At 59.7% G+C, this 57,671-nt stretch carries 45 protein-coding genes (2 of these 45 running past the window's edge); 31 read left to right on the top strand and 14 right to left on the bottom strand.

What is annotated here, in order from left to right; all coding sequences use genetic code 11:
• Together JZX87_RS02910 and JZX87_RS02905 are read right to left on the bottom strand one after the other, a co-directional pair.
• Positions 1–6,150 carry the 5' portion of an Ig-like domain-containing protein gene (locus JZX87_RS02910; protein WP_206823701.1) on the bottom strand. The gene continues 2,040 nt to the left of window position 1, outside the view, so only the first 6,150 of its 8,190 coding nucleotides appear in the window; the start codon lies at positions 6,148–6,150; its stop codon lies beyond the left edge, outside the window.
• A gap of 322 nt (positions 6,151–6,472) precedes the next feature.
• The gene (locus JZX87_RS02905) at positions 6,473–7,900 is read right to left on the bottom strand and encodes a TolC family outer membrane protein (RefSeq protein ID WP_183820834.1); all 1,428 of its coding nucleotides are present in this window, start codon (positions 7,898–7,900) and stop codon (positions 6,473–6,475) included.
• Between the two features lie 447 nt (positions 7,901–8,347).
• Between JZX87_RS02905 and JZX87_RS02900 the strand changes: the two genes are divergently transcribed.
• Positions 8,348–9,106, top strand: coding sequence for a WecB/TagA/CpsF family glycosyltransferase (locus JZX87_RS02900; RefSeq protein ID WP_148145161.1), 759 nt, complete (start codon positions 8,348–8,350; stop codon positions 9,104–9,106).
• 147 nt (positions 9,107–9,253) lie between these two features.
• On the opposite strand, the gene JZX87_RS02895 is transcribed toward JZX87_RS02900, so the two are convergent.
• Positions 9,254–10,672, bottom strand: a complete 1,419-nt coding sequence (locus JZX87_RS02895) for a GumC family protein (protein ID WP_206823698.1) — start codon at positions 10,670–10,672, stop codon at positions 9,254–9,256.
• 287 nt (positions 10,673–10,959) lie between these two features.
• Between JZX87_RS02895 and JZX87_RS02890 the strand changes: the two genes are divergently transcribed.
• Complete coding sequence (locus JZX87_RS02890; RefSeq protein ID WP_206823696.1) at positions 10,960–12,060, top strand: glycosyltransferase; 1,101 nt, start codon at positions 10,960–10,962, stop codon at positions 12,058–12,060.
• On the opposite strand, the gene JZX87_RS02885 is transcribed toward JZX87_RS02890, so the two are convergent.
• Complete coding sequence (locus JZX87_RS02885) at positions 12,057–12,944, bottom strand: DUF6492 family protein (protein ID WP_206823694.1); 888 nt, start codon at positions 12,942–12,944, stop codon at positions 12,057–12,059. The two genes, JZX87_RS02890 and JZX87_RS02885, sit on opposite strands and share 4 nt — an antisense overlap.
• A 169-nt stretch (positions 12,945–13,113) precedes the next feature.
• On the opposite strand from JZX87_RS02885, the gene JZX87_RS02880 reads away from it, so the two are divergent.
• Positions 13,114–14,433, top strand: a complete 1,320-nt coding sequence (locus JZX87_RS02880; RefSeq protein ID WP_353654157.1) for a lipopolysaccharide biosynthesis protein — start codon at positions 13,114–13,116, stop codon at positions 14,431–14,433.
• A gap of 18 nt (positions 14,434–14,451) precedes the next feature.
• Here JZX87_RS02880 and JZX87_RS02875 read toward each other — a convergent pair whose 3' ends face one another.
• On the bottom strand, positions 14,452–15,453 hold the full coding sequence (locus tag JZX87_RS02875; protein WP_206823693.1) for a glycosyltransferase family 2 protein: 1,002 nt from the start codon (positions 15,451–15,453) through the stop codon (positions 14,452–14,454).
• A 145-nt stretch (positions 15,454–15,598) separates the two neighbouring features.
• Positions 15,599–16,852 carry an O-antigen ligase family protein gene (locus tag JZX87_RS02870; protein ID WP_206823692.1) on the bottom strand — a complete coding sequence of 418 codons (1,254 nt, stop codon included), beginning with the start codon at positions 16,850–16,852 and terminating at the stop codon, positions 15,599–15,601.
• A 233-nt stretch (positions 16,853–17,085) separates the two neighbouring features.
• Here JZX87_RS02870 and JZX87_RS02865 point away from each other — a divergent pair, with 233 nt between their 5' ends.
• The 8 genes from JZX87_RS02865 (at position 17,086) to pcaF (ending at position 26,843) form a co-directional block, all read left to right on the top strand.
• Positions 17,086–18,141 (top strand): endo-1,4-beta-xylanase, encoded by a 1,056-nt coding sequence (locus tag JZX87_RS02865; RefSeq protein WP_206823690.1) that lies wholly within the window; start codon positions 17,086–17,088, stop codon positions 18,139–18,141.
• 427 nt (positions 18,142–18,568) lie between these two features.
• Positions 18,569–20,008, top strand: a complete 1,440-nt coding sequence (locus JZX87_RS02860) for a UbiA family prenyltransferase (RefSeq protein WP_206823688.1) — start codon at positions 18,569–18,571, stop codon at positions 20,006–20,008.
• On the top strand, positions 20,008–21,345 hold the full coding sequence (locus tag JZX87_RS02855; RefSeq protein ID WP_206823687.1) for an FAD-binding oxidoreductase: 1,338 nt from the start codon (positions 20,008–20,010) through the stop codon (positions 21,343–21,345). Before JZX87_RS02860 ends, JZX87_RS02855 begins: the two co-directional genes overlap by 1 nt.
• On the top strand, positions 21,342–21,758 hold the full coding sequence (locus JZX87_RS02850) for an EamA family transporter (protein ID WP_206823686.1): 417 nt from the start codon (positions 21,342–21,344) through the stop codon (positions 21,756–21,758). Before JZX87_RS02855 ends, JZX87_RS02850 begins: the two co-directional genes overlap by 4 nt.
• Before the next feature lie 42 nt (positions 21,759–21,800).
• The gene (locus JZX87_RS02845) at positions 21,801–22,811 is read left to right on the top strand and encodes an NAD-dependent epimerase/dehydratase family protein (protein WP_206823685.1); all 1,011 of its coding nucleotides are present in this window, start codon (positions 21,801–21,803) and stop codon (positions 22,809–22,811) included.
• 54 nt (positions 22,812–22,865) lie between these two features.
• Positions 22,866–24,299: an aspartate aminotransferase family protein gene (locus JZX87_RS02840; RefSeq protein WP_206823909.1), complete on the top strand. Its 1,434-nt coding sequence runs from the start codon at positions 22,866–22,868 to the stop codon at positions 24,297–24,299.
• 1 nt (position 24,300) lies between these two features.
• The gene (locus JZX87_RS02835; RefSeq protein WP_206823684.1) at positions 24,301–25,527 is read left to right on the top strand and encodes a hypothetical protein; all 1,227 of its coding nucleotides are present in this window, start codon (positions 24,301–24,303) and stop codon (positions 25,525–25,527) included.
• Between the two features lie 110 nt (positions 25,528–25,637).
• Positions 25,638–26,843, top strand: a complete 1,206-nt coding sequence (gene pcaF, locus JZX87_RS02830) for a 3-oxoadipyl-CoA thiolase (RefSeq protein WP_206823683.1) — start codon at positions 25,638–25,640, stop codon at positions 26,841–26,843.
• Positions 26,844–26,864: 21 nt separating this feature from the next.
• Here the strand turns inward: pcaF and JZX87_RS02825 are convergent, their stop codons facing one another.
• The 5 genes from JZX87_RS02825 to pflB form a co-directional block, all read right to left on the bottom strand.
• The gene (locus JZX87_RS02825; RefSeq protein WP_244654327.1) at positions 26,865–27,770 is read right to left on the bottom strand and encodes a formate/nitrite transporter family protein; all 906 of its coding nucleotides are present in this window, start codon (positions 27,768–27,770) and stop codon (positions 26,865–26,867) included.
• On the bottom strand, positions 27,767–29,911 hold the full coding sequence (pta, locus tag JZX87_RS02820; protein ID WP_206823681.1) for a phosphate acetyltransferase: 2,145 nt from the start codon (positions 29,909–29,911) through the stop codon (positions 27,767–27,769). Before pta ends, JZX87_RS02825 begins: the two co-directional genes overlap by 4 nt.
• Before the next feature lie 69 nt (positions 29,912–29,980).
• Entirely contained in the window at positions 29,981–31,192 is a 1,212-nt protein-coding gene (locus JZX87_RS02815; RefSeq protein ID WP_148142992.1) for an acetate/propionate family kinase, read from the bottom strand.
• A gap of 56 nt (positions 31,193–31,248) precedes the next feature.
• On the bottom strand, positions 31,249–32,046 hold the full coding sequence (pflA, locus tag JZX87_RS02810) for a pyruvate formate-lyase-activating protein (RefSeq protein ID WP_206823679.1): 798 nt from the start codon (positions 32,044–32,046) through the stop codon (positions 31,249–31,251).
• 86 nt (positions 32,047–32,132) lie between these two features.
• Positions 32,133–34,391, bottom strand: coding sequence for a formate C-acetyltransferase (pflB, locus tag JZX87_RS02805; protein WP_148142994.1), 2,259 nt, complete (start codon positions 34,389–34,391; stop codon positions 32,133–32,135).
• Between the two features lie 255 nt (positions 34,392–34,646).
• On the opposite strand from pflB, the gene JZX87_RS02800 reads away from it, so the two are divergent.
• From JZX87_RS02800 to JZX87_RS02780, 5 genes are all read left to right on the top strand, one after another.
• On the top strand, positions 34,647–35,627 hold the full coding sequence (locus JZX87_RS02800) for a sugar kinase (RefSeq protein ID WP_148142995.1): 981 nt from the start codon (positions 34,647–34,649) through the stop codon (positions 35,625–35,627).
• A 29-nt stretch (positions 35,628–35,656) separates the two neighbouring features.
• Complete coding sequence (gene kdgT, locus JZX87_RS02795) at positions 35,657–36,673, top strand: 2-keto-3-deoxygluconate transporter (RefSeq protein ID WP_148142996.1); 1,017 nt, start codon at positions 35,657–35,659, stop codon at positions 36,671–36,673.
• 61 nt (positions 36,674–36,734) lie between these two features.
• Positions 36,735–37,196, top strand: a complete 462-nt coding sequence (locus tag JZX87_RS02790; RefSeq protein WP_183820849.1) for a NanQ anomerase/TabA/YiaL family protein — start codon at positions 36,735–36,737, stop codon at positions 37,194–37,196.
• A 46-nt stretch (positions 37,197–37,242) separates the two neighbouring features.
• Positions 37,243–38,085 carry a 5-dehydro-4-deoxy-D-glucuronate isomerase gene (gene kduI, locus JZX87_RS02785; protein ID WP_148142998.1) on the top strand — a complete coding sequence of 281 codons (843 nt, stop codon included), beginning with the start codon at positions 37,243–37,245 and terminating at the stop codon, positions 38,083–38,085.
• Positions 38,086–38,155: 70 nt separating this feature from the next.
• Positions 38,156–38,941, top strand: coding sequence for a gluconate 5-dehydrogenase (locus JZX87_RS02780; RefSeq protein ID WP_206823677.1), 786 nt, complete (start codon positions 38,156–38,158; stop codon positions 38,939–38,941).
• 88 nt (positions 38,942–39,029) lie between these two features.
• Here JZX87_RS02780 and JZX87_RS02775 read toward each other — a convergent pair whose 3' ends face one another.
• On the bottom strand, positions 39,030–39,488 hold the full coding sequence (locus JZX87_RS02775) for an Lrp/AsnC family transcriptional regulator (RefSeq protein ID WP_148143000.1): 459 nt from the start codon (positions 39,486–39,488) through the stop codon (positions 39,030–39,032).
• A 124-nt stretch (positions 39,489–39,612) separates the two neighbouring features.
• On the opposite strand from JZX87_RS02775, the gene alr reads away from it, so the two are divergent.
• The 12 genes from alr (at position 39,613) to JZX87_RS02720 (ending at position 51,650) form a co-directional block, all read left to right on the top strand.
• Entirely contained in the window at positions 39,613–40,740 is a 1,128-nt protein-coding gene (gene alr, locus JZX87_RS02770) for an alanine racemase (protein WP_206823676.1), read from the top strand.
• A gap of 30 nt (positions 40,741–40,770) precedes the next feature.
• Positions 40,771–42,021, top strand: a complete 1,251-nt coding sequence (locus JZX87_RS02765) for a D-amino acid dehydrogenase (RefSeq protein WP_206823674.1) — start codon at positions 40,771–40,773, stop codon at positions 42,019–42,021.
• 185 nt (positions 42,022–42,206) lie between these two features.
• Positions 42,207–42,401, top strand: coding sequence for a hypothetical protein (locus JZX87_RS02760; RefSeq protein WP_206823672.1), 195 nt, complete (start codon positions 42,207–42,209; stop codon positions 42,399–42,401).
• 10 nt (positions 42,402–42,411) lie between these two features.
• Positions 42,412–42,690 (top strand): hypothetical protein, encoded by a 279-nt coding sequence (locus JZX87_RS02755; protein WP_206823670.1) that lies wholly within the window; start codon positions 42,412–42,414, stop codon positions 42,688–42,690.
• Between the two features lie 490 nt (positions 42,691–43,180).
• Positions 43,181–43,315, top strand: coding sequence for a hypothetical protein (locus tag JZX87_RS31195; protein WP_286194053.1), 135 nt, complete (start codon positions 43,181–43,183; stop codon positions 43,313–43,315).
• A gap of 12 nt (positions 43,316–43,327) precedes the next feature.
• Entirely contained in the window at positions 43,328–43,417 is a 90-nt protein-coding gene (gene kdpF / locus JZX87_RS02750; protein ID WP_148143004.1) for a K(+)-transporting ATPase subunit F, read from the top strand.
• Positions 43,418–43,448: 31 nt separating this feature from the next.
• A complete protein-coding gene (kdpA, locus tag JZX87_RS02745; protein ID WP_206823668.1) occupies positions 43,449–45,152 on the top strand; it encodes a potassium-transporting ATPase subunit KdpA in 1,704 nt (567 codons plus the stop codon).
• An 11-nt stretch (positions 45,153–45,163) separates the two neighbouring features.
• The gene (locus JZX87_RS02740) at positions 45,164–45,340 is read left to right on the top strand and encodes a hypothetical protein (protein WP_206823666.1); all 177 of its coding nucleotides are present in this window, start codon (positions 45,164–45,166) and stop codon (positions 45,338–45,340) included.
• Positions 45,341–45,399: 59 nt separating this feature from the next.
• Positions 45,400–47,487 carry a potassium-transporting ATPase subunit KdpB gene (gene kdpB, locus JZX87_RS02735; protein ID WP_206823664.1) on the top strand — a complete coding sequence of 696 codons (2,088 nt, stop codon included), beginning with the start codon at positions 45,400–45,402 and terminating at the stop codon, positions 47,485–47,487.
• Between the two features lie 12 nt (positions 47,488–47,499).
• Positions 47,500–48,066 carry a potassium-transporting ATPase subunit KdpC gene (gene kdpC, locus JZX87_RS02730; RefSeq protein WP_206823662.1) on the top strand — a complete coding sequence of 189 codons (567 nt, stop codon included), beginning with the start codon at positions 47,500–47,502 and terminating at the stop codon, positions 48,064–48,066.
• Between the two features lie 178 nt (positions 48,067–48,244).
• The gene (locus tag JZX87_RS02725) at positions 48,245–50,965 is read left to right on the top strand and encodes a DUF4118 domain-containing protein (protein ID WP_206823659.1); all 2,721 of its coding nucleotides are present in this window, start codon (positions 48,245–48,247) and stop codon (positions 50,963–50,965) included.
• Complete coding sequence (locus JZX87_RS02720) at positions 50,958–51,650, top strand: response regulator transcription factor (protein WP_206823657.1); 693 nt, start codon at positions 50,958–50,960, stop codon at positions 51,648–51,650. Before JZX87_RS02725 ends, JZX87_RS02720 begins: the two co-directional genes overlap by 8 nt.
• A gap of 7 nt (positions 51,651–51,657) precedes the next feature.
• On the opposite strand, the gene JZX87_RS02715 is transcribed toward JZX87_RS02720, so the two are convergent.
• Together JZX87_RS02715 and JZX87_RS02710 are read right to left on the bottom strand one after the other, a co-directional pair.
• The gene (locus tag JZX87_RS02715) at positions 51,658–52,623 is read right to left on the bottom strand and encodes a magnesium and cobalt transport protein CorA (RefSeq protein ID WP_148143010.1); all 966 of its coding nucleotides are present in this window, start codon (positions 52,621–52,623) and stop codon (positions 51,658–51,660) included.
• 68 nt (positions 52,624–52,691) lie between these two features.
• Positions 52,692–54,605, bottom strand: a complete 1,914-nt coding sequence (locus JZX87_RS02710) for a potassium transporter Kup (protein ID WP_148143011.1) — start codon at positions 54,603–54,605, stop codon at positions 52,692–52,694.
• A 181-nt stretch (positions 54,606–54,786) separates the two neighbouring features.
• On the opposite strand from JZX87_RS02710, the gene JZX87_RS02705 reads away from it, so the two are divergent.
• The 3 genes from JZX87_RS02705 to adh all read left to right on the top strand — a co-directional run.
• Positions 54,787–55,692 carry a dihydrodipicolinate synthase family protein gene (locus JZX87_RS02705; protein WP_206823656.1) on the top strand — a complete coding sequence of 302 codons (906 nt, stop codon included), beginning with the start codon at positions 54,787–54,789 and terminating at the stop codon, positions 55,690–55,692.
• Positions 55,693–55,813: 121 nt separating this feature from the next.
• Positions 55,814–56,767: a helix-turn-helix domain-containing protein gene (locus JZX87_RS02700; protein ID WP_206823651.1), complete on the top strand. Its 954-nt coding sequence runs from the start codon at positions 55,814–55,816 to the stop codon at positions 56,765–56,767.
• Positions 56,768–56,941: 174 nt separating this feature from the next.
• Positions 56,942–57,671, top strand: partial view of an aldehyde dehydrogenase gene (adh, locus tag JZX87_RS02695; RefSeq protein ID WP_206823650.1) — the beginning only. It continues 779 nt past the right edge of the window; 730 of the gene's 1,509 nt are visible here — the first part of the coding sequence; its start codon is at positions 56,942–56,944; the stop codon falls past the right edge of the window.

The raw sequence follows: 57,671 nt of genomic DNA, 5'->3' as shown, positions 1-57,671 counted from the left end.
CAGGTCCGGCGAAGCGACGGTGCCCGGATCGGACTCGTTGCCGGCATCGTCGGTCAGGGTGACGTTCAGGTCACCACCATCGGCCTGAGCCGGGTTGAGCGTAATGCTGAAAGTGCCGTCCGGATCGACTGTTCCCGTGCCGACGACAGTACCGGCGGCATTGGTGACCGAGATATCCGCGCCGGGTTCGCCTTCACCCGTCAGCACGATGCCATCATCGTCGAGAACAAGGTTGGTTGGAGCATCCGGCGCTGTCGTGTCCGTCGTCGAAGCGGTTCCGGGGACAGAGACATTGCCGGCGGCATCCCTCAGAACGACATCCAGTTCGGCACCGTCCGCCTGGGGCGGGTTGAGCGTAATCGTGAACGTGCCGCCTGCGCCAACGGTGCCGGTGCCGACGACAACGCCTTCTGCCGTTGTCACGGTGACGGCCGCACCCACTTCACCATTACCCGTGAGTTGGGCACCGTTTGGAGTGACGACCAGATTGGTCGGTGCGTCGGGCGGTGTGAGGTCCGGCGTTGTGGCCGTGCCCGGATCGGAGTCATTGCCGGCAGTGTCGGTCAGGACGACGCCGAGTGATCCACCGTCGGTCTGCGGTGAGGTCAGGGTGACGGAGAAATTGCCGTTGGTACCGACAGTGCCGGTTCCGACAATGTTATCATCCGCATCTCTGATGGTTACCGCTGCACCCGGCTCGCCCTTGCCGCTGACGATCGTGCCGGTGGCGTTGACGTTGAGATTGGTCGGGGTCTCCGGCGCATCGAGATCAGGCGTGAGGACGGTCCCCGGTTGAGAGATGCCTCCGGTGCCGGTCAAGGTGACCTGCAGATTGCCGCCATCTGTCTGGGGTGGGTCGAGGTCGACACTGAATGTACCGCCGACGACCGTACCCGTGCCGACGATCTCGCCTGCAGCGTTGCGGACCGTGACAGTCGTACCAGTTAGGCCGGAACCCGTAAGGGTCTCTCCGAGAGCATCGACAGCCAGTCCGGTCGGCGCGGGTGGTGCATCGGGATCGGGGGCCTGTACGGCTGCGGGATCCGATATGTTGCCGGCGGTATCTTCAAGAACCACCTGCAGGGCTTCACCATTGATCTGAGCAGGTGCAAGCGGAACGCTGAATGTTCCGTCCGGATCGACTGTGCCGGTGCCGATGATTGTGCCGCCGGCATTCCGGACGGTCACTTCGGTGTTCGGCTCGCCAACACCCGTCAAGGTCAGTCCGTTGTCGCTGACAACCAGTTCGGTCGCGGGCGCAGGAGGCTGAATGTCGGTGATCGGCAGGGTCGTCGTGGGCGATGTGTTTCCGGCATCGTCGGTCAAGGTGACGTTCAATTCGCCCGCGTCGGTCTGGGGTGGGGCGAGGTCGATCAGGAACGTACCACCGCTCCCCACAACGCCGCTCCCGACGACAATGCCTTCTGCATCGGTCACCCTGACTATGGCGCCGGGCTCACCCTCGCCGAAAAGCTCGGTTCTGTCGGGGCTTGCCTCCAGTCCGGTCGGGGCGCCGGGGGGCGTCAGGTCCGGTGTGGCGACGGGGACGGGATCGGTCTCGTTGTTGAAACCATCCGTCAGCGTGACCTCAAGTCCGGAACCGTCATTCTGCGCCGGTGAAAGCGGAATGGAGAAGGTGCCGTTGGCACCGACCGTACCAGTCCACTCATTCGTTCCGTTGGTCACCGTCACTGTCGATCCGACCTCGCCGCGGCCGGTGATCTGTGTTCCGTCCGCGCTGACGCTGAGATTGGTCGGCAAGGCGGGTGGTGTCTCATCGACGGAGGCGATGACGCCCGGGGCCGATGAATTGCCTTCATCATCGGTCAGGACGACCTGCAGATTGCCGCCGTCGATCTGCGCCGGGCTGAGGGGCACGCTGAAGGAACCGTCCGTGCCGACCTCTGCCGAGCCGACCTGCTGGCCGGCGGCATTGGTGACGATCACGGTGGCGCCGGGTTCGCCGGTGCCGTTCAGGACCGTACCGCCTGCCTCGACGTTGAGGCCGCTCGGTGCCGCAGGCGGCGTCGCATCGGTGGTCGGGACGGTACCCGGATCGGAGATGTTACCGCTTCCGTCAGTCAGGACCACGGTCAGGTCTCCGCCATCGATCTGGGCGGGGCTGAGACCGATCGTGAACGTTCCATCAGGACCGATCGTGCCGGTGCCGACCGTATCGCCGGCTGCGTTGGTTACCGTTACCGTCGTGCCGATTTCACCTGAACCGGTCAGGACCGTACCTGCGCCATTCACGGCGAGATTTCCGGGCTGGTCTGGTTCGGTGATGTCCGGTGCGGTCACGGTGACGGGATCCGATGCATTTCCGTCGCCGTCGGTCAGGACCACAGTCAGGTCCCCGCCATCCGATTGTGCAGGATTGAGTGGGATGCTTATCGCGCCTGTTGGCCCGACTATGCCCGTACCGACCACATCTCCGGCTTCATTGGTAACTGTGACGGTGGCGCCGGCTTCGCCCTGGCCCGTCAGTGTCGTGCCGCCATTGCCGACAGTAATGCCGGTCGGCGCATCGGGGCCAACGAGATCGGGTGATGGTGCAAGGCTCGGGTCGGACGTGTTGCCCTGAGCATCCGTCAGTATGACCTCAAGATTGCCGCCATCCGTTTGCGGCGGGGTCAGCCCGATACTGAATGTGCCATTCGGCCCGACCGTGCCTGTTCCAACCGGATCTCCGGCCTGGTTGGTGATGGTAACGGTAGCGCCCGGTTCTCCGCGGCCGGTTATGACTGTACCGGCGGCATTGACGTCGAGGTCCGAGGCGGGATCCGGTCCGGTCGTATCCGGCGAGGTTGCCGTCACTATCGGCGACGTATTGCCGGCAGCATCCTGCTGCACAACCGTTACCAGACCGCCATTGTCCTGGGTGGGGGTTAGGTCGATGGTGAAGCTGCCATCGCTGCCCGCCGCGCCTGTGCCGATGATAATTCCATTGGCATCTCTCACGGTTACTGTCGCTCCCGCTTCACCTTGACCGGAAAGCTGGCTTCCATCGCCGCTGACTGTCACACCGGTCGGTGCCTCCGGAGCAACGAGGTCGGGAGTGGTCACCGTTGCTGGTGGTGACAGGTTTTCACCGCCATCTTCGAGAATGACGGTCAGATCGCCGCCATCGGTCTGTGCCGGGGCGAGCGTGATGGTGAATGTGCCGTTGCCGTTCACCGTTCCGGTGCCTACTTCCTGCCCGGCCGCGTTGGTTACGGTGACGGTCGTGCCAGGTTCACCGCGGCCGGTCAGCGTGGTTCCGGCGTCGTTGACAGCAAGGTTTGTCGCGGCCGCGGGATCGATCAGATCGGGGGAAAGCGTCAGCGCAGGCTGCGAGGTGCCGTTGGCATCCGTCTGCGTCACTCTCACTTCCCCGCCATCGATCTGTGCGGGGGTGAGGGTAATGGAGAAACTGCCATCCCCCTGAACGGTTCCGGTGCCGATCGTCGTGCCAACTGCGTTGGTAACCCTCACCGTTGCACCGGGTTGCCCCTCGCCGGTGAGTATCGTGCCGGTACCATTTATGTCCACGTCCGTCGGTGCTGGCGGTGCATCGGGATCCGGTGCCTGCACGGTGCCGGGCGCGGAAGCGTTTCCTGCCGCATCCGTCAAAACGACATCCAGCTCGCCGCCGTCCAGCTGGGCCGGATCGAGATCGACACTGAACGTGCCGTCCGGGTCGACGGTATCTTCGCCAATCACATCGCCAGCCGCATTGGTCACCGTCACCTTGGTTCCTGGCTCGCCTCGGCCTGTCAGCACCAGTCCGCTGTCGCTCACTGCCAGATTGGCGGGTGATGCAGGGGATTGGTCATCCTCCAGCGCTACCGTTGCTGAATCCGAGACGTTGCCTGCGGCATCCTGCTGCACGACTTTCAGTTCGCCACCATTATTCTGGGTGGGATCAAGATTTATCGTAAAGCTGCCGTTGCCGGCAACCGTGCCGGTTCCAACGATCACGCCGCTTGCATCGCGAACTGTCACCGTCGCTCCCGGCTCGCCACGGCCGGTGAGGATTGTTCCGGCGTCATTGACGTCGAGAGATGTCGGTGCGTCGGGTGCGACAAGATCCGGGGAGGCTATGATAGCTGGCGCGGAGTCATTTCCTGAAGTGTCTTCGGCAACGACCTGCAGGTCGCGGCCGTCTGTCTGGGCGGGGTTAAGCGGAATACTGAAATTGCCGGTCGCGCCGACAGTTACAGTGCCGACCACGACACCATCCGCATCCGTCACAGTTATCTTCGCACCCGGCTCTCCGCGTCCCGTCAGCACCGTGCCGTCATCGTTGATACTCAAATTGCTCGGGGCGGAAGGGCCGGCCAGATCCGGTGCGTCGGTCGTTCCCGGCAGGGATGTGTTGCCGGCCGTATCCGTCAGTGTGACTTCGAGCGTGCCACCATCTGTCTGTGCCGGGGCAAGCGTGACGGTGAACGTGCCATTCGGGCGCACCGTCGCAGTGCCGATCTCGTCGCCTGCTGCATTGGTGACGGTGACCGTCGTTCCGGGTTCGCCGCGGCCGGTGAGCGTAGTGCCTGCGTCGTTTACATCCAGATTGGTGGGGGCCGCCGGGTCGATCAGGTCGGGAGCCGACGTTAGGCCGGGCTGCGACGTGCCGTTGGCGTCACTCTGGACCACACGCAGCTCGCCGCCGTCGATCTGGGCGGGCGCAAGCGTGACTGAGAAGGTCCCGTCATTCGTAACGATCGCAGTGCCGACGACCTGGCCAGCGGCATTGGTAACCCTGATCTGAGCCCCCGCCTGTCCGTCACCGGTCATAACTGTCCCCGAGGCGTTTACATCCAGATCCGTCGGGGCAGGGGGTGCGTCGGGATCCGGCGCAAGCACCGTGCCCGGGGTGGACGCATTGCCTGAGACATCGGTCAACACGACTTCCAACTCGCCGCCATCGAACTGGGCCGGATCGAGGTCGATTGCAAATGTGCCGTCGGCGGCGACCGTGCCGGTGCCGACGTCTTCACCGGCCGCGTTGGTCACGGTCACCGTCGCGCCCGGTTCGCCGCGCCCGGAGAGCACCGTGCCGTCGTCATTTACACCGAGATTGGTCGGCGGTGGCGGTGCCTGGATATCGTCGACATCGACCGTGCCGGGTTCCGAGACATTGCCGGCTGCATCCTTGAGAAAAACCTCAAGCTCGCCTCCATTGTCCTGTGTCGGGTCGAGGTCTATCGTGAAAGTGCCGTTCGCTCCCACGGTTCCGGTGCCAACGGTTACGCCATTGTCATCTCGGACCGTTACGGTCGCTCCCGGCTCTCCCCTGCCTGTCAAAACTGTGCCACCGTCGCCTATCGCAAGGTTGGTCGGCGCGTCGGGTGCAATCAAATCCGGGGACAATGCGGTTCCGGGATCGGAGACGTTTCCGCTCGCATCTTCCAGCACGACGCTCAACTCGCCGCCATCGATCTGGGCGGGATCAAGAGTGATGCTGAACGAGCCGTTTGCGCCGACGATGCCGGTGCCGACCACAACACCGGCCGCATTCGTCACGGTGACTTCCGCCCCCGGTTCCCCGCGACCGGTCAGGGTCGTGCCGGCATCGTTGACGGAAAGATTGGTCGGAGGTTCTGGTGCCTCGGTATCTGAATCGGAGTCCGAGTCGGCATCCGCATCCGCATCCGCATCGGCATCGGCGTCAGCATCTGCATCTGCATCCGCGTCGGCATCCGCATCCGAATCTGCGTCGGAATCGCTATCATCGGAGTTCCCGCCGCCAGAGCTGGCGCCGACGCCAATTGCTGCAGCTCCGAGCCCGAGTGCTGCTGCAAGGCCAAGCACCGAAGCCCCGCCGCCGCCAGCACCGGCCGCTGCACCCGCCAGCTGGTCGATCGGGGCACCTTCGACAAACTCGAAATTGGCGAGTTCGTCGGTATATTCGCCCTGCCAGACATTGCCGGCGGAATCTTCGAGCACGAGTTCGCTACGTTCGGCGCCGTCGCCAGTATAGAAATTCTCGATACGGATATCGGCTCCATTGCGGACGTCGATGATAAGATCGTTGCCGGAGCGTGTGGTGGCCGTGATCTGATCGGGAGATAAGGAGAGTTTGACTGTGCTTGGCTTGGAAAGGACGATATCGTTGTCGTTTACAGTGGTTGTTTGCCCACTTGCCTTATCCAGTATTACAGCGACCATCTGACTCTCCCTGTGAGGTGCCGGGCATCATGCCCTTTCCAGTGCGCCGCCCCCCGCCTTCTAGGCGAGTTCTCCCGTTCCTCGTCACCGTTCAGGCCGACGCGGCTCGTTGGATGTCGTTAGCAGCACACCAGAATGAAGTTGCTGTAATTCATGCAATCTTCAATTAGATATCGCTTATGTTTGTCTTTGTGGCTTAAGGAAGGGTAAACGGGCGACCTGAAATGAAGCGAGGCTGTGCCGTGACGCGACGGACAGCGCTTGGGGGCGCATCATCTCGGTATGCATTTGTCACGCAGTTGTGAAAAATGTGAGATTCAAGTCAGGTTCGAGGTGCGCGCAGCGGTACTTTCTGAGCGTCTGCCGAGATTTGTTCCGGGGAGGGCGAGGATAGTCCAAAAGCGTCGCGAAGCCTGCCAGCCGCATAGGCACATTCGACGTTCAGCTTGTAGAGATCAAACCGGGTGTTGATCTCGTCGAAACGGGCCGAATGCAGCTCTTGGTCAGCGTTCAGCACATCGAGCAGTGTTCGAGTTCCGAGATCGAGAAACTGTTTCTGGTACAGATCTCGCGTTTCACGCATCATTGTCTGCCGCGATCCGAGCGACTTCAACAATGTGCTGAGGCTGCCTACCTGAGAGGCCGATTGGATCCATGATCTCTGGGCGTCGTATTTTCCAACCGCAATGGCTGCTTCTGTTGCCTGTGCACCGTATCGGGCGGCGTTCTGACGGGCCCTGAAAGAGCTGCCGTTATAGAGATCGCTCTTGATAGTCACGCCGACCATGTAATCAGTGTCGCCGCCACCCCAAGTCTTCATCCGGGTCGTACCTTCCAATGCTATCGTCGGAAGCATGTCGGCGCGTGCAAGCTTGACGCGCGCATCAGCTTCGCGCTTGCGGGATTTGGCGGCGATGACGGTCGGAACGGTTTCCCAGGCTGGTTCGGGACCGGCGCAGGCCTTGTTGAGGGTGGAGGGGAAAGACGGGCGCAGGCGCACATCGTTTATCTGGCCGAGAAGCGAGTTCAGGGAGCCTTCCCAGCGCTGCTTTTCTGCGTTGATCTCAAGCGCCGTGGACTGTGCAGCCTGGATGCGGGCCTGTGCCTGAAGCTTGTCCGATCGCGTGCTGGCGCCACGATCGGTTCTGGCGGTTACCAATTCAGCGATGGCAGAAACGTCCTGGACCTGTTCTCTGGCGATCGCGGCCAGCCTGGCGTTGCGCATGACCTCCACGGAAGCAAGTACGGTTTCTCGGATCATATCGTCGACAGTGGCCAGAAATTCTGCCCGGCGGACGCCGGATATGGCGGATTCCGCTTCGACTCGACCTGACACTTTTCCGAAGTCGTAGATCATCTGGCTGGCGGTGGCATTAAACCTCGGCGACCAGTCTCCGCTGTCGCCTTTCTGTGCGGCGAGGTCGATCCCTCCTCCTATGGACGGCAGATATCCCGATCTTGCGTCCGCGATCAGCTCGTTTTGTTGCCTGATACGTCCGGCCGCCTCCTGGATCGAGGGATGCCAGCTGACAACCCGGCGCACGGCAGTCTCGATATCGGTGACCGGTACCGGCTTGGCTATCGATCCAGTCACTTCGGGCGAGGGGGGAAGCGTTGATCCTGCAAGCATCTGCGTTTTTGCGGCCTGCTGTCTCTGGGCGGCAGTCTTGTCAGGTGTCTGGCTGCAGGCCGTCTGGATGACGGCCGCAGTTATCACGAGGCCAAGTTTGATGGTGCGACCTGAACGCATCTAGTCTCCATAGACCGACAATCGAAAGCTGAACCGGCCTACGCGACACCATTGGCTGGAGAAACTCTCCCAAGCACTTAGATTCGCTAGATATATAAGTGATTCGTGAGGTACTGCAAACCAGGGTTGAGCGTCGTGGTCGTAACCTGAGATCGTATCCCCTCAGGGTAGCCTGTCCCGCGAGTTGTGATCAGGCGGATGAACGCAATTAGGATCGCAGGAGCTGGTTTAATCCGTCCTTATTATGAATGATACAATTTTAATAAAATTCACTTAAGTATTAAATGGATGTCTGGAAATATATCGTAACCATTTCCTTCATTTGTATTTGAATGGCACGCCGGTGTTGTGTTCTATGGGGTGGAAGACAGGACGTCTTTACAACGCAGCGGATGTTTTGCTTTGCTCTCTATGGCCCTTGAAGCGCACGACATAAATGTCTCTAGGATGGCTGACTGGCCCCAGGTGATGCTGGGCGGGCTGCCTATCGTGCGTTCGACTATGGAGCAGGCTGCGACCGGCTTCATAGAACAAGCGCTTCGCGCGCGAGGCCAGAATAATCTTCCCTTCTATTCGACCTCAGCAAACGGCCAGGTTCTGGCCATGTGCGTTCGTGACCGCGAATTCATGCAGCTTATGCTGGAGGCAGACCAGATCCATGCTGACGGCATGCCGATGGTTCATTGCTCGAAACTTCTCTGCGAGACACCGCTGCCTGAACGGGTAGCGACGACCGACCTTGTACATGCGGTGGCCGAACGGGCGCAGGATGAGAGCGTTAGCTTTTATTTTCTAGGCGCAAGTGAAGAGGTCAATTCCAAGGCTGTCGCCGCGATGCGGAAGCTCTATCCGCGCCTTCGCTTCGTCGGGCGCCGCAATGGCTATTTTAGCCCAGAAGAAGAGGAAGACGTCGTTGCGGATATCCGCGCCAAGCGCCCAGATATCCTCTGGATCGGCCTTGGTTTTCCATTCGAACAGAAATTCGTCAGCCGTAATCTGGAAAAGCTGCGTGGCGTCGGTGTGATCAAGACATCTGGCGGGTTATTCGATTTTCTCTCGGGCAAAAATCCGCGCGCGCCGATGTGGATGCAACGCCGGGGACTGGAATGGGCCTATCGGATGTATAACGAGCCGAGGCGTCTGACGCTTCGATACATGCTGACAAATCCCGTCGCGGTTTATGCGTTGCTGCGTTATTCGCGATAGCATTCGCTGACTGTTTGACATGGTCTACGCGATTTGAGACGGCGTCCTCTGGGCGCCTTTTTCATTTCTGCTTCAGGTGTGCGGTGTATCGGCTGCTGATTGGGTCGCTCTCATCGACCCCGTCGAGCGCCTGGCCGACGAACCGGCTCAGGCCCGGCGCTCTTCCCCGGATTGCCTGAATATCAGCATCGCCAGGCCGAGGATCATGGCAGCCATGCAACCCAGCACAAACCCGCCAAACATGCCGCCCGCAGTCAGATAAAGCGTGCGGGGCGGATAGCTGCGGGTTTTTGGTATGGTCGGAGGCGAGATCACCCTGACATTCGTGGTATTGATCTGCTGGCGTTCGGCAATCTCCTTGGCACGCGCCATGAAGGCCTGATAAATCGTTGACTTGGATTCCGCCTCGCGCTCGAGCTGACGAAGCTGAACGAGAGCGTCATTGTCACCGAAGACAACCGACTTCATCGTATTCGCCTGATTTTGCTGTGCCATCAGGGCGGCTTCAGCCTGAGCCAGTTCCGACCTAGCTGCCGTTAGGATGCGGTTCTGCTCGGCGGTGATCTGCGCCTGGATGGCATCCAACTGTGGCCGCATTGCCGAGATTCTCGGATGCCTCGCACCAAAGACTGCAGATTGCGCGTCGAGTTCCCGCTTGGCCGCGGCATATTGTGTCCGCAGCGCGGTCATCGTCTGCGATTCGATTGATGCGCTGTCCAAGCGATTGTCCGGACTTCCTGTTGAAAGCTCCTGATAGCGGCTGCGAGCGCGAATGACCCGGGCCTGGGCGTCAACGAGCTGGGTGTTGGTCTGGTTGGCGACGATGCTGCTTACGAGCTCGCCGGAGCTTGAAAGGATATTGTGTTCGCGCTTGAACTGCTGAACTGCTTCATCCGCTTTGGAGACCTCACTCTTCAGGGCATCGAGACGGCCGGTTAGCTCAGTCGCGGCCCTGCCTGCGCCGTCTGCCTGCGCTTTGACCAACTCGTCCTGGAAGTTGGTAATGATCGAATTTGCGATTTCCAGCGCCTTGGGTGCAGATTGGCTCCAGACATCGAGATTGACGACGAAAGAGTTTTCTTCGCGCTTTGCCAGGACATGCTTTTCAAGCGAACGCAGCGCGTCCAGGCGGCCGGATTGCGCATCAGGGGATTTCGTATCGCCGAATTCCGGATCCTGATCGAGATGAAGCGCATCGATGACGCTGTTGAGCACGTTTGCCGAAGTCAGTATCCGCAGCTTGCTTTCGACATCATAGATCTGCATGTCGAGCTGGTTGTTGGAAGCGTAGATATCATCGTTCATGACCCTGAGATTGGTCGGATCGATGAAGATCTGCGAGCCGACGGTGAATTTGGCTTTGGAGAAATTGCCAAAGCCATATCCCGCCAGAGCGCCGAGGATGATGCACAGGAGAACGAGCCATTTTCCGGCCCAAAGCCAGCTGATAGCCATTCCGGTGCTGATTTCCGGCCATGTTATCGATGGCGACATCGGCTGTGGCGCGAGCTTTGCCGGCGATGAGACGGCCTGCAGTTCTTCGTTCGGTCCAAGATAGGAAAGCAAGGAACGCTGGCCAGGCGCAGGCACATGGTAAGCCTCGTCATCGCGAGCCTTGTTCGAATCTGCGTCGCGCCGAAGAAACTTGGGTGGTCTTAACATGGCATACATGGGGCCGGACCTGCCTTTCGCGGCCAATGAAACTCTATCTACGCTAATAAGCGGTAAACCATGCCTCAGAAGAACGCGCTACGGACCGGTTATTGGTACATAGTTCCTCACACTAGGCGTAAAAGTTTAAGATTTATCGGTTCTGGTTGGAGCAATTTCCCGATTTGGATGGATCGCCGACATTGACGCGCTATCTCGTGCTTAGATCCGATGCAACGACCGTGTGCGGGGTGGAGGCATTTACCCGAAACCTGGCCATCCAGCTTGGTTCACGCGCTTCCAGCGATGTTATGGACGGGAGTTTTCGCCGTTTGTCGGAGCGTCTGGCGGAAGCTGATGCAATCGTTTTCAACTTTCCGATCGTTGCCTGGAAAAAGCGGCTGGTGGAGCCATTCGCCACGGCAGCACTGGCAAAACTGAAGCGCAAGCGGGTGATCGTCATTTTGCACGAGTGGGCGAGCCTCGACTGGAAACGGCGGCTGATCCTCTGGCCGGTTATCCTGCTCGCCGACGCCATTCTCTTTTCGGCTCCGGAGGTCCGGCGGGAATGGCTGGGGAGCCGTTATCCCGTCGGTAAAAAAGCGATCGCCGTTATCCCGATCCCCCCCAATCTTTTGCCGAGCGGGCATGATAAAGCCGGTCCGGCGGCACTTGCCATTCGTGCGCTGCGTGCCGGCGGACGGACGATCATCGGCCAGTTCGGTTCGATCTATCCCAAAAAGAACTGCGCGGAACTTCTCGCAATCGCTCGGGCGCTTGTGGACGAGGGGCAGGATGTTGGGGTTGCCTTTGTCGGCTCCTTCATCAAGGGCATGGACAATGTCGAGGAGGATTTCCGCGCCCGTGTCGAGGCGCTGGATCTCGGTGACCGGGTAATGGTGACGGGCTATCTTTCGACCGATGAAGAGGTTTTTGCGGCGTGCCGCGAAGTCGACATCTTCTGCTACAGGTTTACGGAAGGCTTGACCGCGCGGCGCGGCAGCGTTTTGGCGGCAGCATTGGGCGGTCGTATCGTCGTTACCAACGCGCCCGCCGATCCGGCGGGGCTTGAGCACCATACCCTTTTTCAATCCCTGATCGGAAACGGAAACATCGTCCTCTGCCAGCATGATGCAGATGCCGGTGCGATGGCAAATGCCATTCGTGATGTAATCGGACGCGTGCCGCCTCCGCTGAATATCGATGCCGAGATCGCATCGCTTTGGTATGCAATCATCGGCAAACTTGAGGGCGTCGAGAGCGCCGGTCAGTCAAAGACACGACCGATGGAAATCTCCGGCTAACTCCACAGATTACGCGTCAGGGCGACACGACGGATCAGGGATGGCTCGGTTCGTGTGTGGGACTGGATGGCGATGGCGTATTGATCCTTGGCCATTGCGTCGATCAGTTTTCCGATGCCTGTTTCGTCCAGCGCCGGCCCGCTCCAATAGGTGGCGCAGAGGCTCTGTTCGACGATCCGATGACGTCCCATCAGTGACGGATTGCCGGCAACGCCGACGCCATAGAGGATGTATTCGGAAAAGTCCCTGGCCTTGCAGAGCGCCTTCCACCAGGGGAGGCCGGTCACGGCTTCTATCCTGTCGACGATCGTGTTCAGACTTTCCCGATCCCAGACGATCATCTGGCCGATATAGTCGTCACCCGGTAGGGGAGGTTCCTGTGTGTCCATCAGTCGGTAGGCATTCTTCTGCCAGAGGACGTGGCTTGGGCGTGTGTCGTTCACCCCGCCCAGATCGGCATAAAGGGGCGAAAGCAGATCGCCGGCAAATCTCCCCACGTCGAAGGGACGTACGAAGCAGTTGTCGGAATCGATACACATGACCCGTTCGCAGGATTGCAGAAGCGCCATCGCGAGTTTGCGCAATTGCTGCACGTGCCAGCCATAAACCGGCAGTCCGATACCGGGCGCCCAGTAATATTGGCGCCCTTTCCATTTCAGAAAACCCGGAAGCGCATGCAGCGTGCCCGGCAGAAGAACGGAATCGGGAAGCACCAGCCGCTTTTCGTTGCCGAGTTGGGAGAAGAGTTCGAGGTCGCTATCGGCGACAAGCAGATAGTGCCGATCGTAGCCGGTAACGAAAGCATCGATTGAATCACACAGGAGACGGCATGACTCGAAATCCCGAAAATAGCTTGGTGTCACGAGACTGACAGTGGCGGTCATTCGATGATCATGGCTCCGGAGGCAGATGAGCCCAGACTGCCAAGGTTCGACCTAAGGCTCCGTTAATCCCGTTCATGTATAGTGCTGGCCGGTGCGATTATCCGTGGATAGACAGCCGCACCGGCATGCAGGCCCTGGCGAAATCAGGGCCGCCGGTTGGAGATAACGAGTGGGATTGAGGTCCAGGCACGAATTCCGGCAGTTCGCCCGTCATCTCGGATCCTATGTCGGATCGAGCGGGGCACTGCTTGCGTCGAGCGTCACCATGCTTTTGACCTTCGCGCTGCTGGCCCGCCATCTCGGTCATGAACAGTTCGCGCTCAATGCGACGATCACCGCGCTGACCAATCTCGGCATTCAGGTTTGCGGGCTGGGATCGCAGGAATCGCTGGTGCGGCGTGTCGCGCAGGAACCGGGCTTCTATCCCGACATGCTCGGGCATGTGCATATTCTCAATCTTGTTTCGGGCGCGGTGCTGGTGATCGCCGGGATGATCGCGATCCCGCTGATGTTTCCCGTCTCGGATCACCTGCTGACGACGCTTGTCGCCACGGCGCTGATACTCTTCACCAATATCATCCTGTTGAAGGTCATCTGGCTCGCCACAAACAGCTATATCGCCCATTCGCGCTTTTCGGTCGCCAACAGGATCGAATTTCTGTTTGCCGTGCTGCGCATGGCCGCCGCTGTCGTCAGCTGCCTCGTGTTCAATATCACGACGGTGGCGGAATGGGCGGTCTGGAATTTTGGCGCGCATGCGGTTGTTGCGGTCATTGCGCTGATAGCCATACGCCGATTGGGCCGGCCGAAGTTCAGGATCGTTCGCGAAGAGGTGCCGATCGGCATCATGTTCGCTAGCCAGTTCTTCTTCAAGGCCGGGCGCAGTAATGCCGACATTCTCGTCTTGAGCGCGGTGGCGGGGTCTGAAATCGTCGGTAGCTATTCGATCGCGCGTCGATTGACCGAAGCATCCTATATGGCGGTCGAAGCTCTGAACCGGATCGTTTATCCCAGCTATGCGGCTGCAGCCCTGAGCGGCATCGGCGCAGTTCTGGGGCGCGCCAAGCAGATGCTGGTTCTGACGACCGGAATCGGGATCTGCGCCGGTCTCTTCGTTTGGATCATCACGCCGTGGCTGCCGGTTCTGTTCGGCCATGAATATGTTTCGCTAACCTGGATGACGCACGCCCTGTGCTGGGCAGTGATCCCAATCGCAATCAGCGCTACCGCATTTGAAGCGCTCGGCGCATCAAGCCTGCAGAATGTGCGGGCGCGAATTCTCAATGTCTCTAACATTGTAGGTGCCGGACTTGTGGCGCTGGCGGCGTATTACGCCAGTGTAAGTGGTGTGATAGCGACTACCTACATGCTGGAAATCGTGATCGCTATTCTGGCCTGGCGGGCGCTTTTGACCGCGCAGAACGCCATCGAACATCCAGAGCGGTCCTCCGAGACCGAGGCCGAGCCGGTAAAACAACGCACGGCATGACCTGAACTGAACTGGAGATCAGTTTTCAGCGATGTGATTGCCGGCCTTCAGGTTCGGGTGCCGTTCGACTGCCTTTATTTCACTGGCCTTGTAGGGTACCGGGAGGAAGCCGAAGCTTGCTGTGATCCGTCCGATCGACATCAGCACCGGATGGCTGGCAGGAAGAAGGCGCCTTGTCCGGATCAGAAGCCCCATCGCCTTGAAAATGCTGAGGCCAAGCGAAATGAAATTCTTGGCCTGAAGCCTGGCGGTAACGGCAGCTTTCGCCATCTGCTTGCCGTCAATAACGTAGTTGATGCTTCCCGTGCGGATGGAACGGCGCATCAGCCATTTGGGGGTCGTCCGTTCGGCTGCGACGGTCTCGTGAATGACTGCTTCCTCACACCACCAGAAAGTGAAGCCGGCGGCGCGGCAGCGGGCGAAGAATTCCATGTCGCCGCCGCCGAGGAAGTTGAATGCGACGTCGAACAGGTTCGGCTCCATCCGCGCGAAGACCTCGCGGTGGACAAGGCAATTGCCTGTGCCATGGATGGCCGGCACCTGCCGGGTCGGCCCGTCGATGAAGCCGTAAAGGGGATGCTGGCTGACGGATTGCGGTACCGGTATGTCGAATTGCCGGATGACCGGGCCACCAACGATCCTGGCGCCGGTCGTGCGAGCCGTCGACACCATATGTGCCAGCCAGTCGGGACTTGCGATCTCGTCATCATCGATCATCAGGAAGTAATCGGCGGCGGGGAAGCGCTCGCGTGCTTCTGCGAATGCGCGGTTGATCGCATGGCAATTGCCCTGGCGCGGTTCAATCACGACGGCAGACGGAATGTCGGAACCGCTGAGCGTTTCGCGCGCAGCCGCGGCGCCTAAAGGTTTTTCGGCGTCATTTTCGATAACGACGATTGCGAAACTCAGGTCGCCCTTTTGCGCCAGCAGCGATTGAAGCGTGCGTGCCACGCCGTCCGGCCGGCGAAAGGTCGGAATGCAAATGACGGCTTCTACCGAAGCTTTGCTTTCGTCCTGCACGCTTTTGTCTCCGGGGCGTTGTCGCGCTGGTGAGGGCGTCCGTAGGCTGATCACCAGATGGTTCAATACGAAAGGAAATCAGCGAATACAAATGTATGTTGGGCTTTCAGTTAATATCACGTGGCGCTAACGGGCGCGGCCCACATCACTGCCGGGACTGGAGGCTTGCGCCGGCCTGTAATCTCAACCCGAACACGGCGATGAGCATCGTGAACCACAAAGGCCCGTTGTTGACGAAGAAGAGATTTTCGAGGCCTGCCAGAAGGATCGAAAAGATCCAGATACGCAGGAACAGCCGCGTCAGGCCCACATCGTTCTGCGTGGCAAAGGCCTTACCCGCATCTCTGAGCGGCAGGATAAGAAGCCAGAGGATCATCAGGATGAGAGCCGGAAAGCCGCCATTCAGAAGTGTCTCAAGGAATGAATTATGGGAATGGGCAGCGAGATAGGCCCAGGATTCCGTCGTGATGTCGCGCAGGAATTCGCTTCCCCACAGAAGCTGGAAACCATAACCCATGACCGGGGCATCGGAGATGCGGGCGAGAGCGAAAGCCCAGATCGAACTTCTACCCGTGAAGGTCGCGTCGATCCCGAGGCTTGCCAGTATGGAACTTGTCGCAGGCGAGCTTGAAAGCCCGATGAGGATGACGTTCATCGTGATGACGAGGCCGATCGTGAGCAGGCCACGTAGCGGTCTGCAATGCTCGAATAACCAGCCCAGCAAAAGAACCGCGGGAAGCATCGCAGTCGATGTCTTGCCTCCAGCGAAAAGAAGAAAAATAACGGCCATGATCGCAATAATCGATCCCAGCCGCGGATATGAGGCTTTGCGCAGGTAAAGACCAAACAGAACCAGATAGACCATGCCGGCCGCTGCTGCGTTCTTGTGGCCGAAAATTCCGCGCCAATCTCCGGCCAGCGCCGCCTCGACTTCATTCGATCCGTGGATGCCGACGGTGGGCGTGGCTATCACGGCGAAATAATTGAGCAGCAGGATCGCGACCGTGCCGGTGGCAAGCACTCTTGCAAAGTCACGGCTGTCACGCGGCAGCAGCAAAGCCGCATTCGCGCAGCCGCAGACGAGCAATGCATAAACGATCCTTCGAAACGCCGTTGCGGGATCGAATGACAATAGCGAGACGAAGCAGAACCAGAGAAGTATCAAGGCCAGCAGCGCATGCGGGCCGAAGAGAGCGCTCCGGCCCGGATTGCGCCACAGGTTTGCAATCGCCACGGTGAACAGGACGATGATCACCATCTGGTTCAGGAGGTTGCCGGTGGAAGGCAGGCCGCCCTTGCCATCCGAATGGGCAAAGGGCGTGAGGCCGATCCAGAAATAGCAAAGGAGCAGAAGCAGGATCATGGAGCCAAAGCTCCAGGTCGCGCGACCGGCACGCATGGCCGGCAACGCTCTCCCTTGTGAAATTGCTCCTGCTTGCTGCAAAATGACGGATCCTGTTGTGTCGCGAGACATCATGGTTCATGTCAACAGGAGACCGATATACGTTAACCGGCCGTGAAGAACCCTCGTCGGGCAAGGTAATATTATCATAACGCCTGACAGCTAGCTTCCCTTGACCTGCCGGTGGCCGCGCTATGGCGGCTTACCCTCCGATCAAGGCGAGAAAGTCCATGCGCAGACGGGATTTCGTTCAGGCAAGTCTTGCCGTTGCGGCACATACGGCACTTCAGGCGCCTGTCGCCCATGCTTCGCCACCGCCCAGGATAGCCTACGGTTCGGCGGTGCGTGGCGATGCTCTCGTGGACGACTTCGCGTACCGAACCGCGCTCGTGGATCATTGCCAGCTTGTGGTGCCTGAAGGCGGGCTGAAATGGGAGGCAGTGAGGCCTTCAGAGGATCGGTTCGATTTTTATGAAGGTGACAAGCTCCTCGCCTTTGCCGACCAGAATGGCTTGAAGATGCGTGGGCACACGCTGATCTGGTATGCAGCGATGCCCGAATGGACGTCCTCCATTCGCGGCGGAAAGGCTGCCGAAAAAGCGCTGAGCAAACATGTTCGAACCGTTGTCGGACAATATAAGGGGCGGATTCCCAGCTGGGACGTCATCAATGAGGCGATCGCCGAGGACCCGCGTGGTTCCGATTATCTGCGGCCCAATCTTTGGCTGGAAAACATGGGTAAGGGATATATCGAAACCGCGTTTCGCCGGGCTCAGGAAGCCGATCCGAAGGTTCAGCTCGTGATCAACGAGTACGATATCGAATGTGTCGGTGAGCAGTTCACGAACCGGCGGAATGCACTTTTGCGCGTTGTTCGCGATCTTCGTGATCGCGACGCGCCGATCCACGCCGTCGGTTTCCAGGGGCATCTGAAAGGGCAATACGAGATCGACAAGGAAGGCGTTTCCTCCTTCGTGGCCGAACTCAAGGCGATGGATGTCGATGTGCTGGTCACGGAACTCGATGTTATCGACAATCTCCTGCCTGCTGATGAAAAACAGCGCGACGAGGTTATCGCCGGCCGTGCCAGCGATCTTCTCCAGGCAATTCTTGATGCAAACCGGCCAACCGCGATCCTGACCTGGGGTATTACCGATCGCTATACCTGGGTGCCTATGTGGTTTACACGCGATGACGGAAGCCCGAACCGTCCCCTTCCGCTGGACCGCGATTACAAGGCCAAGCCACTGATGGACGTGATCGGGCGCTTTGTCAGTCGCGCTTAGGTCAATACAAAGCCGCGTTCAAGCTGGATCGCGGGAATCGTAAACCATGCTTCAACCTACGACAATTCTGTCCGTGAATGGCCCGGTTGTTGTAAAACGGGCCAAAGTTACGCAAGGCCGATAATGTAACCGCGTTTTTCCGAACAATTGTCGGGAACTAGGTAACGCTTCATTAGCAACGCCTTCCAGTGAATTCTAAACCCTAATCGGAATTGACTGAGAAAACGCGCTCCAAAGCGAAGCAAGGCTGCATGTTATTAACTGCTGATTCTTGGTTGCGGCATATTTTCCGGTCAGCTACAGCGCAATGTTTGGTTGTGGCGGATGTCATGTGCCAACGGAAAGCTGCCTGCCTCAACGAGGCGCCAAGCTATTTCATCCCTGTTGCGGTGACGTTCCTACTATCGGCAAAGGGACCATTTTGACAATGAATGTGCGTCTACAGAACATCGTTGACATACCTTTGGCGGTTGATCTGGACGGAACGCTGATTTCGACAGATTTGTTGTGGGAAAGCGTTTTCCAGCTTTTAAGAGCAAACCCCCTATACCTGTTTCTCCTGCCGATCTGGCTGCTTTCGGGCAAGGCACGTCTCAAGACCGAAATCGCGCGTCGCGTGACGCTTGATGCCAGCCATTTGCCTTACCGCGAAGATTTCGTTTCCTATTTGCGCGCAGAGCGGGTGCGAGGGCGCGAACTTATCCTGGTGACGGCAGCTGCGGAGCCTTTTGCCAAAGCCGTTGCGGCTCATCTCGGCCTGTTCAGTGCTGTCTATCACACGGACGAAACGACCAACCTTGCTGCGCATAACAAAGCTGCGTTGCTGTCGAAACTCTATGGATCGCAAGGTTTCGATTATGCCGGAAACGATCGTGCAGATATCGCGGTATTCCAGAGCGCGAGAAATGCAATCGTCGTTGCTCCCGATGCTGCCGCGGACCGGTATCAGAGAGCCCATGCCTCGATGCGTTTCGATGCCAAGTACGTCGGTATCAAGACCTATATCAAGATGCTGCGAGTGCATCAGTGGCTGAAGAACTTTCTCGTTTTTGCCTCTCCGGTTCTTGCGCACACCGTCGTCGAGCCGCAGACCTTCATTGCAACCACGCTGGCCATGGTGGCATTTTCCTTTTCGGCCTCCGCCATCTACATCATCAACGACATCCTCGACCTTCCGCTTGATCGGCAGCATCCGACGAAGCGCAACAGGCCTTTCGCAAGCGGTGCAATCTCCATTCCCTATGGCCTTACGGTTTCCGCGCTGCTGCTGGTCGCGACGGCTGCCATCTGCTCGCTGCTGCCGGTGCAGTTCGCGGCAGTCATCGTTCTCTATCTGGTGGTGACGACCGCCTATTCGCTGGCCTTGAAGCGGATGTTGCTGATCGACGTGCTTTGCCTTGCAGGGCTCTACGCCCTGCGGATACTCGGTGGCAAGGCAGCGACCGACCTGCCGCTTTCCTTCTGGCTCATCGCTTTCGGCCTGTTCTTCTTCCTGTCGCTGGCGCTAGTGAAGCGTTATGTCGAATTGCGCTATGCGACCGTCGACGTGGGCGACCGGATCGCCGGCCGCGGTTATCGTCCGGAAGACATCCACATCGTTGCACAGAGCGGCGTGGCGTCGGCATTCGCTGCTGCGCTGGTTCTCGCCCTCTATATCCAGTCCCCGGACATCCGGGCGCTCTATAGCGAACCCTGGGTGATCTGGCCGCTGGTGCCGATGGTGCTTTACATCAACATTCGCATCTGGATCCTTGCCCACCGCAAGGAGCTGGACGACGATCCGGTCGTCTTCATCGCAACCGATTGGCGCAGCCAATTGATCATTGCGGCCGGTGCCGTACTCTTCATCGCGGCAAGTGTGTTGTGATGCAGGCAAGCCTCGACAGTTTCGGCCGTATCAATCGCCATTCCCGGCAGGCAATTGCCTTTGAACAGGCGGTTGGCCTCTTGCGCGGCGGCGCAGCCGGAAGGTCCAACCTTTTGGCGTTTGGAAACGGCAAGTCCTACGGCGACAGCTGCCATAACGACGCTGGCTCGCTTGTGCCGATGCGGCAACAGAAGTCCGTGCTCAATCTTGATGCCGAGGCAGGCGTGGTCGAAGCGGAAGCAGGCATTTCGCTGGAAGAGCTCATTGCCCATATCGCTCCTCACGGATTTTTCCTGCCGGTGACGCCGGGCACCCGTTTCGTCACGCTCGGCGGTTCGATCGCCAATGACGTTCACGGCAAGAACCATCACCGTCGCGGTACGTTCGGTTGCCATGTGGAAAGTTTTCGACTGCTGCGTTCCGACGGTCATACCTATCAATGCAGCGCCGCAGAAAATACCGACCTGTTTTCGGCAACGATCGGCGGGCTTGGCCTGACGGGTCTTATCCTGTCTGCACGGCTGAAGCTGATGAAGGTCGGCTCGCTCGACATCAACGAAAAGATCACCGCCTTTTCCAGCCTCGACGGCTATTTCGATCTTGCCGCCGATGCCGACGAGGAAAACGAATATTCCGTCGCCTGGCTGGATCAGCTGGCATCCGGCACATCGGCCGGCCGTGGCGTGCTGATTACCGGCAACCATGCCGACAATGGCAATTTTCGCACCGAAGGTGTGAAGGCGAAGGTCAGCGTTCCGTTCGAGCTGCCTTTCTCGGCACTCAACAGAGTAAGCCTCGGACTGTTCAACACGGCTTATTTTACCGTCAACAGGCTCAAGTCTGCCCCGCATCTGGCCGGTTACGGCAAGTTCTTCTATCCGCTCGACGGTGTTGGAGACTGGAACCGGCTTTATGGGCCGAGTGGTCTCTACCAGCACCAGAGCGTGATTCCGTTTGAGGCCGGGCGCACGGTCATTCCGGCGATGCTTGAGGCAAGCCGTAAGGCCGGATTTTCGTCCTTCCTCACCGTCTTGAAGCGTTTTGGCGATGTTGCATCACCGGGTTTCATGTCGTTTCCGCGCCCCGGCTATACGCTGACGATGGATTTTCCCAATCACGGCGCGCGGACACTTGAGTTGCTGACACTTCTCGACCGGATGACGCTCGAGGCCGGCGGGCGGGTCAATCCCTACAAGGACAGCCGCATGAGCGCCGAAGTGTTCAAAGCCGGTTTTCCAGAATGGCTGCAATTGGAAAAGCTTCGGGACGAAAGCTTCTGCTCGGATTTCTGGCGCCGCACGGCGCTTGCCACGGATCACCCACGAGGACGCCCATGAAATATATCCCGTTCATCCTCTTCACTGTGCTGACCAATGCGGCTGCGCAACTGCTTTTGAAGCAGGGCATGCTGTCGCTCGGCCCCATCAGCTTTTCGGCGGACACGATGATCCAGCGGATCTTCCAGATCGTCTTCAATCCGTGGGTCTTTTTTGGTCTTGCTACCTTCGTCATCTCGATGGCGTCGCATCTCTACGTGCTCTCCAAGGTTGATCTATCCTTCGCCTATCCCTTCCTCAGCCTCGCCTATGTCGCTGTCGCGGTTCTGGCATGGCTGCTGTTCAAGGAAGAACTTGGCGCGATGAAGATCGCCGGCATCGCCTTCATCTGCGTTGGCACGGTGCTGATCGCGCAGAGCGGGCACAGGGAAGTACCGGACCAGACGGCATCCATCGAACGCGCCAATTCCTGACCAACCCAATTTAGAACCGACAGAACGACGGGGATTTAAACCATGAGACATATCATTTTCGGCGGTGACGGTTTCGTAGGGCGTCATCTCGCGCCGAGGCTGCAGGCTGAAGGCCACGAGGTCATCGTCGCCGACATCGCCAAGAGCGATCTGCCGCATTATGGAGAGATCCGCTTCGAAAACGTCGACGTGACCGATCCGGCCTCGATCGCCCGGGTCGGCATCAAGGCCGACGACATGGTCTACAATCTTTCAGCAAAAATGCTGTCGCCCCTGCAGGTGCGCGCCAAGCGGCATGATTTCTTCTTCCCGGTCAACTATTATGGCACCGAGAACATCATCAAGGCGATGGATCAGGCCGGCGCCAGGTCGCTCGTCCATTTCACCACCGACATGGTCTACGGCCACACCTTTGTCTGGCCGCAGACGGAAGAGCACCCGGTCGCGCCGCTCGGTGAATACGGGCTTTCCAAGCTGAAGACCGAAGAACTGGCGGTCGAATGGCGCAAGCGCGGCATGAACATCTCGCTGTTTCGCCCGCGCCTGATCATCGGTCCCGGTCGCCTCGGTATCCTGTCCAAGCTGTTCAAGCTGATCGACAACAATCTGCCGGTGCCGATGATCGGCTCGGGCAAGAACCCGTACCAGTTCATTTCGGTGTTCGACTGCGCGTCGGCCGCTCATGCTGCATTTAATGCCGGTGTGCCGAACGAGGTCTACAATCTCGGCTCGCTCAATCCGCCGCCGGTCAGGAAACTGCTGGGCGATCTCGTCAAGCATGCCGGTTCGAAGTCGATCCTTTTGCCCACGCCCGCCTGGGCGGTGAAGCGGACACTTGATCTGTTCGACCTGATCAACATGCCGATCATGGATCCTGAACAGTATCTGATCGCCGACGAGATGTGCGTTCTCGACGTATCCAAGGGCGAGCGCGAGCTCGGCTGGGTGCCGCAATATCGCGACGAGGACATGCTGATCGCCGCCTATTCCGAATATCGCCGGGGACTTGCCGGCGGTTCGCAGGACAATGTCGCCCACGCCAAGGCAGCTTGAGAGGAAATTACGATGGCCAATGCAATCAGCCTCAACAACCACGATGACGAAGTGATGATCGACATTTCCGCCAATCCTGCTCGCGAACCGGTCGCCAAGCCTGCGCTTCTGTCGGTCGAGGAGGCCAAGGCGCTCGACGTGGCGAAGATGACCGATCTCTTCACCCGCCATCTCAACCCCGGCCAGCTTCATTTCATGAAGCTTCTCGGCTTTCACAAGGTGAAGATCGAGCGCGCCGAGGGCATGTATTATTACGACCAGAACGGTCGCAAGATTCTCGATTTCTTCGGTGGTTTCGGCTCACTGGCGCTGGGTCACAACCATCCCCGCATCCTCGATGCGCGGCGGAAATTCCAGGACGAGAACCGCCAGGAAATCGCCATTGCCTTCATGTCGCAATATGCAACCGCGCTGGCGCATAATCTTGCCGCCTGCTCGCCGGGCGAGCTGGACATGGTGTTCCTCGGCTCCTCCGGTTCCGAAGCGATGGAGGCGGCGATCAAGGTGGCAGAGCGCGCCGCCGGCCCGAAGCGTCCGAAGATAGTCTATGCGGAAAATTCCTTCCACGGAAAGACCAAAGGCGTGCTGTCGATCACCGACGGAGCGCTTTATCGCGGCGAGTTCAAGCTGGTCGACAACACTGTGAAAGTTCCGTTCGGCGATATCGACGCGATCGAGATTGCCTTCCGCACGGATCCGGAAATCGGTGTCATCGTCTTGGAAACGGTGCAGGGCGGAGGCGGCATCATCCAGGCAGACACTGCTTTCTGGCAGCGACTGCGCGAACTCTGCGACAGGTATGGCGTGCTGTGGGTCGCCGACGAAGTGCAGTGCGGTTTCGGTCGTACCGGAAAGTTCTATGCGTTCGAACATCACGGCGTTGTACCGGATGTGACGGCGCTGGCGAAATCGCTCGGCGGTGGCAAGTCGGCCGTCGGTGCGATGATCGCCAAGCGCGACGTCTACATGAAGGCCTATGGCACGCCGAAGACGGCGATGATCCATGCGATGGCGACATTCGGCGGCATCGGGGAAGCCTGCGTGACGGCCATCGAGGCGATGAACGTGCTTTACGACGAGCACCTGATCGACAATTCTGCCGAGACTGGCGATTATCTCCTGCAGCGCCTGAAGGAACTGCAGGTCCGTTATCCGTCGCTTCTGAAAGACGTGCGCGGGCAAGGCATGATGATCGGCATCGAGTTCCACGACCTGTCGAAGACCATGCCGCTGGTGCTGCGCCCGGTCGTCGCCATGCTGGACGACAAGCTGAAGGGGTCGCTGCCGGGCTTCATCGGCAGCCATCTCTTGCGCGATCACGGTGTGCTGGTGGCCTTTACCGAATACAACCGCAACGTCATTCGCCTTGAGCCGCCGCTGATCTGCGAGAAGAGCCACGTGGACGATTTCATCACGGCGCTCGACGAGGTCATGTCCCGCGGCATCGTCCGGATCGTCAAGGATTTCGTCGCGGCGCAGGTGAAGTGACGTGGCCGAGGTCAGGAACGAGGAAAAGCTCATGGGTGGGCAGGTCGGCTCGAAAGCCGATCTGCGCGATACCGCGCGCGGGGGGATCCGTACCCTGTTTTCCGCAATCAACGCGATCTACTGGCGTTATGCGGGCCTCATCTCCATTTTCGTGCTTGCCGGTTTTGCGGCAGTGATGGTGGGGCTCTGGCATTTCCGGCCGATCTACAATTGGGATACACTCGCTTATCTCGCGACCACGGCTCTCGACCGGATGGGTGGGGATGCCGCCCAGATCCATGCCTATGCCTATTCGACAGTTCGCGATGCGGTGCCAGCCGCGGACTTCGCCGTTCTGACGCAGGTCGACCCTTACCGTATCCGCCAGTTTGTCGACCCGAATGCGTTTCTGTCGATGGTTGGCATGTATGAGGTGAAGTGGCTTTACGTGCTGCTTCTGAAGGGGCTGGTCCCGATTTTCGGCCCGCTTGCCGCCTTCGATGTCATCAATGGCGGAGCGCTGGTCATCCTCGTCGTGTCGATCGGCCTGTGGCTGAGATCGACGCAGCTCTCGGGTTATGCGCCGCTCGTCATAGGTCTTCTTTTCCTCCTGCAGTTTCAGGGGTTTGCAGTTACCCAGCAGCCGGATTTTCTCGGCAATTCGCTGCTCGTCGCAGCGCTCCTGGGGTATGACCGCAAAAGGAACCTGCTCGGATCGGTGCTTCTGGTCGCCGCCGTTCTGGTGCGCCCGGATCAGGTGGCGGTTGCCGGCGTGGTGATGGCCTGTGCGTGGTTCCTGCGCGACCGCAATGCTCTCGTCTTTGCCGTAACCTTCGCCTTCTGCCTTGCTATCTACATCGTCATCAGCCGGAGCCTGCATCCGACCGGCTGGTGGCCGCATTTCTGGTTCTCGACCTATCAGATCCAGGAGGACATGACAGGTTTCGAGCCGGCGTTCTCGCTTGCGGTCTATTTCAAGGCGATTGCCCTGAACATCTATCGGTCTCTATTCCTGAATACGTGGCTTGCCGCCTATGTTCTGGCTCTCGGCTGCGGTGGATATCTCTATTTCCGGGAAGTCCTGACGGATCGGCGCCGGCAGGTTCTGCTGCTGGCCATGCTGCTTGCCATCGCGGCGAAGTTCACGATCTTTCCGCTGCATGACGGGCGCATTTACTTCTCCCCGCTGTTTGTCTTCTTCCTGATCGTTTTCGCTGGTTCACAGGATAGAACGCGTTCGCCAGCCTGACGGGTATTTCCCTGCCGGATCGGCGGCAGGGACGGCTTCAATTTATTTGAAGCTTGTAATTTATTTGCCGGTAGTGTTGGCTGCGGCTCCTCAATCATGGGAGCCGGTTGATGCCTGACGCCTTCATCTGCGATTATACCCGCACTCCGATCGGGCGTTTCGGCGGGACACTTGCTTCGGTGCGTACCGACGATCTGGGGGCCATCCCGATCAAGGCGTTGATTGAGCGCAATGCTGCAGTGGACTGGAATGCCGTCGATGACGTGATCTATGGCTGCGCCAATCAGGCAGGTGAGGACAATCGCAATGTCGCCCGCATGGCTTCGCTGCTCGCAGGCCTGCCGGCTGTCGTCCCAGGCACGACGATGAACCGGCTTTGCGGTTCGGGCATGGATGCGGTCATCGCCGCTGCCCGTGCGATCAAGGCGGGAGAGGCGGAATTGATGATAGCAGGCGGCGTCGAGAGCATGAGCCGCGCGCCGTTCGTTCTGCCCAAGGCCGAGAGCGCCTTTTCCCGCAGTGCCGAGATCCACGACACCACGATCGGCTGGCGGTTCGTCAACCCGCTGATGAAGAAGCAATACGGCATAGACTCCATGCCGGAGACGGCCGAGAACGTGGCGGAAGAGTATAATGTTTCCCGCGCGGATCAGGACGCCTTTGCGCTCCGCAGCCAAGCGAAAGCGGCGATCGCGCAGGAAAATGGCCGTCTTGCGGCCGAGATCACGCCGGTCGTCATCCCGCAGCGCAAGGGCGATGCGATCGTGGTTTCGAAGGATGAGCATCCCCGGGCAACGACGATAGAGGCACTGGCAAAATTGGGAACTCCGTTCAAGCAGGACGGCGGCACGGTGACGGCCGGCAACGCTTCGGGGGTCAACGACGGTGCGGCGGCAATGATTATTGCCTCGGAAGCTGCAGCGAAGAAATACGGTCTGACCCCGATTGCCCGCATCATGGGCGGAGCCGCCTCGGGCGTCGCGCCGCGTGTCATGGGTATCGGGCCTGTGCCGGCAACGCGGAGGCTCTGCGCGATGCTGAAGCTTTCACCCCGGGATTTCGACGTGATCGAGTTGAACGAGGCTTTTGCCTCACAGGGCATTGCGGTGCTGCGCGAGCTTGGGCTTGCGGAAGATGCCGGGCATATCAATCCGAATGGCGGTGCTATTGCGCTCGGCCATCCGCTCGGCATGTCGGGAGCAAGGATTTCAGGAACTGCGGCGCTTGAGCTTGCCAGACGTCAGGGGCGCTATGCGCTTGCGACCATGTGTGTCGGGGTCGGGCAGGGAATCGCCGTGGCGCTGGAGCGGGTGTAACAGCGCCACGGGTATTGGTAATCAGTGGTGAGGCTTGCCCGGACGACGGTAGATGAACCAGTAGACGCCACCAACGAGCAGAGCGCCGCCGACCCAGTTACCAGCCGTTACGACGGCCAGATTGGTAAGGACACCACTCAGCGGGATTTCGGCGGGCGCATGGCCGATGGCGGTCCAGAAGCTTTCCGGTGCACCGTAACGGATCATCAGGCCGAGGCCGAGATAATACATGTTGGCGACGCAGTGTTCGAACCCTGCTGCAACGAAGGCCGTAACCGGGAAGACGATCGCAAGGATCCTGTCGGCAACCGTGCGTCCGGCCAGTGAAAGCCATACGGCCAAGCAGACCAGTATGTTGCAGAGAATACCGAGCGAGAAGGCTTCGACGACCGGAAGGGCAGACTTGGCTTCTGCGTAATGCAGTGCAGCGACACCGATTGCGTTGCCGCCGAACGTGTACTGGCCAGACAAGAAGACGAGGCCGGCGATGACGAGGGCGCCTATCAGATTGCCGAACCAGACGAAGACCCAGATGTGGACCATGCGCGTGGTGGCGATGCGGCGGCTTGCCCAGGCCATGACCATCAGCATGTCGCCGGTGAACAGCTGCGCGCCACCGATCAGGACGAGGATCAGCCCGAGCGAGAAGCTCAGCCCGGCCAGAAGCCGGGTGAGACCGTAGGACAGCATTCCGTCCGCCCCGGCGACCGTCGTCGTGGCAAACATGGCCCCGAGCCCGATGAAGGCGCCGGCGAGAACCGCCAGACCCAGGAGGGTCAGCGTATCATAGCTGGCTTTCTTGACGCCCATTTCTTCTGCCGCGACGGCAATTGCGTCGGGTGTCAGCGAGCCTCCAGCCTCCGGCCCTCTGAAGAAGGCCGAAGTCATCTTGTCCCGACTCTCTGGGTCCTGTTGTGCGATGTTCATGCGTTCACCGCATCCTTTCGTACCGGCTCGGAACCAGCTTCACCCGCCGATTGCTGGTCGGCCTGGATAGCGGTGAGCGCGATGGTGAAGACGATGTCGTCGACGAGGGCGCCGCGCGACAGGTCGTTGACGGGCTTGCGCAGGCCCTGCAGCATCGGGCCGACGGAAACGACATCCGCCGAGCGCTGCACGGCCTTGTAGGTGGTGTTGCCGGTGTTGAGATCCGGAAAGACGAAGACATTGGCGCGGCCGGCGACCGGGCTGTCGGGAGCCTTGGAACGGCCGACGCTTTCGACGCTTGCCGCATCGTACTGGATCGGGCCGTCGATCAGGAGGTCCGGCTTGCGCTGCTTGGCAAGCTCGGTTGCCTCGCGCACCTTGTCGACATCGCCGCCGGTGCCCGACGTGCCGGTCGAATAGGAGATCATCGCCACCCGCGGATCGATGCCGAAGGCTTTTGCCGTGTCGGAAGACTGGACGGCGATTTCGGCCAGCTGGTCGGCCGTCGGGTTCGGGTTGATGGCGCAGTCGCCATAGACCAGGACCTGATCGGGCATCAGCATGAAGAAGACCGAGGAGACGATGCTCTGGCCCGGCTCCGTCTTGATCAGCTGCAGGGCAGGGCGCACCGTGCTGGCGGTGGTATGAACCGCACCGGAGACCAGACCATCGACTTCACCGACGGCAAGCATCATCGTGCCGAGAACGACGGTATCTTCCAGCTGGGCCATTGCCTGGGGAGGCGTCATGCCCTTCGACTTGCGCAACTCGACCATGGCGTCGACATAGTTGGCGCGCACGGCGGCCGGGTCGAGAATTTCGAGATCGGCGGGCAGTTCGATGTCCTTGGCCCTGGCGATCATCTGGATGGCATCGGGGCGGCCGAGCAGGACGCAGCGGGCAATGCCCTTCTGGTGGCAGATGACGGCAGCCTGCAGCGTGCGGGGTTCTTCACCCTCGGGCAGAACGATGCGCTTGTTGGCGCGGCGTGCACCCTCGATCAGGTGGTTGCGGAAGCGCGGCGGCGACAGACGTGCTTCGGTCGAGGTACCGATCCGGTCACGCAGCGATGTCGTGTCGATATGCTCGGCGACGAAATCGATGACCTTTTCCATGTGCTGGCTGTCATCCTGGCTGACATGGTAGCTCAGATGCGCCAGACGCGAGGCCGTTGCATAGGTGTCGTCGGGGGTGGACAGGATCGGCAGGATGTTTGAGCCGACCGAGGCCATCAGGTCTGCGACCGGGGTTGCAAGCGGTGCGCCGCAGGTGAGCAACAGGCCGGCAAGCGGTACGCCACGGCTGTGAGCCAGTGCCGAGGCAAGCGCGATATCGCTGCGGTCACCGGGCATGACGACCAGGGTTTCGGGGCGCAACCGGTCGATCATCTTCTCGACAGAACGGGCGCCGACGACGATCTCGCGCACCCGGACGGCATCGAGCTTGGAACCCTGCACGACGCTCAGATCAAGCGACGAGACGAGGTCGGACAGGCGTGGCGTGTTCAGATTCGGCTCGTAGGGGATCGCGCCGAGGATGGTCGACGAGGCGAGACCGAAGGGAGCGAGAGCGTCCTTCAGTTTTTCGCGATCCGCAGCTACCTTCATCTTGTTGATCATCAGGCCAAGAAGCGGCGAATTTCCCTCACGCGCATACTGGCGATGAATCAAGGCGACCGTTTCGGCGATGAACTTCGGCTCGTAATCGACGCCGCTCAGGACCGGAATGACGTCAGCGCCAAGGCTGCGGACGATTTCGACGTTGAGGCGAAGCGCGATCTGTGCGCTGGCGAGCGGAATCAGGCCTTCGACGACAACCACGTCATGATCGGCGCGCAGGGCTTCCGTCATCGTTGCTACGTCTTCAAGCAGAGCTGCGAGGTCACCCTTGCGGATCTGTTCTTCCGCCTTCTCGAACGGGATCGGTTCCGGAGAGTTGGTCATGCACAGGGTGCGGGCGAAGTGGCTCGACGTATCGATGCCCTTCTTCTGGACGCGGCTTTCAGACCGTGGCTGAGCGATCGGCTTGACGAAGGCGACCTTCATGCCGTCTCGCTGCAGTGCCCGCACCAAGCCAAGCGAGAGCGAGGTCAGGCCGACGTCCTGTGCTGCCGCAGCAAGGAAAATTATACGTGCGCACATTGAGAATTATCCTTCTGTATGTTCGCGGTGATTATGAATTGGTTGAAATAATGCGATCTGCAAAAACTGTTACGCAGCGGTGGACGCTGCGACGGCCTCCAGCGTATCGTGGGAAATCATCCATTCCTCATTGGTGGCGATGACGGCAGCGGTTGCCTTGCTGTCCTTCGCGGTGATGACGCCGCAACGTCCGCCGAACATCTGGCCATTGGCGTCCGCATCAAGCTTGAGACCGAAAACTGACAGGCGTTCGATCGTCCGCTGGCGCATGGTTGCCGAGTTTTCGCCGATGCCACCGGTGAAAATGACGGCATCCAGACGGTTGAGCGAGGTTGCGAGGCCACCGATGTAACGGGCCAGGCGATGGACGAAGACGTCGAGAGCCAGCTTGGCGCCCTCATGGCCTTCCTTCTCTGCATTCTCCAGCGTGCGGCAATCGTTGGACAGGCCGGAGAGGCCGAGCAGACCGCTCTTGCGGTTGAGCAGCGTGTCGAGTTCGTCGATCGTCAGGCCGTCCTCGCGGGCGATGTGGAAGAGTGCGCCCGGATCGATGTCGCCGGAGCGGGTGCCCATGACAAGGCCTTCAAGCGGAGTGAAACCCATCGACGTGTCGACGCTCTTGCCGTTCAGAACAGCGGTTGCCGAAGCGCCATTGCCGAGATGGGCGATAACCAGGCCGTGATCGTTGGGGTCGAGGCCGAGAAGCTCGATTGCTTCCGCTGCAACAAAACGGTGGCTGGTGCCGTGGAAGCCGTAACGGCGAACGCCGAGGTTACGGTAGCAATCCTGCGGGACGGCATAGGTGAAGGCAGCCTGTGGCATGGTGGTGTGGAAGGCGGTGTCGAAGACTGCTGCATGCGGGACGTTGGGCAGCGCTGCCATGGCGGTCCTGATGCCGAGGATGTTTGCCGGGTTGTGCAATGGAGCGAGATTGGATAGCGCATCCATCTCGCGCAGGATTTCGTCGGTAATGAGCGTGGATGCGGAGAAGCGCTCACCGCCGTGGACCGTGCGGTGACCGACTGCCACAATCGAGCTCAGCCAGCCCTTCTGCTCAAGAATGCCGAGGAGTTTCTGCAAGGCGACGTCGTGGCTGCCGCTGTCGAGCGACATTTCGGTCTTCTCACCCTTTTCCTTGACAACAAGCCGGCTTTCCGGCTGTCCGAGGTTTTCTGCCAGAGCCGAAAGAAGCGGCTCGCGGTTGGTACCCGAGAAGACGCCGAATTTAACGGAAGAACTGCCGCAGTTCACAACGAGAACGAGCGAGCGAATATCGATCATATTGGTATTCCTTGTCATTTATGTAATTGGGAACGCTTTCCCGATGCTTGCGTGTCCTAAAAGACCGTCAGCCCGCGTTCCGCGAATATTGATCTTGCTTCAGCTGTGGATTCCGGCGTTGGCGTCGGAGCTCCTGCGAGCGGATAATCCATTCCCAGCTGCGCCCATTTCTGCGTACCCATCTGGTGGAAGGGTAGAACTTCGACGCGCTCTACAATCGAGCCGAGGTCCGCAACGAAATCGGCGAGCCTTGCTATGTCGTCATGTCCGTCGGTCCAGCCGGGAACCAGCACATATCGCAGCCACATCTTCTTCTGCAGCCGCTGCAGGCGGTGGGCGAAGTCGAGCGTCGGCTGCAGTGGTTGTGCAGTGAGGCGCTGATAGACCTCGGGGTCACTGTGCTTGATATCGAGAAGGACGAGGTCGACATTATCAAACCACTCGTCGTCTACCGAGGCATGAAGATAGCCTTGTGTATCGAGTGCTGTATGAAGGCCGAGTTCGCTCTTGAAGTGCTTGAACATCTCGCCGACGAACGGCGCCTGCATCAGCGGTTCGCCGCCAGATATGGTCACGCCACCTGCCATCCGCAGGAAGCCCGCGTAAGGCTTTACTTCGGCTAGGGCGTCATCGAGAGTGATCTTGCGACCGTTATGCAGCTTCCAGGTATCGGGATTGTGGCAATAAACACACCGGAACAGGCAGCCGGCCATGAAGAAGACGAAACGCATTCCCGGCCCATCAACGGCCGCACCACTTTCCACGGAATGCAGGTAGCCAAAGTCCGTCGAAGAGTGGGTGCCTGCGGGGGCATGCGCCTTCGGCGGGCGGGTGATCGCTCGTTGAATGTCCATGGGGCAACTCGTATCTGTAGATAGATTTCGGGTTAACAGCGTGGGCGCATATGGGTTCCATATGCGCCCAGCCTAACGCCTAAACGTTACATCTTTGAATGGAACGTGCGCGAGATGACGTCGAGCTGCTGTTCACGGGTCAGCTTGACGAAATTGACCGCATATCCCGACACGCGAACCGTCAACTGCGGATACAGTTCCGGATGTTCCATTGCATGGACAAGCGTGTCACGATTGAAGACGTTGACGTTGACATGGAAGCCACCTGCTGCCGTGTAGGCATCCAGGCAATTTGCCAGGTTCTTTGCACGTTCCTCGCTGGTGCGACCGAGCGAGTCAGGCGTTGCCGAAGCCGTCCAGGAAATACCGTCGAGGGCGGCGTCGTAGGGGATCTTGGCAACCGATGCGCCGGCAGCGACGAAGCCCTTGGTATCACGACCGTTCATCGGGTTTGCACCCGGTGCGAAGGGCTCGCCTGCGCGACGTCCGTCCGGCGTGTTGCCGGTCTTCTTGCCGTAGACCACGTTGGAGGTGATCGTCAGCACCGACTGGGTCGGCATCGAGTTACGATAGAAGTAGGGCTGTGCCGCAATCTTCTTCATGAAGGTTTCGGTCAACCAGACTGCGATGGAGTCAACGCTGTCGTCGTTGTTGCCGTAAGCAGGGTAGGTGCCTTCGATCTTGTAATCGACGGCCAGACCTGCCTCGTTGCGGATGACCTTGACCTTGGCATGCTTGATTGCCGACAGCGAGTCCGCTGCGACCGAAAGGCCGGCGATGCCGCAAGCCATGGTGCGCAGAATGTCGCGGTCGTGCAGCGCCATTTCGATACGCTCGTAAGCGTATTTGTCGTGCATGTAGTGAACGGTGTTGAGTGCCTTGACGTAGGTCTTGGCCAGCCAGTCCATCATCTTGTCGAACTTTGCCATGACTTCGTCATAGTCGAGCACGTCAGCCGTGATCGGCTCGAAGCCCTTGGCAACGACTGCACCGCTCTTTTCGTCGACGCCGCCGTTGATCGCATAGAGCAGGGCCTTTGCGAGGTTGGAGCGGGCACCGAAGAACTGCATCTGCTTGCCGATGCGCATGGCCGAGACGCAGCATGCAATGCCGTAGTCGTCGCCCCATTTCGGACGCATCAGGTCGTCGTTTTCGTACTGGATGGCACTGGTATCGGCAGACACCTTGGCGCAGAAGTTCTTGAAGCCTTCCGGCAGCTTGGTGCTCCACAGTACGGTCAGGTTCGGTTCAGGAGCCGGGCCGAGGTTGTAGAGCGTGTGCAGGAAGCGGAAGCTCGACTTGGTGACCAGCGGACGGCCATCTTCGCCAACGCCACCGATCGATTCCGTAACCCAGGTCGGATCGCCCGAGAACAGCTGGTCATACTCTGGCGTACGCAGGAAGCGGACGATCCGGAGCTTGATGATCATGTCGTCGATCAGTTCCTGAGCCTGTTCTTCGGTCAGGACGCCTGCGTCGATATCGCGCTGGATGTAGATGTCGAGGAAGGTCGAGACACGGCCGAGCGACATTGCCGCACCGTTCTGTTCCTTCACGGCTGCGAGGTATGCGAAGTAGGTCCACTGGATGGCTTCGCGGGCATTGGTGGCCGGCTTGGAAATGTCGTAGCCATACTTGGCGGCCATTTCCTTCAGTTCGTCGAGAGCGCGGTACTGTTCCGACATTTCTTCACGCAGACGCATGACGTCGTCGTTGAAGACTTCGTTCTCGATTGCGCGGAAGTCCTTCAGGCGGAAGGCGCGCAGTGCGTCAGTGCCGTAAAGGGCTACGCGGCGATAGTCGCCGATGATGCGGCCGCGGCCGTAGGCGTCCGGCAGGCCGGTGATGACGCCGGACTTGCGGGCGGCGAGGATTTCCGGGCTATAGACGTCGAAGATACCCTGGTTATGGCTCTTGCGATATTTCGTCCAGACTTCGTGGACCGACGGATCGAGCTTGAAACCGAAGGCCTCGAGGCCGTTTTCGACCATGCGCAGGCCGCCGTTCGGCATGATGGCGCGCTTCAGCGGCGCGTCGGTCTGCAGGCCGACGATCAGCTCGATGTCCTTGGCGATATAACCTGCATCATGTGCGGTGATCGTCGAGGCACGGTCGGCAGATACGTCCAGAACACCCTTCTTGCGTTCCTCAGCGAGGAGCACTCCGAGTGTTTCCCAGACCTTCAAGGTGCGTGGCGTCGGGCCGGCAAGAAATGCGCCGTCTGCCTCGTAGGGCTTGTAGTTGTTCTGGATGAAGTCGCGGACGTCAACGGCGTCGCGCCACTTGTCGCCCTTAAAACCGGCCCAAGCGTCGGCGGGGACGATTGTTTGGGAAAGGATGCCCATTAGTCTTCTTCCTCTTTCTTTGCCTTTCGGCATTTGGTGAAGCGCCCTCCCAACCGTGGTCCCATTAAGACAGAGCCTGAGAGGACCGCGGCTTCCATCTGCAACTTACCAATGTAGTGGACATCAAAGTTTGATCCCGATCAACGTAGGAATTGATGAGTGTGAATATGGTCCGGCCCAGCGCTGGACGAAATCTTAATCCACGCCCCAGTTTTACAGGACAGCGTCACGCCTTGGGGGCGGAAGGGAGGCAAAATGCCACTGGAAATACGCGTAGCTTCGATCGGCGAATGCATGGTCGAATTGCAACGCAAGCCGGACGGCTCGATTACGCAAGCTTTCGGAGGTGATACTTTCAACACCGCTGCCTACATGGCACGGTTGGGTGCTGGTTTGGGATCATTCGTCTCATACATAACCGCCATCGGTGATGATCCTTTCAGCGAAGACATGGCGGCGTTCTGGAATTCCCAGGGTGTCGACGATCATCTTGTGTTGCGCAGAAAAGGCCAGCGGCCCGGTCTTTATTTTATCAAGACGGACCCAACCGGTGAGCGTCGCTTCTTCTACTGGCGCGGCGAGGCTGCCGCCCGTGAAACTTTCCAGGGTGAAGGTTCTGATGAGCTTCTTGCCGCACTCGAAGGATTTACGAGCGTCTACATCTCCGGCATCAGTCTGGCCGTGTTGAAACCGGAAAGCCGCGAGCGTCTGCTCGTAAAGCTGGAAGAACTTGCACGTGCCGGTGTCGCCGTCGATTTCGATGGCAACTATCGTCCGCTGCTTTGGGGCGGTATCGAAAATGCACGTGCGGCCTATGAACGCGTCATCGCATTTTCGACCCGCGTTCTCGTCACCATCGAGGAGCTCGAAGTGTTTGGGCTTGCCCAGACCATGGAAGCAGGCATTGAATATTTTGCAAAAATGCCGCAGCTGGAAGTAGTGATCAAGGACGGGCCGGGCGTTGCAACGCTCATCCATGGCGGTAAGGTCGAAACCGTACCAGCCACCAAAGTCGAGAAAGTTGTCGACACAACTGCTGCCGGCGACAGTTTTTCAGCAACCTATATTCTAGGCCGCAACCTTGGTATTGAACCCGCGGAGGCAGCACGTCGTGCCCACGTCGTCGCAGGCGCGGTCGTACAGCACCATGGTGCAATCATACCGAAAGACGCCACACCCGACGTCTTCAAAACTGAGATCGCCAGCCGCGGCAATTTAATCACCGCGGCGGAATAGCGAACTCATTATTAAGGAGGAATACAAAAATGAATATTAAAAAGGCAATTGATAAAGTCCCCGGCGGACTAATGCTCGTGCCGCTCATTCTGGGCGCACTTTGCAAGACCTTCTTCCCCTGGGCCGGTAGCTATTTCGGTTCGTTTACCAATGGTTTGATCGCCGGCACCGTGCCGATCCTGGCCGTCTGGTTCTTCTGCATGGGTACCTCTATCGACCTTCGCGCAACCGGTACGGTTCTGCGCAAGTCGGGTAACCTCGTCGTCGTCAAGACGCTCGTTGCGTGGGGCGCCACCTACATCGCCGCTCAGTTCCTGCCGCTCGAAGGCGTGCAGTCGGGCCTGTTCATGGGCTTCTCGGCTCTGGCCATCTGCGCCGCAATGGACATGACCAACGGTGGTCTCTACGCCGCGATCATGCAGCAATACGGCACCAAGGAAGAATCGGGCGCCTTCGTCCTGATGTCGATCGAATCGGGCCCGCTGGTCTCGATGCTGATCCTCGGTGCAGCAGGCGTTGCAACCTTCGAACCGCATCTGTTCGTCGGCGCAGTCCTGCCCTTCCTGATCGGCTTCATCCTCGGCAACCTCGATAAGGATCTGCGCGCCTTCTTCAAGGGCGGCGTCACCACCCTGATCCCGTTCTTCGGTTTTGCTCTGGGTAACGGCATCGACCTGCACGTCATCGCTCAGACCGGTCTTGGCGGTATCCTGCTCGGCGTCATCGTCATCGTCGTCACTGGTATCCCGCTGATGCTTGCCGACAAGTTCATCGGTGGCGGTAATGGTACTGCCGGTCTCGCAGCTTCGTCGGCCGCCGGCGCTGCTGTCGCCAACCCGATGATCATCGCCGAAATGGCTCCGCAGTTTAAGCCTGCCGCCGCCGCCGCCACTTCGCTGGTTGCCGCAGCATGCCTGACTACCGCTATCCTGGTTCCGATCCTGACCGGAATGTACGCCAAGTACATGAAGAAGCGCGGCGGTGTTGTCGAAACGGTCGCGGCTGATGCGCCGGAGGCTGGTGACGAGCTAAAGGTTGCCCATTAAGCTCTGAGCGGGGCCAGTGCTTTGCCACTGGCCCCTTCCAGTTCATTTAAGGAATAACGTCATGTATCTCAGCAATCTCGCCACGCTCGACCGCGACGCCGCAACTCTTCCGGCAAACATCCAGAAAGGCCTCAAATTCCTGGCCGAAACGGATATCGCTGCATTGCCTGCCGGACGTGTCGATATCGAAGGCGATACCATCTTCGCCCTGATCCAGGACTACGACACCGCCCCCAAGGCCGAGAAGCGTCCAGAATCCCACGCCCGCTACATCGACATCCAGTTCGTATTCAGTGGTCGCGAAATCATCGGTTATGCACCACTTGCTGCCGATTACACGGTCGAAGAAGACCTCTTCGAGAGCAAGGACGTCAAGTTCTACTCCAAGGTCACCGACGAAACCGATCTTCTTCTCGGAGCCGGCGCATATGCCGTGTTCTATCCCACCGACATTCATCGTCCCGGCTGTGCCGCCGAGGCGCCCGGTAAGGTGCGCAAGGTCGTCATCAAGCTTCTGGCCTGATAGACCTGCACCGTACATATCCCATCATACTTAGAGGAGTAATATCATGGACATCCGCTATTCGGCCAACCAGAAGGACTTCAAGCGCTATACGACCGAGGAAACGCGCGCTGAATTCCTGATCGAAAAGGTTTTCGCCGATGACGAGATCGTCGCCACTTACAGCCACGTCGATCGCATGGTCGTGTTCGGCTGCAAGCCGGTCAATGAAGCCGTTCCGCTCGACAAGGGCATCGATTGCATGAAGAATTTCGGCACGAATTACGTGCTGGAACGCCGCGAACTCGGCATCTTCAACCTTGGCGGCGAAGGTTCTGTCGAGGTCGATGGCGAAGTCTACAATCTCGCCTTCAAGGATTGCCTCTACGTCACCAAGGGCCACAAGTCGGTTGTCTTCAAGAGCAAGGACAAGGCCAACCCGGCCAAGTTCTACATGATCTCCGCTCCGGCCCATAAGGTCTGCAAAACGACTTTCCTGTCGATTGCCGACGCCCAGAAGAAGCCGGTTGGCGACAATTCGACGGCCAACAAGCGCGTCATCAACCAGTTCATCCATCCGGACGTTCTGGAAACCTGCCAGCTTTCGATGGGCCTGACCGAACTCGATCCGGGCAATGTTTGGAACACGATGCCAGCTCATACCCACGAGCGCCGTTCGGAAATCTACTACTACTTCAACATTGCTGAAAATCAGGCCGTCTTCCACATGATGGGTGAAGGCGACCAGACCCGCCATATCCTCGTGCAGAACGACCAGGCCGTCATCTCGCCCTCGTGGTCGATCCACGCCGGTTGTGGCACTGCCAACTACACGTTCATCTGGGCAATGTGCGGCGAAAACCTGACCTTCGACGACATGGACCACATCGCCATCAGCGACCTGCGCTAAGTCGGTCTACGTCGGAGCGGCAATCATATGCCGCTCCGGTTTCTTTCAATATAGGCAAGGATTTAAGATATTGAGTTACGCAGATAGCTTTTCGCTCAAGGGCAAGGTCGCGCTGGTTACCGGTGCTTCCTACGGTATCGGTTTCGCACTGGCCAGCGCGCTTGCTGAAGCCGGCGCCACGATCGCCTTCAACGACATCAACGAAGATTTCCTCGCCAAGGGCCTCGAAGCCTACAAGGCTGCCGGCATCGACGCCAAGGGCTACATCTGCGACGTGACCGATGAGCCGGGCGTGCAGAAGATGATCGCCGACATCGAAAAGGACCTCGGTTCAGTCGATATTCTCGTCAACAATGCCGGCATCATCAAGCGCGTTCCGATGCATGAAATGGACGTCAAGGACTTCCGTCAGGTCATCGACATCGACCTGACCGCTCCGTTCATTCTCGCCAAGGCTGTCATTCCGGGTATGATCAAGCGCGGTGGCGGCAAGATCATCAACATCTGCTCGATGATGAGCGAACTCGGCCGCGAGACCGTTTCGGCTTACGCAGCTGCCAAGGGCGGCCTGAAGATGCTGACGCGCAACATCGCTTCTGAATACGGTTCGCAGAACATTCAGTGCAACGGTATCGGCCCGGGCTATATCGAAACCCCGCAGACCGCGCCGCTGCGCGAACCGGGTCATCCGTTCAACTCCTTCATCCTCGCCAAGACGCCGGCAAACCGTTGGGGCACGACGCAGGACCTGAAGGGACCGGCCGTGTTCCTTGCTTCCTCGGCATCCGACTTCGTCAACGGTCACGTTCTTTACGTCGACGGTGGTATCCTGGCCTATATCGGCAAGCAGCCCTGATCGAACCGGCGTTTCTAGCGCCATCAGGTTGATAATCGAAACGCCGTCCGTGTCCTGCACGGGCGGCGTTTTCGCGTTCGGGTAGGGGTTACCGGCTTTTCCGGCTGCGCGTCATCAGCACGTTGCGGATCGAAAAGCTTGAATGGATGCGCAGCACGCCCGGAAGTGCCGACAGGATCTCCTTGTGGATGCGCTCGAATTCTCCGGCATTGGCAACTTCTACGCGCAACAGATAATCGGAGCCTCCGGTCATCAGAAAACATTCCCGTATTTCGGGATATTTGCGAACGGCAGCCTCGAAGCGGTTGAGATACTCTTCCGTCTGCCTTTCCAGCGTGATGTTGATGATGACGGCGATGCCGTTCTGATCGTTATCCACGAGTGCCGTGTAGCCGCGGATTACGCCGGCCTCCTCAAGCAGCCTGATGCGGCGAAGACAGGCGGAGGGCGAAAGGCCCACTTCCGCGGCGAGGGCCGCATTGCTCATGCGGGCATTGAGCCGCAGCAGGCGCAAAAGGTTACGGTCGATCTGGTCCATGGTCGCCATGAATATTATTCCAAAATGTCGTATATAATTTCAAGGGATCTGCATCTGGGAAATTTTCTGCCATCGATTGGCAGGAAATTCAACGATCATTTCATTATGCTCATCTTAAAAAAGAGGGGCGTGAATGAACGAGCGAATGACCATGCCGGCGGCGCAGGAAATTGCTGCCGCGGCCTGCGGCTATCTGACGATCGATCTTGGCGCGATCTGCCGCAATTATCTGAAGCTTGCCGAGGCGCTTGCGCCGGCGAAAGCGGCTGCCGTCGTCAAAGCCGACGCCTACGGGCTCGGCGCCCGTCCTGTTGCGGAAGCGCTTTACAAGGCTGGATGCCGCGACTTTTTCGTTGCCCATTTTATGGAAGTCGCAGCCGTGAGGCCTGTGCTTTCCGATAACGCCGTTCTTTACGTCCTCAATGGCTTGCAGCCGGGCAATGAGCTGGCCTGTGCTGCAGCGGGTGTTGTTCCGGTGCTGAACTCACTTGAACAGTTGCGACGCTGGTCGGCTGCCGCGCATGGGCTGGGCAAGCGTTTGCCCGCCGCCCTGCAATTCGACACCGGCATGTCGCGGCTGGGGTTTTCGCCGGCCGAGCAGGTACAACTGAAATCGGAACTTGCCGATCACGAGCTGGTCGATATCCGCTTCATCATGAGCCATCTCGCTTCTGCCGATGAGGTGGAGAGTGAGCAGAACGATCAGCAGCTGGCGGAGATGCAGCGGATCGCCGAGGAATTTCCCGACCTGCCTGTCTGCTTTGCCAACTCCAACGGCATCTTTCTCGGCCAAAGCTATCACGGCTACATGGCGCGTCCCGGCATTGCGCTTTATGGCGGCAATCCGATGGCGTCACAGACCAACCCAATGGAACTCGTCGTCGGCCTGAAGATCGCGGTGATCCAGACGCGAACCGTACCGGCCGGGACAAAGGTTGGTTACGGGGCTACGTTCGTGGCGCCACGCGAAATGCGGCTTGCGACGATTGCAGCCGGTTACGCCGACGGTTTGCCGCGCAGCCTCAGTGATCGGGGTGCCGTCTATTTCGGCAACCACCGCCTGCCGATCGTCGGCCGCGTTTCGATGGACAGCATGACGGTCGATATCAGCGCCCTGCCAGTCGGTGCCGTAACGCTCGGCAGCCTTGTCGAGATGATCGGGCCGCACCAGACGCTGGACGATCTTGCGCAGGCGGCCGGAACGATTTCCTATGAGGTGCTGACCAGCCTCGGCCAGCGCTACGAGCGCCAATATCTTTAGCCATTTATCAGATAAAAAACGGGGAATTCCATGAAAGTCATCGTTCTCGGAGCCGGCGTTGTTGGTGTTACATCCGCCTATCAACTTGCCAAGGCCGGCCATGAGGTAACCGTCATCGACCGGCAAGAAGGTCCGGCGTTGGAAACCAGCTTTGCCAATGCCGGTGAGGTTTCCTTCGGTTACTGCTCCCCCTGGGCGGCACCCGGCATTCCGCTGAAGGCGATTAAGTGGCTTTTCATGAATCACGCACCGCTGATCCTGCGTCCGAAGATGGATGCCGCCATGCTGTCGTGGATGGCCCAGATGCTGCGCAACTGCACCTCGGAACGTTATGCGATCAACAAGAGCCGCATGCTTCGGATCGCCGATTATGCGCGCATCTCGCTTGCCGAGGTCCGTGATGAAACCGGCATTGCCTATGACGAACGCATGCAGGGCACCCTCCAGCTCTTCCGCACCCAGCAGCAGCTCGACGCATCGGCGAAAGACGTCAAGGCGCTGGCAGCGGACGGTGTTCCCTACGAAGTGCTCGATCCGGAAGGCTGCATCCGCGTCGAGCCGGCGCTGAAACATGTGCGACAGAAGATCGTCGGCGGCCTTCTGACGCCGAAGGACGAGACGGGTGATTGTTTCAAGTTCACCAATGCGCTGGCGCTGAAGGCCGCCGCAATGGGCGTGAAATTCGTCTACGGCACCAATATCAAGGCCCTCGATGTTGAGGGTGGGGCCATCAAGGGCGTTGTGACCGATCGCGAGACCTTGCGTGGCGATGCCGTCGTCGTGGCGCTCGGCAGCTATTCGCCGATGCTGGTCAAGCAGTTCGGCATCAAGCTGCCGGTCTATCCGGTCAAGGGCTATTCCCTGACAATTCCGATTGTCGATGCCTCGCGTGCGCCGGAATCAACCGTGATGGACGAGACCTACAAGATCGCCATCACCCGACTTGGCGACCGTATCCGCGTCGGCGGCATGGCAGAGATTTCCGGTTATACCAACGATCTCGGCCAGAAACGGCGCGCGACGCTCGAACATTCCGTCACCGATCTCTTCCCGGGTGGCGATGTTTCCAAGGCGGATTTCTGGTCCGGCCTGCGCCCGATGACGCCGGACGGCACGCCGGTGATCGGCGCGACCAAGGTGAAGGGCCTGTTCCTCAATACAGGCCATGGCACGCTCGGCTGGACGATGAGCTGCGGCTCGGCCAAGGTCATCAGCTCCATCGTCAGCGGGAAGAAGCCGGAAATCGACGCGACCGATCTCGCCGTCTCGCGCTACGCCTGAGCCTTCCGATTTGCCCGCCGCGCCGGTTCCATCCGGTCGCGGCGGCTTTATGACTTCCCTATTTCTTGGTGTCTCCACACCAATCGAATGCCTATGAGGCAGTCGCTACCTTTCGATCAGGCATCGCATTCGATGTCCGTTCCGTAAGCCTTTGGCGCGGAACTTCGATCGACAAGGAGTGACCCATGTATGGTCGTCTGGGCGTTATTAATCTTCTCCACCTTACCGAGGCCGAGGCACAGCGCCGCCGCCTGGCACAGGCCCGTCCTGTCACCGGGGACACTGCTGCCGGCATGAGCCTTGCGATGGCCCTGCGCCTTATCGGCGTCCTGGGCGTCGGTTTCTGCGCCATTGCGGCGCTCGCGGTGATGGTCGGTTGAGGAGAATGATATGGGCAAGTTTGCGATGAACGACCGGGAGCCTCCCGCGACAGGTATCCGTTTCACTGTTGGTCGTGACAAGAGTGGCCGCTGGATCGTCAATGACGCGCTAGGCAAGGTCGGCGGGCTTTTCACCGATCGCGCCTCGGCGGTGCATTTCGCCATGTTCGAAAGCGACCACATCCCGGGGGCAGTCTGGTGCCTGCCGGAGCATGTGACGCTGACACTGGGCGAGGCGTTCGATCCGCATTGCCTTTCTGCGGGAAGCCGTGTCGCGGGCCGGGCGTGAGGGCCACGCCATATTTCGCCCGCTCCGATATCTGCGGAGACATGTCTATCCCCGCAGCCAGCTGACGCGATTGGCCGGCTCGGGGACGTTGCGCGGCTCGGATGCGATCCTTGGGATGATGGTGGTGGTCCTGGTTTTAGTCGGAGTCGCTTCTGTGCTCGAGATGGCGCTGTTCTGAACAGTCTTTCTTGCGGGATGAGCGCGTTACCAGCCGTGCCATCGTATAAAGAAAGACCCCTCCCAACCCTCCCCACAAGGGGGAGGGCTTAAACCCGCCTCTCGGTCGATGCCCAATTTCAGCAGGACCGCTCGTTAGCCTGAAGGGCCAGACCAAGCTCGGCGTCGGCCCCCCAAAAAATTCCTATAAAATTCCTATATCTTCGCTTTCCCGCCCGTCTCGAACCCCTATGCGCTTCGGCGCCATATTCGGGCTCGGGGGATCGGAAGATCCTCTCTAATCCAGACATCGCATGAGGTGCCGTCCGTCCAGATGGCGCCCTTCGGCCTGTCTGGTCGCGATCAGTTCAAAGGAACCCGGATCATGATGGACCTTATTCTCGTCGGCACGGCGATCATCTTCTTCGCCCTGTGCTTCGCCTACACCCGCGCCTGCGACAGGCTTTAGAAGGAGGGAGCGATGATACTCGACTATGTGCTCGGCGGTGCCGTTACCGTCTTTCTCACATTTTACCTCACCTACGCTCTCATCCGCCCCGAACGCTTCTGATGGCGTTTTCGGGAACTGAAAGTTTATCTCCATGACCCTCAACGGATGGCTTCAGATCCTCGTCTTCTGCGGGATCGTCCTTCTCCTCGTCAAACCGCTCGGCGCCTACATGACCCGGGTGTTTTCCGGCGAGCGTACGCCTCTTTCCCCCGTCCTCGTTCCGCTTGAACGGGGACTTTACGCCTTAGCTGGCACCAGCGAGCGTGAGGAGCAGCATTGGACGGCTTATGCCTTCGCCATGCTGATGTTCAATCTTCTCGGCGTGCTGGTTCTCTATGGCCTGTTCCGCCTGCAGGATGTGCTGCCGCTCAACCCGGCCGGCATGGCCGCGGTCGGGCCGGAACTCTCCTTCGACACCGCCGTCAGCTTCGTCACCAACACCAACTGGCAGAACTATGGCGGCGAAGCCACCATGTCGTATCTGACCCAGATGGCGGGGCTGACTGTCCAGAATTTCCTGTCGGCCGCGACCGGCATAGCGATCGCGATTGCTCTGATCCGCGGTTTTTCCCGCGCCTCGGGCAAATCGGTCGGCAATTTCTGGGTCGATATGACCCGCGCCACGCTTTACCTGCTTTTGCCGCTCTGCATCCTGCTGACGCTGGTCTTCGTCTTTCTCGGCGTGCCGCAGACCTTTGGCGCTTACGTGGAAGCCACGACGCTGGAAGGTGCGAAACAGACGATCGCGCTCGGCCCGGTCGCCTCGCAGCTTGCGATCAAGATGCTCGGCACCAATGGTGGCGGTTTCTTCAACGCCAATTCCGCGCATCCGTTTGAAAATCCAGATGCGATCTCCAACCTGATCCAGATGGTGGCGATCTTTGCGATCGGTGCGGCGCTGACCAACGTCTTCGGCCGCATGGTCGGCAACCAGCGTCAGGGCTGGGCGATCCTCGGCGCAATGGGTGTGCTGTTCCTCGCCGGCGTCGTTACGGTCTACTGGGCGGAAGCTTCCGGCAACCCGATCATGCATGCAATGGGCCTGTCGGGTGGTAACATGGAAGGCAAGGAAGTCCGCTTCGGCGTCGTGCTCTCGTCGCTGTTCGCAGTCATCACCACGGCCGCATCCTGCGGTGCGGTCAATGCCATGCATGGTTCGTTCACCGCACTTGGCGGGCTGATCCCGATCATCAACATGCAGCTCGGCGAAGTCATCGTCGGCGGTGTGGGGGCCGGTTTCTACGGCATCATGATGTTCATCATCGTCGCCGTCTTCGTCGCCGGCCTGATGGTCGGCCGCACGCCGGAATATCTCGGTAAGAAGATCGAGGCGAAGGAGATGAAGATGGCGCTGCTCGCCGTTCTCTGCCCGCCGCTCGCCATGCTCGTCTTTGCCGCGATCGCCGCCGTGCTTCCCTCCGCCGTCGCCTCGATCGGCACCGGTGGACCGCACGGGTTCTCGGAAATCCTCTATGCCTATACGTCGGCTGCGGCCAATAACGGCTCGGCCTTCGGCGGGCTGACCGGCAACACACCCTGGTACAACGTGACGCTCGGCATCGCCATGCTGATGGGGCGTTTCCTGGTCATCATCCCGGCACTTGCGATTGCCGGCTCGCTGATCGGCAAGAAGACGGTTCCGGCCTCGGCCGGCACATTCCCCACCGATGGCGGCCTGTTCGTCGGGCTTCTCGTCGGCACGATCCTGATCGTCGGCGGCCTGACTTTCTTCCCGGCACTCGCACTCGGCCCGATCGTCGAGCATCTGGCGATGATCGCCGGACAGACGTACTGAGGAGAGCCAAGATGGGTATTCGTCATGAACTCAACAGACAGTCCATCCTTGCCGGGCAAAGGCGCGGCAAGGGGGATGAAAAATCCAGGCAACAGGAACGCCAGAGATGGTGCGGTTCCAATGCCATTCTCGCAATGATGGCGGGCATTCTCGCCGTCGTTTGCGTCATCGAAATCCTACACGGCTGACCCTTGCGGCCCTGATCCATCAGGGCCATCGGTCGCCTCATCAAAGCTGGAGCCTCTTCATGAGCCAGGCAAAATCCGCGTCTATCCTCGATAGCCGCATCCTCATTCCCGCGATCGGCGCCGCTTTCACCAAGCTTAATCCGCGCACACTCGCCAAGAACCCGGTCATGTTCGTCGTGGCCACGGTGTCGGTCCTGACGACCGTCCTCTTCCTGCGCGATCTTATCGTCGGCGGCGACAATCTCGGCTTTTCCTTCCAGCTCAACCTCTGGCTCTGGTTTACCGTACTGTTCGCCAATTTCGCCGAGGCGGTCGCCGAAGGTCGCGGCAAGGCGCAGGCGGACAGTCTGCGCAAGGCGCGGACCGAAACCCAGGCCAAGCTTGTCACCAGCGCCAACGGCGGCGACTACAAGATGGTTGCCGGCACCTCGCTCAAGGTGGGCGATATCGTGCTGGTCGAGGCCGGCGATATCATCCCTTCCGATGGCGAGGTGATCGAAGGCGTCGCCTCCGTCAACGAGGCGGCGATTACCGGCGAAAGCGCCCCGGTCATCCGTGAATCGGGCGGCGACCGTTCGGCCGTCACCGGCGGCACGCAGGTTCTCTCCGACGTCATCCGGGTGCGGATTACGGCGGCTGCCGGTTCGACCTTCATCGACCGGATGATCTCGCTCGTCGAAGGTGCCGAACGGCAGAAGACGCCGAACGAGATCGCGCTCAATATCCTGCTTGCCGGCATGACGCTGATCTTCGTCCTGGCTACCGCGACGATCCCGAGCTTTGCGGCCTATGCGGGGGGCTCGATCCCGGTCATCGTACTGGTCGCGCTGTTCGTGACGCTGATCCCGACAACCATAGGCGCGCTGCTTTCCGCCATCGGCATTGCCGGCATGGACCGTCTGGTGCGCTTCAACGTGCTCGCCATGTCCGGCCGTGCGGTCGAAGCTGCCGGAGACGTCGATACGCTGCTCCTCGACAAGACCGGCACGATCACGCTGGGTAACCGCCAGGCAACCCAGTTCCGTCCGGTGCGCGGCGTTTCCGAACAGGAACTTGCCGATGCGGCGCAGCTTGCCTCGCTTGCCGACGAGACGCCGGAAGGCCGTTCGATCGTTGTGCTTGCCAAAGAGAAATACGCGATCCGCGGCCGCGATATGGCGAGCCTGAAAGCCTCGTTCGTGCCGTTTACCGCCCAGACGCGGATGAGCGGCGTCGATCTGGACGGCAGCCAGATCCGCAAGGGCGCGGTCGATGCGGTGCTCGCCTATGTCAATGGTGGCACGTTGCCTGTGGCAGGCAATACGGCGATTGCCGCCAGCCCGCAGTCGGACACGGTGCGAGAACTGCAGGCGATCGCGGAAGAGATTGCCAAGGCGGGTGGCACGCCGCTCGGCGTTGCCCGCGACGGAAAACTGCTTGGCGTCATCCACCTCAAGGATATCGTCAAGGGTGGCATCCGCGAGCGTTTTGCCGAACTCCGCAAGATGGGCATCCGCACGGTGATGATTACCGGCGACAACCCGATGACGGCAGCAGCAATCGCGGCCGAAGCGGGCGTCGACGATTTTCTCGCCCAGGCAACGCCCGAGAACAAGCTGTCGCTCATTCGCGAGGAGCAGGCCAAGGGCAAGCTGGTCGCCATGTGCGGTGACGGCACCAATGATGCTCCGGCATTGGCACAGGCGGATGTCGGTGTGGCGATGAATACCGGCACGGTTGCAGCCCGCGAGGCCGGCAACATGGTCGACCTCGATAGCGACCCGACGAAGCTCATCGAAATCGTCGAGATCGGCAAGCAGTTGCTGATGACCCGCGGAGCGCTGACGACGTTTTCGATCGCCAATGACATCGCCAAGTATTTCGCCATCATCCCGGCGATGTTCCTCGCCTTCTATCCGCAGCTCGGCGTGCTGAACGTCATGGGACTGGCGACACCGCAAAGCGCTATCCTGTCGGCGATCATCTTCAATGCGCTGATCATCATCGCGTTGATCCCGTTGTCGCTAAAGGGCGTCAAATACCGCGCCGTCGGCGCCGGCGCGCTTCTCTCCCGCAATCTTCTGATCTACGGCCTCGGCGGCATCGTCGTCCCGTTCATCGGCATCAAGGCGATTGACGTGGTCATCACCACGCTCGGCCTCGCTTAAGGAGTATTCTCGATGTTGAAACAACTTCGTCCGGCCATCGTCATGATCGTCGCCACCACCGCCATTACCGGCCTGATCTATCCTTTCGCCATGACAGGCATTGCGCAGGCGGTGTTTCCGTCGCAGGCGAATGGCAGCCTGATCGAAAGGGATGGTCAGGTGATCGGCTCGTCGCTGATCGGCCAGAGCTTTGCGGGCGAGCAGTATTTCCACGGCCGCCCGTCGGCCGCGGGCGACGGCTATAACGCTGCGTCGTCCTCCGGTTCCAATCTTGGACCGACAAGCCAGAAACTGATCGACCGGGTGAAGGCCGATTATGAAGCTGCCAAGGCTTCCAATCCGAATGCCGAGGTGCCGATCGATCTGGTCACGGCGTCGGGCAGCGGGCTCGACCCGCATATCTCGCCGGAAGCCGCTTATTTCCAGGTGGCGCGTGTCGCCAAGGCGCGCCAGATGGATGAGGCGAGCGTGAAGTCGCTGGTCGATGCGCATGTCGAGGGCCGAGAGCTGGGCTTCCTCGGCGAGCCGGTGGTCGACGTACTGGCGTTGAACATGGCGCTGGATGGCTCTAAGACGTAACGAATGCAGGCGTTCGCCCCTCATCCGCCTGCCGGCACCTTCTCCCCGTTAGTACTGGGAGAAGGAGACAAGCCGCAAGCTCTCCGTTCCTCCTCGCCCAGCTTGCGGGGAGAGGGTGGCCGAGCGCAGCGGAGGCCGGGTGATGGGCGGACGCCATTGGTATTCTAGCAGGTAAATCATGCCCGACGCCAATCGTGAGAACGGCCGAGACACCGAGACCCGCCCCTCACCGGATGCTCTCCTGCAGCGGGCGGAGCGGGAAGGGCGTGGGCGGCTGAAGATCTTTCTCGGCGCCGCGCCCGGCGTCGGCAAGACCTATGAAATGCTGATGTCCGGCAGGGCGAGGCAGGCCGATGGTGTCGATGTCGTCATCGGTGTGGTCGAGACGCATGGACGTAAGGAAACCGAGGCGCTCACCGACGGGTTCGAGATCATCGCCCGCCGACAAATCGATTATCGCGGCCAGAGCCTTGAGGAGATGGATCTCGATGCCATCCTCGCCCGCCGTCCGGCTCTCGTTCTGGTCGATGAACTGGCGCATACGAATGCCAGCGGCAGCCGCCATCCGAAACGTTACATGGATGTGCAGGAATTGCTGGCGCAGGGCATTGACGTCTATTCGACCCTCAATATCCAGCATGTCGAAAGCCTCAACGATGTCGTGGCGCAGATCACCCGCATCAGGGTGCGCGAGACGGTGCCGGACCTGATCATCGACCGGGCCGATGATGTCGAGATCATCGACATCACCCCCGACGACCTGATCAAACGTCTCAACGACGGCAAGGTCTATATGCCGAAGACGGCGCGCCGGGCGATCGAGAACTATTTTTCGCCGGGTAATCTGACGGCTTTGCGCGAACTGGCTTTGCGGCGTACCGCCCAGCGCGTCGACGAACAACTGCTCAACCACATGCAGGCCAATGCGATTTCCGGTCCATGGGCGGCGGGCGACAGACTGCTCGTCTGCCTGGATCACGGGCGCAACGGAGCAAGCTTGGTGCGTTATGCCCGCAGGCAGGCGGATCGGCTCAGGGCGCCCTGGGCAGTATTGCACCTGGACACCCCGCAGGATGCCGCGCTTTCGGAGGAGGACAAGGACCGGCTGGCGGCAAACATGCGGCTGGCGCAGCAGCTTGGCGCCGAGGCTGTCACGTTGCCGGGGCTTTCTCCGTCACGCGAAATCATTGCCTATGCCAATGCCAACAATTTCACCCATATCGTTGTCGGCAGGCCCGCAAAACCGCGCTGGCGGCAGTTGTGGCAAACCTCCGTCACCCATGACCTGATCCGGCAGGCCGGTCATATCAGCGTCCACGTGATTTCCGGTGATCAGAAGGATGGTGAGGCAGACCGCGATGTGAAGGTTGCGCAGGCGCCAAGACCTTTCCGGGTAAAACACTATCTGCAAAGCACGGTCTTCGTTGCGCTGGCAATCGCGGCAGGCGTTGCGCTCGACCAGACTTTTGACGTGCGCAACCTTGCGCTTGTCTTCCTGATGGCGGTTCTGGCGTCGGCGGTTCGGGGCGGGTTGGGGCCGGGGCTGTTTGCCTCGCTTCTCGGGGCCGTTGCCTTCAACTTCTTTTTCCTCGAACCGCGCTACACATTCACGATCCGCGATCCGGAAAGCGTGATCGCGCTGCTCTTCTATCTCGGTGTTGCGCTCGTCGCCTCCAACCTGACGGCGGCGGTTCAGCGGCAGGCGGTTGCCGCCAGGGCAAGGGCGCGCACGACGGAAGATCTCTATCTCTTCTCCAAGAAGCTTGCGAGCACAGGCACGCTGGACGATGTGCTGTGGGTTACCGCCTTCCAGATCGCCTCGATGTTGAAGGTGAGGGTTGTCATCCTCTTGCCGGAGAGTGGAACGATCGCGGTGAAAGCGGGCTATCCGCCTGACGATACGCTGGTCGATGCCGATATCGCGGCCGCCAGATGGGCCTGGGAGCACAATCGCCCCGCCGGCCGCGCAGCCGACACACTGCCCGGCGCCAAACGGCTCTACCTGCCGCTTCGCACCGGTCGTGAGGCGGTCGGCGTCATCGGTCTCGACAACGATCGTCAGGGACCGCTTCTGACGCCCGAACAGCAGCGGCTGTTCGATGCGCTGGCGGATCAGGCAGCTCTCGCGATCGAGCGGGTGCAACTGGTGTCGGATGTCGACAAGGCAAGGCTTGCGGCAGAAACAGACCGGCTGCGCACTGCGCTTCTCACCTCGATCAGCCATGACCTGAAGACACCGCTTGCGGCGATCATGGGTTCGGCCGACATGCTGAAGGATCTGGGACCGCAATTGCAGGAAGAAACGCGGGCGGAGCTTCTGTCGACCGTCATCGACGAGTCCGAGCGGCTCAACCGCTTCATCGTCAACCTGCTCGACATGACGCGGCTCGGTTCCGGCGCAATGCAGCCGAACTACGCCCTGCATTTCGCCGGTGACATGGTGGGCACGGCGCTTGGCCGAACGGCGAAGATCGCATCGGGCCACACGGTGGAGGTTGGCATCCCGGCAGATCTGCCGATGCTGAAGGTCGATCCCGTTCTGTTCGAGCAGGTCCTGTTCAATCTGATCGATAACGCCGCCAAATACGCGCCGGAGGGCACGGTCATCGACATAAGGGGACAGAGGGATGGAAATGCCGTCCTTCTCTCCGTCATGGACGAGGGGCCCGGCATGCCGCCAGAAGACCTGGAGCGGATCTTCGACAGTTTCTACCGGGTGCGCAAAAGCGATCAGGTGAGGGCGGGAACCGGGCTCGGGCTTGCCATCTGCCGCGGTTTCGTCGAAGCGATGGGCGGCACGATCCGGGCGCATAACCGGTCCGACCGTTCTGGGGCGATCTTTACCATCAGGATGCCGGTTCCCATGGACGTGCCGATCTTGGGGGACGAAAATGACTGAAAACGCCGTACGTATCCTGATCGTCGATGACGAGCCGCCGATCCGCAAGCTGTTGCGCGTGGGCTTGAGCGCGCAGGCCTATGCCGTCAGCGAGGCGATGAATGCGAAGGTGGCCATGGAGCTGGCGGTCAGCGACAAGCCGGATCTTATCATTCTGGATCTCGGCCTTCCGGATATGTCCGGCCACGATCTGCTCGCCAAATGGCGCGGCGAGGGAATGACGCTGCCGATCGTCATCCTGTCGAGCCGCACCGACGAGGCGGGCATCGTCAAGGCGCTGGAACTTGGCGCCGACGACTATGTGACGAAACCCTTCGGGATGAGCGAGCTGGGTGCGCGCATCCGCGTGGCACTGCGCCACCGGTTGCAGGCGCAGGGCGAAAAGCCGGTTTTCCAGACCGGTGAGCTGTCGGTCGATCTGGTCAAGCGGATTGTCAAGGTGGCAGGCCGCGACGTGAAGCTGTCGCCGAAGGAATACGACATCCTGCGCATTCTCGTGCAGCATGCCGGCAAGGTGCTGACCCACCGGTTCCTGCTGGAACATGTCTGGGACGGGCTGACCGATGTGCAGTATCTGCGCGTCTATGTGCGCCAGCTCAGGCAGAAGATCGAGGCTATGCCGGATCAACCGCAATATATCCTCACCGAGACCGGCGTCGGCTATCGTCTGGCCGCGCCGGATTGATCCGGAGCTAAAGCCAGCCGACCTTCTTGAAGCGATGATACAGCACGCCGCAGACGAGGACGATTGCGGCAAGCACAACGTAATAACCGTATTCGGTCTTCAACTCCGGCATGTTCTCGAAATTCATGCCGTAAATGCCGGCGACAGCTGTCGGCACGGCCAGGATCGCGGCCCATGAGGCAAGCTGCCTGGTGATGACACCCTGGCGCTGCTGTTCCAGAAGGTTCGAGGCCTCGAAGACCGAGGTGATGACTTCCCGAAGGCCGCCGACCATGCTTTCCACCCGTCGGCAGTGGTCCAGAACGTCGCGGAAATAGGGTTTGGCGTGCTTGTCGAGGCAGGGCAGGTCCAGATTGACGAGTTTGCCCGCCACTTCCGTCATCGGTCCGAGAATGCGCCCGAACAGGATCAGTTGCCGTCTCAGCCGGAACAGGCGGCGGATCTGCTCGCGTTCGAGGAAATTGGCGAGCATCTTCTGCTCCATCTCCAGAACGCGATCCTCGATCGTCTGAACCGTTGGCAGATAACCATCAACGATGAAATCGATAATGCCGTGCAGCACATAGTCGGGGCCTTGCGACAGCAGTTTCGGCGAGGCTTCGAGCTGGGAGCGCACTTCGCTGTGGCTGCGCATCGAGCCGTGCCGGACGGTGATGATATGGCGCTGCCCGACGAAGATTGCCGTCTCGCCGTATTTGATCTTGTCGCCGTCGAGATGGGCGGTCTTGGCGACGACAAAAAGCTGATCGCCATAGGCCTCGACCTTGGGGATCTGATGTGCGTTGAGCGCATCTTCAACAGCAAGTTCATGCAGGCTATAGGTCTTTGCGAGCGTTTTCAGCTCGTCGGCTGTCGGCTCGTGCAGGCCGATCCAGGCGAATTCGTCACCAGTCAGCGCCGGGCACGGTTCGTCTATCGGGAGAGGGCGCCCGCGCTTTCCGTTCGTGTATACATAGGAGGCGACGACAGTCATGGCGCTCTATCTCTTTGTTTAAACGCAATTCCGGCCGTAAACCGGTGTCCACTTTTGCTGGAATTGCTTTAAATCGCGACCTGCTCACCCAGTTCCACCACGCGGTTCGGCGGCAGCTTGAAATAGGCTGAAGGATCGATGCCGAAATCGGCGAGGATGATGTAGAGCTTTTCCTGCCAGCGCGGCAGGCCGGTATTGGGCGTTTCGATCAGGTTGCGGCGACCGAGATAGAAAGAGGTCTGCATGATTTCGAACTTGAAGCCCTTTTTCTTGCAAACGGTCAGAGCCTTGGCGACGTTGGGTTCATCCATGTAGCCGAAGGTGATGTCGAGGCGGATGAAGCGCTTCGACAGTCTCGTCATCTCGACACGTTCCTGCTGAGGCACATAGGGCTTGTCCTGGGTCCAGATGGTCAGGATGACATTCTGTTCGTGCAGGACGTGGTTGTGCTTCAGATTGTGCAACAGAACGGCGGGGGTGCGATCCGGCACGCTGGTCAGGAAGACCGCGGTTCCGGGTACGGTCACGGGTGCGCTGGCGGTTTCCCGTTCGATGGAGCTTTCGATCGAGGTGATGAAGGTTTCCAGCGGAATGTCGTTCTTGGCCGTCTTTTCCTTCAGGTATTTCGATCCCTTCGTCCATGTCCACATGGTCAGCATGATGACCAGCGCGAGCATGACCGGCACCCAGCCGCCGTCATGGACCTTGAGAAGGTTGGCGGCGAGGAAGATCGTCTCAATGACGAAAAGCGGTCCGAGAATGATCGCAGCCGTTATGGCCTTGTAACCCCATACGGCGCGCAGGAACTGGAAGGACATCAGCGTCGTGACCACCATCGCGCCGGTGACCGAGATACCGTAGGCGGTGGCAAGCGATTCCGAATCCCCGAAGGAGAAGATGAGTACGATGACGCCGATGAACAGGACCATGTTGACGGCCGGTACATAGATCTGCCCGGTATTGGTCTCGGAGGTGAACTTGATCGCAAGACGCGGCAGGAAGCCCAGGTGCACTGCCTGGCGGGCCAGCGAAAAGGCCCCGGTGATGACGGCCTGGCTGGCGATGATTGTCGCCATGGTAGCAAGGATCACCATCGGCAACAGCGCCCAATCGGGATAAAGCAGATAGAACGGGTTGGAAATCTTTGTCGGATCGGCAAGCACGAGCGCGCCCTGGCCGAGATAGTTCAGGGCAAGCGCCGGGAAGACGAGGATGAACCAGGCGACACTGATCGGCTTCCTGCCGAAATGCCCCAGGTCCGCATAAAGCGCTTCCGCGCCGGTGACGGTGAGGAAGACGGCGCCGAGCACGATCAGCCCGGCCCAGCCAGCATGGGTGATGAACCAGAGAGCGTTGATCGGGTTGAGGGCCTGCAGGATCGTCAAGTCGTCGCCGATATGGATGAGGCCGCCCCAGGCCATGGCAAGGAACCACACGACGGTGATCGGCCCGAAGAATTTCATTACGGCCGCGGTGCCCTTGGATTGGACCATGAACAGACAGATCATGATGGCAGCGGAGAGCGGCAGAACGTAACCGGAGAAAGCAGGCGTGATAAGCTTCATGCCTTCGAGCGCCGACATGACCGATAGCGCCGGGGTAATCATCGCGTCGCCGATGAACAGCGCCGAACCGATCAGGCCTGCAAAGAAAAGCACCGGCATGTAGCTTCCGGTCTTCTTCATCAGAAGCGCTAGAAGCGAAAGCGTGCCGCCTTCACCGTCATTGTCTGCACGCAGAAGAAACAGAACGTATTTGAAGGTTACGATGATGGTCAGTGTCCAGACCATCAGCGAGATCAGGCCTATCACGTGCTCGTCGCGGATGCCGTTGGCCGCAAACGGACGCAACGCCTCGCGGAACGCATAGAGAGGGCTGGTGCCGATGTCGCCATATACGACCCCGATCGACCCTAGCAGCAGCACAAGAAATTTGCGGGTTTCCGAAGTGGTATCGGAAGCGGCGGCATGCGATGCGGTCATAAAGTCTCCAGGCGCAGGGCCAAGGTGTCGTTCGATGTATATGTCTGGCGCGGAATATGGTGCATCGCCGCGGTCAAGGCAAATGGATGCATATAAGACTTTGATGTCATAGTCTCGCCCCACATATCGAAATCCTATGCGGTGAGAGCAATGTTGGTTTCTGTAAAACAGGAGCCAAATCATGACACCCTTCCTTCGCGCAAGGCGTCAAACTTACACACCCCTTTTGAGCCCCTTCAACGATGGCCGGATCGATCTTTCGGAATTCGAGGCAACGATCGATCGGCAGGTCATCGCCGGAGTGGATGGAATTGTGGTTTGCGACGTTGTCGGCGAGGGTCCGGTGCTCGGCTCGGATGAATACCAGAGCCTGCTGAAAACCGCTGTTTCGCGTGGCCGGCCACATCTGAGTGTGATAGCTGCGACCGGCACAAACTGCACTGTAAAGACCGTGGAGCGATGCCGCCGCGCCGAAGAATTCGGTGCGGATGCCTTGCTGGTAACGGTGCCGTATTATTCGAAACCGACGCTCAAGGGAGTGATCAATCACTTTCGCGAAATCTCTGCTGCAGTCGGTATCCCGGTTGTTGTGGATGACGATCCGGGGCGCACGGCAAAGGACCATGGCCCGGCGCTGCTGGATGCGCTTGCCGAAATCGATCCTATCGTCGGCATATGCCATGGCGCCAGGCGGCTCGAACATTTCGCGGCCTTGCCGGTATCGCTCAGGGACCGGTTCATGCATCTTTCGAGAGATGACAGGAAGCTGATGGAATTCCTGGATATGGGTGGGCACGGCGCCTTGTCGGCATTGGCCAATATCATCCCATCTCCGGTGCAGACCATGGTGGCGATGGCGGAGCATGGCAGTGGCTGCGATTCTCTGCTGCAGGCCATGTCCGTTGCTGCGGCGGCTGTTGGTGGGGATGACGTTGCCGCGCTGAAGGAGGCGCAGTTCTTCCTGTACCAGTCACCGGCTGATGTCCGCTTGCCACTGGTGGCTGCCGAACCGGAAACGATCCTGCGCGTGCGGCATGCCTTCGCGCCTTTTGCCAGATGCGAGCCGTCGACGCGAGAGGCTGCGTGATCGGCCGCATCGAGGCCGCGTATGGTATTTCGATAAATAGTTCGTGGGCCGCCTGCTTGACGATTGCAAAGCACCGGCTTTTTAGCGAAACTTGATGCAAGAATTGGCCCGGGAGGAGCCCATGCATCCCGTTTCCCTGCATGCGGACGAGGTCTACGCCTCGGCCCAGTCCGCTGCCGCAAGCTCACCTGTTGTCGCTTCGTGGCGGCGCTGCATGGTTATGCACCATCTTGCGCCCGAGCAGGAACGCGCACCCGAACGCTTGACGGACAGCGAATTTCGCCAGACGCGGCAGGCCTCGGAGCGCCTGATTGTCGAGGCGCGCGAGGAAATGGACAAGCTGTTTTCGACCGTCGGCAGGTCGGGCTGCTGTCTGCTGCTGACCGATCGAAACGGTGTCGCGCTGGAACGGCGCGGCACAGCGGGGGATGACCGGGCCTTTCACGATCTTGGCCTTTGGACGGCGGCCATCTGGACCGAGGCGAGTATCGGAACCAACGGTATCGGTACGGCACTGGCGGACGAACGAGCGGTTTCGATCTTTCGCGACCAGCATTTCTTTTCGGCTAATACGGGATTGAGCTGCACTACCGCACCTATCCGCGATCATCGCGGCGAAGTGGCGGCGGCGCTCGATATTTCCACATGTCGGGACGACGTCAATGAAATGATGCTCTCGATTCTTTCCCAGACGGTGCGCGATGCGGCGCTCAGGATTGAGCTCAACCTGTTCCGATCCGCCTTTCCAGGCGCCCGTTTCCTGATGGTGCCGCAGGCCGCACATGCGGCGGCGGCACTTCTTGCGGTCGATCGCAACGATCTGGTCATCGGCGCGACGCGTGCGGCGCGCCTGGCTCTTGCGCTGGACGACAGCCGTATCGCCGCCGGCATTCCGGCTGCGGATGCTCTCGATGAGAACCGGGCGGGTGATCGTCAGGATCTGGTCGAAGCAGAGCGGGCGGCACTGATGCGCGCCCTGTCGCGCGCCAACGGCAATGTCTCGCAGGCAGCGATTGCGCTCGGCATGAGCCGGGCAACGCTTCACCGCAAGATGAACCGTTTCGGTCTCCATTGACGTAAATCGAATTCTGTTGCGGTGCCGCATGGTTTGCGGCGCACACTGTCGCAAGGGTGCGACAGTGTGCGCCGCCATATGGTCACACCCTGCTTTTCGTCAAGAACGGGACGACGCAGATTTCCTTCCAGCCCGGTCCCGAACCGGGAAGCCAGCTCATCATGGGAGGATGACATGCTGCACCAGAAAATCGTCGAATCGCCGTTCAAGCTGAAATACGGCAACTATATCGGCGGCGAGTGGAGGGAGCCGATCGGCGGCAAGTATTTCGACAACATCACGCCGGTCACCGGCGGCAAGTTGTGTGAAATTCCGCGTTCGGACGAAAAGGACATCAACGCCGCGCTCGATGCCGCGCATGCCGCAAAGGACAAGTGGGGCCGCACTGCACCGGCCGAGCGCTCCAACATCCTGATGAAGATCGCCCAGCGGATGGAGGACAAGCTGGAAGTGCTGGCCCAGGCCGAAACCTGGGACAATGGCAAGCCTATCCGCGAAACCATGGCAGCCGACATTCCGCTCGCCATCGACCATTTCCGCTATTTTGCGTCCTGCATCCGCGCTCAGGAAGGATCGATCGGCCAGATCGACAACGACACCGTCGCCTATCATTTTCATGAGCCGCTCGGCGTCGTTGGCCAGATTATTCCGTGGAACTTCCCGATCCTGATGGCTGCCTGGAAGCTGGCGCCCGCGCTTGCCGCCGGCAATTGCGTTGTCATCAAACCGGCCGAACAGACGCCCGCCTCGCTGCTTGTCTGGGCGGAAATCATCGGCGATCTTTTGCCGCCCGGCGTCTTGAACATCGTCAACGGTTTCGGTCTCGAGGCCGGCAAGCCCCTGGCATCGTCGAACCGGATCGCCAAGATCGCCTTTACCGGCGAAACGACGACAGGCCGGCTGA

The organism is Agrobacterium sp. Ap1 (assembly GCF_017313375.1).
In the GTDB taxonomy this organism is placed as follows: Bacteria; Pseudomonadota; Alphaproteobacteria; order Rhizobiales; family Rhizobiaceae; genus Neorhizobium; species Neorhizobium cellulosilyticum.
This window is presented reverse-complemented; position numbering and strand designations above follow the sequence as displayed.

Coding starts and splice junctions, on each gene's coding strand:
- JZX87_RS02905 (WP_183820834.1), bottom strand. CDS start 7,900: ATGCGTTCAGGTCGCACCATCAAACTTGGCCTCGTGATAACTGCGGCC.
- JZX87_RS02900 (WP_148145161.1), top strand. CDS start 8,348: ATGGCTGACTGGCCCCAGGTGATGCTGGGCGGGCTGCCTATCGTGCGT.
- JZX87_RS02885 (WP_206823694.1), bottom strand. CDS start 12,944: ATGACCGCCACTGTCAGTCTCGTGACACCAAGCTATTTTCGGGATTTC.
- JZX87_RS02870 (WP_206823692.1), bottom strand. CDS start 16,852: ATGCGTGCCGGTCGCGCGACCTGGAGCTTTGGCTCCATGATCCTGCTT.
- JZX87_RS02865 (WP_206823690.1), top strand. CDS start 17,086: ATGCGCAGACGGGATTTCGTTCAGGCAAGTCTTGCCGTTGCGGCACAT.
- JZX87_RS02860 (WP_206823688.1), top strand. CDS start 18,569: ATGAATGTGCGTCTACAGAACATCGTTGACATACCTTTGGCGGTTGAT.
- JZX87_RS02855 (WP_206823687.1), top strand. CDS start 20,008: ATGCAGGCAAGCCTCGACAGTTTCGGCCGTATCAATCGCCATTCCCGG.
- JZX87_RS02850 (WP_206823686.1), top strand. CDS start 21,342: ATGAAATATATCCCGTTCATCCTCTTCACTGTGCTGACCAATGCGGCT.
- JZX87_RS02845 (WP_206823685.1), top strand. CDS start 21,801: ATGAGACATATCATTTTCGGCGGTGACGGTTTCGTAGGGCGTCATCTC.
- JZX87_RS02840 (WP_206823909.1), top strand. CDS start 22,866: ATGATCGACATTTCCGCCAATCCTGCTCGCGAACCGGTCGCCAAGCCT.
- pcaF (WP_206823683.1), top strand. CDS start 25,638: ATGCCTGACGCCTTCATCTGCGATTATACCCGCACTCCGATCGGGCGT.
- JZX87_RS02825 (WP_244654327.1), bottom strand. CDS start 27,770: ATGAACATCGCACAACAGGACCCAGAGAGTCGGGACAAGATGACTTCG.
- pta (WP_206823681.1), bottom strand. CDS start 29,911: ATGTGCGCACGTATAATTTTCCTTGCTGCGGCAGCACAGGACGTCGGC.
- JZX87_RS02815 (WP_148142992.1), bottom strand. CDS start 31,192: ATGATCGATATTCGCTCGCTCGTTCTCGTTGTGAACTGCGGCAGTTCT.
- pflA (WP_206823679.1), bottom strand. CDS start 32,046: ATGGACATTCAACGAGCGATCACCCGCCCGCCGAAGGCGCATGCCCCC.
- pflB (WP_148142994.1), bottom strand. CDS start 34,391: ATGGGCATCCTTTCCCAAACAATCGTCCCCGCCGACGCTTGGGCCGGT.
- JZX87_RS02800 (WP_148142995.1), top strand. CDS start 34,647: ATGCCACTGGAAATACGCGTAGCTTCGATCGGCGAATGCATGGTCGAA.
- kdgT (WP_148142996.1), top strand. CDS start 35,657: ATGAATATTAAAAAGGCAATTGATAAAGTCCCCGGCGGACTAATGCTC.
- JZX87_RS02790 (WP_183820849.1), top strand. CDS start 36,735: ATGTATCTCAGCAATCTCGCCACGCTCGACCGCGACGCCGCAACTCTT.
- kduI (WP_148142998.1), top strand. CDS start 37,243: ATGGACATCCGCTATTCGGCCAACCAGAAGGACTTCAAGCGCTATACG.
- JZX87_RS02775 (WP_148143000.1), bottom strand. CDS start 39,488: ATGGCGACCATGGACCAGATCGACCGTAACCTTTTGCGCCTGCTGCGG.
- alr (WP_206823676.1), top strand. CDS start 39,613: ATGAACGAGCGAATGACCATGCCGGCGGCGCAGGAAATTGCTGCCGCG.
- JZX87_RS02765 (WP_206823674.1), top strand. CDS start 40,771: ATGAAAGTCATCGTTCTCGGAGCCGGCGTTGTTGGTGTTACATCCGCC.
- JZX87_RS02760 (WP_206823672.1), top strand. CDS start 42,207: ATGTATGGTCGTCTGGGCGTTATTAATCTTCTCCACCTTACCGAGGCC.
- JZX87_RS02755 (WP_206823670.1), top strand. CDS start 42,412: ATGGGCAAGTTTGCGATGAACGACCGGGAGCCTCCCGCGACAGGTATC.
- JZX87_RS31195 (WP_286194053.1), top strand. CDS start 43,181: ATGGCGCCCTTCGGCCTGTCTGGTCGCGATCAGTTCAAAGGAACCCGG.
- kdpF (WP_148143004.1), top strand. CDS start 43,328: ATGATACTCGACTATGTGCTCGGCGGTGCCGTTACCGTCTTTCTCACA.
- kdpA (WP_206823668.1), top strand. CDS start 43,449: ATGACCCTCAACGGATGGCTTCAGATCCTCGTCTTCTGCGGGATCGTC.
- JZX87_RS02740 (WP_206823666.1), top strand. CDS start 45,164: ATGGGTATTCGTCATGAACTCAACAGACAGTCCATCCTTGCCGGGCAA.
- kdpB (WP_206823664.1), top strand. CDS start 45,400: ATGAGCCAGGCAAAATCCGCGTCTATCCTCGATAGCCGCATCCTCATT.
- kdpC (WP_206823662.1), top strand. CDS start 47,500: ATGTTGAAACAACTTCGTCCGGCCATCGTCATGATCGTCGCCACCACC.
- JZX87_RS02725 (WP_206823659.1), top strand. CDS start 48,245: ATGCCCGACGCCAATCGTGAGAACGGCCGAGACACCGAGACCCGCCCC.
- JZX87_RS02720 (WP_206823657.1), top strand. CDS start 50,958: ATGACTGAAAACGCCGTACGTATCCTGATCGTCGATGACGAGCCGCCG.
- JZX87_RS02715 (WP_148143010.1), bottom strand. CDS start 52,623: ATGACTGTCGTCGCCTCCTATGTATACACGAACGGAAAGCGCGGGCGC.
- JZX87_RS02710 (WP_148143011.1), bottom strand. CDS start 54,605: ATGACCGCATCGCATGCCGCCGCTTCCGATACCACTTCGGAAACCCGC.
- JZX87_RS02705 (WP_206823656.1), top strand. CDS start 54,787: ATGACACCCTTCCTTCGCGCAAGGCGTCAAACTTACACACCCCTTTTG.
- JZX87_RS02700 (WP_206823651.1), top strand. CDS start 55,814: ATGCATCCCGTTTCCCTGCATGCGGACGAGGTCTACGCCTCGGCCCAG.